General features: G+C 43.3%; 38 protein-coding genes and 1 tRNA gene (2 of these 39 running past the window's edge). 24 read left to right on the top strand and 15 right to left on the bottom strand.

From position 1 onward, the window contains the following. On the bottom strand, nucleotides 1-1,063 hold the start of the coding sequence (rnr, locus tag ACK8P8_RS19500; protein WP_369860243.1) for a ribonuclease R. It extends 1,220 nt beyond the left edge of the window; only the first 1,063 of its 2,283 coding nucleotides appear in the window; the start codon lies at nucleotides 1,061-1,063; the stop codon falls past the left edge of the window. A gap of 239 nt (nucleotides 1,064-1,302) precedes the next feature. Between rnr and ACK8P8_RS19495 the strand changes: the two genes are divergently transcribed. Genes ACK8P8_RS19495 through ACK8P8_RS19480 form a run of 4 tightly spaced genes read left to right on the top strand, consistent with a single transcriptional unit; the run spans nucleotide 1,303 to nucleotide 9,068 of the window. Next, nucleotides 1,303-2,751 (top strand): hypothetical protein, encoded by a 1,449-nt coding sequence (locus tag ACK8P8_RS19495; RefSeq protein WP_369860242.1) that lies wholly within the window; start codon nucleotides 1,303-1,305, stop codon nucleotides 2,749-2,751. A gap of 42 nt (nucleotides 2,752-2,793) precedes the next feature. Further along, nucleotides 2,794-6,483 (top strand): SusC/RagA family TonB-linked outer membrane protein, encoded by a 3,690-nt coding sequence (locus ACK8P8_RS19490; RefSeq protein WP_186975927.1) that lies wholly within the window; start codon nucleotides 2,794-2,796, stop codon nucleotides 6,481-6,483. 13 nt (nucleotides 6,484-6,496) lie between these two features. Beyond that, complete coding sequence (locus ACK8P8_RS19485; protein ID WP_369860241.1) at nucleotides 6,497-8,044, top strand: RagB/SusD family nutrient uptake outer membrane protein; 1,548 nt, start codon at nucleotides 6,497-6,499, stop codon at nucleotides 8,042-8,044. Between the two features lies 1 nt (nucleotide 8,045). Then, complete coding sequence (locus ACK8P8_RS19480; protein WP_369860240.1) at nucleotides 8,046-9,068, top strand: hypothetical protein; 1,023 nt, start codon at nucleotides 8,046-8,048, stop codon at nucleotides 9,066-9,068. A 69-nt stretch (nucleotides 9,069-9,137) separates the two neighbouring features. Here ACK8P8_RS19480 and ACK8P8_RS19475 read toward each other — a convergent pair whose 3' ends face one another. Both ACK8P8_RS19475 and rnhA read right to left on the bottom strand, forming a co-directional pair. Beyond that, nucleotides 9,138-10,106, bottom strand: a complete 969-nt coding sequence (locus tag ACK8P8_RS19475; RefSeq protein WP_227217123.1) for an NAD-dependent epimerase/dehydratase family protein — start codon at nucleotides 10,104-10,106, stop codon at nucleotides 9,138-9,140. 109 nt (nucleotides 10,107-10,215) lie between these two features. Continuing rightward, complete coding sequence (gene rnhA, locus ACK8P8_RS19470; RefSeq protein WP_186975924.1) at nucleotides 10,216-10,701, bottom strand: ribonuclease HI; 486 nt, start codon at nucleotides 10,699-10,701, stop codon at nucleotides 10,216-10,218. 90 nt (nucleotides 10,702-10,791) lie between these two features. On the opposite strand from rnhA, the gene ACK8P8_RS19465 reads away from it, so the two are divergent. After that, the gene (locus ACK8P8_RS19465; protein ID WP_227217122.1) at nucleotides 10,792-11,634 is read left to right on the top strand and encodes a helix-turn-helix domain-containing protein; all 843 of its coding nucleotides are present in this window, start codon (nucleotides 10,792-10,794) and stop codon (nucleotides 11,632-11,634) included. 67 nt (nucleotides 11,635-11,701) lie between these two features. After that, nucleotides 11,702-12,160: a DUF4405 domain-containing protein gene (locus ACK8P8_RS19460; protein ID WP_369860239.1), complete on the top strand. Its 459-nt coding sequence runs from the start codon at nucleotides 11,702-11,704 to the stop codon at nucleotides 12,158-12,160. Nucleotides 12,161-12,171: 11 nt separating this feature from the next. On the opposite strand, the gene ACK8P8_RS19455 is transcribed toward ACK8P8_RS19460, so the two are convergent. Continuing rightward, nucleotides 12,172-12,612 carry an N-acetyltransferase gene (locus ACK8P8_RS19455; protein WP_227217120.1) on the bottom strand — a complete coding sequence of 147 codons (441 nt, stop codon included), beginning with the start codon at nucleotides 12,610-12,612 and terminating at the stop codon, nucleotides 12,172-12,174. Nucleotides 12,613-13,068: 456 nt separating this feature from the next. Between ACK8P8_RS19455 and ACK8P8_RS19450 the strand changes: the two genes are divergently transcribed. Further along, on the top strand, nucleotides 13,069-15,816 hold the full coding sequence (locus ACK8P8_RS19450; protein ID WP_410026158.1) for an AlbA family DNA-binding domain-containing protein: 2,748 nt from the start codon (nucleotides 13,069-13,071) through the stop codon (nucleotides 15,814-15,816). Nucleotides 15,817-15,882: 66 nt separating this feature from the next. Here the strand turns inward: ACK8P8_RS19450 and ACK8P8_RS19445 are convergent, their stop codons facing one another. The 4 genes from ACK8P8_RS19445 to ACK8P8_RS19430 all read right to left on the bottom strand — a co-directional run bounded on the left by ACK8P8_RS19445 (nucleotide 15,883) and on the right by ACK8P8_RS19430 (nucleotide 20,561). Next, nucleotides 15,883-16,200 carry a carboxypeptidase regulatory-like domain-containing protein gene (locus ACK8P8_RS19445; RefSeq protein WP_186975919.1) on the bottom strand — a complete coding sequence of 106 codons (318 nt, stop codon included), beginning with the start codon at nucleotides 16,198-16,200 and terminating at the stop codon, nucleotides 15,883-15,885. Between the two features lie 11 nt (nucleotides 16,201-16,211). Next, nucleotides 16,212-16,619 carry a carboxypeptidase-like regulatory domain-containing protein gene (locus ACK8P8_RS19440; protein WP_369860236.1) on the bottom strand — a complete coding sequence of 136 codons (408 nt, stop codon included), beginning with the start codon at nucleotides 16,617-16,619 and terminating at the stop codon, nucleotides 16,212-16,214. A 50-nt stretch (nucleotides 16,620-16,669) separates the two neighbouring features. Next, entirely contained in the window at nucleotides 16,670-19,984 is a 3,315-nt protein-coding gene (locus ACK8P8_RS19435) for a golvesin C-terminal-like domain-containing protein (RefSeq protein WP_369860235.1), read from the bottom strand. A 67-nt stretch (nucleotides 19,985-20,051) separates the two neighbouring features. Then, nucleotides 20,052-20,561 (bottom strand): RNA polymerase sigma factor, encoded by a 510-nt coding sequence (locus tag ACK8P8_RS19430; RefSeq protein ID WP_186975916.1) that lies wholly within the window; start codon nucleotides 20,559-20,561, stop codon nucleotides 20,052-20,054. A 244-nt stretch (nucleotides 20,562-20,805) separates the two neighbouring features. Here ACK8P8_RS19430 and ACK8P8_RS19425 point away from each other — a divergent pair, with 244 nt between their 5' ends. From ACK8P8_RS19425 to ACK8P8_RS19390, 8 genes are all read left to right on the top strand, one after another. Next, complete coding sequence (locus ACK8P8_RS19425; RefSeq protein ID WP_369860234.1) at nucleotides 20,806-22,032, top strand: FecR family protein; 1,227 nt, start codon at nucleotides 20,806-20,808, stop codon at nucleotides 22,030-22,032. Between the two features lie 86 nt (nucleotides 22,033-22,118). Next, complete coding sequence (locus tag ACK8P8_RS19420; RefSeq protein WP_369860233.1) at nucleotides 22,119-25,472, top strand: SusC/RagA family TonB-linked outer membrane protein; 3,354 nt, start codon at nucleotides 22,119-22,121, stop codon at nucleotides 25,470-25,472. A gap of 11 nt (nucleotides 25,473-25,483) precedes the next feature. Then, complete coding sequence (locus ACK8P8_RS19415; RefSeq protein ID WP_369860232.1) at nucleotides 25,484-26,974, top strand: RagB/SusD family nutrient uptake outer membrane protein; 1,491 nt, start codon at nucleotides 25,484-25,486, stop codon at nucleotides 26,972-26,974. 16 nt (nucleotides 26,975-26,990) lie between these two features. Continuing rightward, nucleotides 26,991-27,812 carry a DUF4843 domain-containing protein gene (locus ACK8P8_RS19410; RefSeq protein WP_369860231.1) on the top strand — a complete coding sequence of 274 codons (822 nt, stop codon included), beginning with the start codon at nucleotides 26,991-26,993 and terminating at the stop codon, nucleotides 27,810-27,812. An 18-nt stretch (nucleotides 27,813-27,830) separates the two neighbouring features. Then, nucleotides 27,831-29,405, top strand: coding sequence for a PKD-like family lipoprotein (locus ACK8P8_RS19405; protein WP_186975912.1), 1,575 nt, complete (start codon nucleotides 27,831-27,833; stop codon nucleotides 29,403-29,405). A 69-nt stretch (nucleotides 29,406-29,474) separates the two neighbouring features. Continuing rightward, nucleotides 29,475-30,410: an ABC transporter ATP-binding protein gene (locus tag ACK8P8_RS19400; protein WP_186975911.1), complete on the top strand. Its 936-nt coding sequence runs from the start codon at nucleotides 29,475-29,477 to the stop codon at nucleotides 30,408-30,410. 6 nt (nucleotides 30,411-30,416) lie between these two features. After that, the gene (locus ACK8P8_RS19395) at nucleotides 30,417-32,717 is read left to right on the top strand and encodes a Gldg family protein (protein WP_186975910.1); all 2,301 of its coding nucleotides are present in this window, start codon (nucleotides 30,417-30,419) and stop codon (nucleotides 32,715-32,717) included. An 18-nt stretch (nucleotides 32,718-32,735) separates the two neighbouring features. Continuing rightward, nucleotides 32,736-35,036: a Gldg family protein gene (locus tag ACK8P8_RS19390; protein WP_186975909.1), complete on the top strand. Its 2,301-nt coding sequence runs from the start codon at nucleotides 32,736-32,738 to the stop codon at nucleotides 35,034-35,036. 81 nt (nucleotides 35,037-35,117) lie between these two features. Here the strand turns inward: ACK8P8_RS19390 and ACK8P8_RS19385 are convergent, their stop codons facing one another. Beyond that, entirely contained in the window at nucleotides 35,118-38,228 is a 3,111-nt protein-coding gene (locus ACK8P8_RS19385) for a response regulator (RefSeq protein WP_369860230.1), read from the bottom strand. 526 nt (nucleotides 38,229-38,754) lie between these two features. Here ACK8P8_RS19385 and ACK8P8_RS19380 point away from each other — a divergent pair. The 7 genes from ACK8P8_RS19380 to ACK8P8_RS19350 all read left to right on the top strand — a co-directional run bounded on the left by ACK8P8_RS19380 (nucleotide 38,755) and on the right by ACK8P8_RS19350 (nucleotide 49,408). After that, a complete protein-coding gene (locus tag ACK8P8_RS19380) occupies nucleotides 38,755-39,348 on the top strand; it encodes a DUF3575 domain-containing protein (protein ID WP_369860229.1) in 594 nt (197 codons plus the stop codon). An 11-nt stretch (nucleotides 39,349-39,359) separates the two neighbouring features. After that, nucleotides 39,360-40,772: a DUF3868 domain-containing protein gene (locus ACK8P8_RS19375; RefSeq protein WP_369860228.1), complete on the top strand. Its 1,413-nt coding sequence runs from the start codon at nucleotides 39,360-39,362 to the stop codon at nucleotides 40,770-40,772. A 9-nt stretch (nucleotides 40,773-40,781) separates the two neighbouring features. After that, nucleotides 40,782-42,767 carry an Mfa1 family fimbria major subunit gene (locus ACK8P8_RS19370; protein ID WP_410026157.1) on the top strand — a complete coding sequence of 662 codons (1,986 nt, stop codon included), beginning with the start codon at nucleotides 40,782-40,784 and terminating at the stop codon, nucleotides 42,765-42,767. A gap of 8 nt (nucleotides 42,768-42,775) precedes the next feature. Further along, nucleotides 42,776-43,783 carry a FimB/Mfa2 family fimbrial subunit gene (locus tag ACK8P8_RS19365; RefSeq protein WP_369860226.1) on the top strand — a complete coding sequence of 336 codons (1,008 nt, stop codon included), beginning with the start codon at nucleotides 42,776-42,778 and terminating at the stop codon, nucleotides 43,781-43,783. Beyond that, a complete protein-coding gene (locus ACK8P8_RS19360) occupies nucleotides 43,780-44,850 on the top strand; it encodes a hypothetical protein (RefSeq protein WP_369860225.1) in 1,071 nt (356 codons plus the stop codon). The genes ACK8P8_RS19365 and ACK8P8_RS19360 overlap by 4 nt, the downstream gene beginning before the upstream one ends. Nucleotides 44,851-44,864: 14 nt before the next feature. Next, nucleotides 44,865-47,972 carry a DUF4906 domain-containing protein gene (locus ACK8P8_RS19355; RefSeq protein WP_410026155.1) on the top strand — a complete coding sequence of 1,036 codons (3,108 nt, stop codon included), beginning with the start codon at nucleotides 44,865-44,867 and terminating at the stop codon, nucleotides 47,970-47,972. 329 nt (nucleotides 47,973-48,301) lie between these two features. Further along, the gene (locus ACK8P8_RS19350) at nucleotides 48,302-49,408 is read left to right on the top strand and encodes an OmpA family protein (protein WP_369860223.1); all 1,107 of its coding nucleotides are present in this window, start codon (nucleotides 48,302-48,304) and stop codon (nucleotides 49,406-49,408) included. Between the two features lie 115 nt (nucleotides 49,409-49,523). Here ACK8P8_RS19350 and ACK8P8_RS19345 read toward each other — a convergent pair whose 3' ends face one another. From ACK8P8_RS19345 to ACK8P8_RS19325, 5 genes are all read right to left on the bottom strand, one after another. Further along, nucleotides 49,524-51,860 carry a TonB-dependent receptor gene (locus ACK8P8_RS19345; RefSeq protein WP_369860222.1) on the bottom strand — a complete coding sequence of 779 codons (2,337 nt, stop codon included), beginning with the start codon at nucleotides 51,858-51,860 and terminating at the stop codon, nucleotides 49,524-49,526. Nucleotides 51,861-51,947: 87 nt separating this feature from the next. Then, nucleotides 51,948-52,688, bottom strand: a complete 741-nt coding sequence (locus ACK8P8_RS19340; RefSeq protein WP_369860221.1) for a response regulator transcription factor — start codon at nucleotides 52,686-52,688, stop codon at nucleotides 51,948-51,950. 126 nt (nucleotides 52,689-52,814) lie between these two features. Next, complete coding sequence (locus ACK8P8_RS19335) at nucleotides 52,815-53,237, bottom strand: GNAT family N-acetyltransferase (protein ID WP_369860220.1); 423 nt, start codon at nucleotides 53,235-53,237, stop codon at nucleotides 52,815-52,817. Nucleotides 53,238-53,301: 64 nt separating this feature from the next. Next, nucleotides 53,302-53,880 (bottom strand): Crp/Fnr family transcriptional regulator, encoded by a 579-nt coding sequence (locus ACK8P8_RS19330; RefSeq protein ID WP_227217095.1) that lies wholly within the window; start codon nucleotides 53,878-53,880, stop codon nucleotides 53,302-53,304. A gap of 95 nt (nucleotides 53,881-53,975) precedes the next feature. Beyond that, nucleotides 53,976-54,050 (bottom strand) — tRNA-Val (locus tag ACK8P8_RS19325). Between the two features lie 301 nt (nucleotides 54,051-54,351). On the opposite strand from ACK8P8_RS19325, the gene ACK8P8_RS19320 reads away from it, so the two are divergent. Both ACK8P8_RS19320 and ACK8P8_RS19315 read left to right on the top strand, forming a co-directional pair. Next, on the top strand, nucleotides 54,352-54,828 hold the full coding sequence (locus tag ACK8P8_RS19320; RefSeq protein WP_099291745.1) for a Dps family protein: 477 nt from the start codon (nucleotides 54,352-54,354) through the stop codon (nucleotides 54,826-54,828). A 156-nt stretch (nucleotides 54,829-54,984) separates the two neighbouring features. Next, nucleotides 54,985-56,916, top strand: coding sequence for an ATP-binding protein (locus ACK8P8_RS19315; RefSeq protein WP_369860219.1), 1,932 nt, complete (start codon nucleotides 54,985-54,987; stop codon nucleotides 56,914-56,916). A gap of 257 nt (nucleotides 56,917-57,173) precedes the next feature. Here the strand turns inward: ACK8P8_RS19315 and ACK8P8_RS19310 are convergent, their stop codons facing one another. After that, nucleotides 57,174-57,671 carry the 3' portion of a DMT family transporter gene (locus ACK8P8_RS19310; RefSeq protein WP_292270182.1) on the bottom strand. Its footprint extends 420 nt past the window's final position, so the window shows 498 of its 918 coding nt (coding positions 421-918); its start codon lies off the right edge, out of view; it ends in the stop codon at nucleotides 57,174-57,176.

The raw sequence follows: 57,671 nt of genomic DNA, 5'->3' as shown, positions 1-57,671 counted from the left end.
AGACTGCCGAGAAACAGAGTTTCTCTTCATTCGGACGCAGGGAACATAGCCCGTTGGATAAATGTTCCGGTAGCATGGGTATCGTGCGGTCCACGAGGTAAACAGAGGTTGCGCGGTTATACGCTTCTTTATCCAAGGTCGAGTCGGGTGTCACGTAAAAGCTGACATCGGCAATGTGTATGCCTACCTCGTAGTTCCCGTTTTTTAATTTTCGGAACGAAAGGGCGTCGTCAAAGTCTTTGGCGTCTTTCGGGTCGATCGTGAATGTCGTGATATCCCGGAAATCTTTTCGGTTTTTGATTTCTTCCTCGGGAATAGCGTCTTTTATTTTTTTCGCGGCTTTCTCCACCGTGGTGGGGAATTGAACCGGAAGTTCGAATTCTGCCATGATGGCGTTCATTTCGGTATCATTATCTCCCGGGGTACCCAGTACTTGGAGTACTTTGCCTATCGGGTTCTTTTGGTTTTCTGGCCATTCGGTAATCTTGACGATGGCTTTCTCCCCGTCTTTTGCCCCGTTCAATTCGTTCAACGGGATAAAGATATCGTAAGGCAGTTGTTTGCCGGTTGGTACAAGGAAAGCGTATTGTTTGGAGCATTGGATGATACCCACGAAAGTTTCTTTCTTGCGTTCCAGAATCTCTACCACTTCCCCTTCCGGGCGACGTCTGGAACTTCGAGCGTAGAGCAAGACCTTTACTTTGTCCCCGTTCAAGGCATGGTTCAAACCGACCTGCGGGATAAACACGTCTTCCTTGCATTCGTCGGAAACCAAGTAGGCAGTACCCTTGGCAGTCAAGTCGATGATTCCCGTGACGTAAACGGTACTTATTTTGAATTTAAATTGTCCGGTTGATTCTTCCGAGAGCATATTGTCGTTTTTCATCTCGTAGAGAACCGTCATGATTAATTGTTTCGCGTTCATGTTTTTGATCCCCAATCGCTGCGCCAACTGTTTGTAATTAAAATGTTCGTTGGGGTTCGCGGAGAATATATCGTATAACATCCGGCGTATTTCTTTTTTACCGATGTCTCGCTTTGTTTTTTTTTCTTTTCTTGGCATATTTTGAATTTAAATATAGGCTTGATTCCTGATCGTTGATTAAAACGAGGCTACTAATATACTAACTTTTTGTTTGAGTTTATACGTTTCTTCACGAGAGAATGATCCGTGTATAACTCTTTTCAGTGCTTTAATTATTATGAAATTTAAAAAATACTGAATTGTTGTACCCATTTTTTGTTTTTCTTTCGTTATGGATATGAACTTAATGGATTTTTTTACCAAAAACAAACATTTTTATGAAGAAAAGTATTGGATATTTTTTATGGGTGTCTTTTATCTTTATGCTGTTTGGTTGTGCTGAATTGTATAAAGGTGATGAGGATGAGCAAGTGGAGGTGATACTTCCTCCGGGGCCGACTTACACGGCTGAAACAGAGCATACTTTAAATGTAGTGTATTATGTGCCTGCCGATGAATACGATCGGGAATATTGGCATTGGCGTCTATCCGGCTTCGCTCTTGACATGCAGAAGTATTTCGAATTGTGTTTGCAGAGAAACCGGATTCCCAACAAGAAATTCGGTTTGATCGTGAACGAGAATCCCGATTACGTGAAGATGCACTATATCAAGAGCTCTCTACCTACCGACCAGATGATAGAAAAGAATATGCCCAAGATGGCGGAAGAGGTGCTAGCTTATTTCGAGCAGCATCCAGAGGAAAAAACTAGCGATAACTACTTGGTATTTATGCCTAAATACACGGGTAGTTTTTGTGCGCATTATAGTTTGGGTACTTATTCCGGTATCGCTTTCTGTGGCGTGGATCATGAGAAATTTAAAGTACGTTATTTAACTTCAAGCCGGGGACGTGAAGCGCATTTGGCTTCTTACGGGGAGGTGCTGCATACTTTGGCACGTTCTTTCGGGGTTCCATTGGAATCACATAAAATGAGTAGTGCGACGTTTTCTCTCGTGGGAGCGGTAAAGTCAAAAGCTGTTAGTAAGATTTACAGGTGGGAGTGGTTTTACACGCGATATTGTAGTAACTCTGGAAATACACTAAATTTGCCTAAGGGGGGTATTTTGGATAAAGTGATTCTACCGGAAGCTGCGGCACGATTCTTGGAAAAACATCCATTGTTTAGTAATGTCGCTCCCGTGGAACCAGAGCCGTTGGAGGTGACGATCGACGAGTGGGATATAAGGAGTTTACCGGGTAATCCGGCGCTTGAGGAGGATTCTGTTTTTGTTGCTTGTACATTCCATAGTAATAAGCCTGTTGACGGGATAATTCTTTACAACGATCCGTGGGCTTCCCACGATGTCACCGTTTCGTATGAACCTATTAATGCTGCAAGTTATGCTGCATACCAGGCTGCAAGTGAGGCATTGGAACGCAATGAAACTTGGGATGGGGGTAACGATGCTTATGGTGTTTATAAAAATATATTGTATGCAGAGGATTTAGGGAATAACACCTATCGTGTCACTTTTGACATTGCCATGGGGGATTTATTTCTCAATAAACCGTTTTTTGGAACATGGTCTAAATCCTTTGGAGCGGAGTTACGGTTTAGATTTATTGGGAAAGATGGATCCCGCTGTCCGTCCTATCCCTCGGTAAAAGGATCTTTAACCTGTGAAACAGGGGGAGATTATAGGCGTTTGTATAGATTGTCATATACCGCATCAAATTCTCCGATTACGCATAATATTGCTACACTTTACGGTACTAAAGAGTAGAAATAATAGATGGCATTGATTTTTAATTATCAAATACAGATTATGAAAGAATTGAGTTTTCGTTTCAGGTTTAGAGGGAGTCCGAAATCGATAGAATGGATACGGGTGATAAAACTATTCGTTTTGTTTGTCATGTTGTCTTCGGAGTCACTTTTTGCTACCGTGAAGGCACAGCAGGTGAGATTGAATTTAGAGATAGAAAACAAGTCTTTGGTTGAGGTCATGGATTTGTTGAAAGAGAAAGCTGGGGTACAATTCGTGTATTCGGGTGCGGATGTGAAAAGTGTGAACAATATCTCGGTATCGATAAAAGATAAAAATGTGGTTGAGATATTGGATATCGTGTTGAAAGGAACCAATCTTACGTATGTGCAGGAAGGAAATTTGATTATCTTGCGCCATGCGACTCTAGTGCAGGCGAAAGACGAGAAGCCAAGAGTCGTGACGGGTACTGTGACAGGAATGGTGAAAACCGATACCCTTGCGGGTGTGACTGTGCAAATCAAGGGTACTACAGTGGGAACGGTTACCGACATCAAAGGACGTTACAAATTGACTCTACCTGTTAGTAATGATGTGGAATTGATTTTTTCGTTTATCGGGAAAAAAGCTAAAACGGTAAAATACACTGGACAAACCGAATTGAACGTGATTTTGGAAGACGATGCTGAAGCTTTGGATGAGGTGGTTGCTTTGGGATACTTGAACACGGATAAAAAGAAATTGACCAGTGCGGTAACCACCTTGAAAGCGGAGGACATCATGATGCCGGGGGTATCTTCTATTGACAAGATGTTGGAAGGACACGTACCGGGATTGATCTTCATGCAGAACTCCGGGCAGGTAGGGGCCACACCTCGTTTACGTATCCGGGGAACTTCCACCGTGTTGGGAAGTCAAGAACCTTTGTGGGTATTGGACGGTGTTGTATTGACTGATCCGGTGAATGTCGACCCAACTGACATCAACGATTTGGACTTCGTGAACTTGTTGGGAAACGCTATTTCCGGTTTGAATCCCTATGATATCGAGGACATCAACATATTGAAGGATGCCTCTGCCACTGCTTTGTATGGAACGAAAGCTGCCAATGGGGTAATTGTCATCACCACGAAAAAAGGGAAAGTGGGTCCCTTGCGCTTGAATTACCACGTGGACGGGAGTTTTGCCCGCCGCCCGCGTTATTCGGATCGGGCGATTTACTTGATGAATTCTCGAGAACGTGTCGATTACTCCCGCGAGGCAATAGAGAAAGGAATGAAATATAATAGTACTGAAGATGGATGGACTGGTTACGAGGCTTTGGTCGAGCAATACAAAAAAGGCTTGATTAGTTTCGATAAGTTCCAAGAAGAGGTTACCCGGTTTGAAACTATGAACACCGATTGGTTGGGTGAGATCACGAGAAACTCGTTCTCACACAATCACACACTCTCCTTTTCCGGGGGATCCGAGAATTTCAGGTATCATGCCTCCCTTGGTTATGGGCGGGAAAATGGTGTATTGGTCAAAGAGTCGGCTGATCGCTACAATTCGGTATTAAACTTGAATTTTACGCAAAATAAATTCAGTGCCCAATTTAAGTTGTCAGCTAATGTGCGCGAGCAAGACCATACTCCCGCAGATGTAGGTTTGATGGATTATGCTTATGGAACCAGTCGTGCAGTACCCTTGTACGATAAAGACGGGACGTTGCATTATCATCAGGTACAAAAAAACCAAAGACCTGTTTATTTTAACGTGTTGAATGAACGAGATAACTCTTATAATAAGGTGAAAGGCCACACGGTAAGTTTTATGACTAATTTGTCTTATGAGATTATCCCTCGTTTGAAAGCGCAGGCAACTCTCTCGTATTCACTGTCCGATACGGATAATGAAACCTATCACGCTGAAAATACTGCGTATGCGTACGGTTATTCTTACTTTCAGAAAGATCCGCGGTACAATGATTTCGTATCTAATAGACAAGCAACATTGCCTTTCGGGGGAGAATTACAGAAGGATAACACGAAAAACAATAGTTATACCCTGCGTGGGCAAGTTAATTACTACCATTATTTGGATGAGTACGAGCAGCATATGCTGTCTGTAGACGTGGGGGGAGAGTTGAGTTCTTCCAAATATACAGGATTTGCTAAAACTATCCGTTGTTATTTGCCGGATCGCGGTATGACGGTAAATAAGGTGGATGAAGAAGTGTACTTTAAGTATGCAGAGTGGTTAGCCTCTGATCCCAATGCTTTGGGTAAATTGAAAGATAGAACCTCCAACAAAGTCGGGTTGTATGGGTCATTGACTTATAGTTTCCGTAATGCTTATATTTTCAACGTGAATGCCCGTTTGGATTTCTCTAATGAATTCGGTAATCTGACAAATGACAAGATTCTCCCGGTCTGGTCGTTGTCCGGACGCTGGAATTTGAAAGAGAATGTGCTTGCTAATGTGAATTGGATTAACAACGTGGCGTTGCGTGCTTCTTTTGGTTACCAGGGAAATATCACCAACGAGGCTACTCCGGAATTGATTATTCAAAAGGGTGAGGTAAATCAGGTATTCAACGAATATCAATCCACGATTAAGACTTTCCCGAATCCGGATTTGGGATGGGAGAAGACGGCTTCGTTCAACACGAGTGTCGATTTCTCTTTGTTTAACAACTCGTTGAAAGGTATGGTTTCCTACTTCTACAAGAAAACCAAAAATGCCTACTTGACCAAAAAGGTGTCTCGCGTAAATGGGGTTGCTTCTTACAAGGTGAACGAAGGTACAGTGGAGAACTCCGGATTCGAGTTTAGTTTCAATATTGTTCCGATGAATCGCATGCTTTCCGATATCAGCTCCAGCGGTGAGCGGAAAGGATTCCGTTGGAGTATCGACCCGCAATTGGGGCAGGTGGTGAATAAGTTGATCAATAAATTGGGACGAGGTAGCGATTTCGATCCTTTGCATGACGATTTCAACTATCAAGACTATTTGAATGGAAACGCTTACGTGAATGGGCGTCCATTGAATTCTTTCTTTTCTTACGAATTCACTGGATTGGATCCGGCAGATGGGCGTCCCACTTTTGCCCGAGTGGAAGAGGATCTTTGGGATCAATATATTGATATGCCAAAGAGTAAGGTGTTTACTACCATCATGCAATACTCCGGGTGCCGGGTGCCTTACTTGCAGGGAGGGATTTCTAACACGTTTGAGTATAACAACTTTATCTTGAGTTTTAACCTTGCTTACAGCATCGGTTCCAAGGTGCGTTTGTTAAAATTGTATGATAATGTTAGTGGTTCCAGCGTTCCACAACCGATCAAAAATATGCGCAAGGAATTTGTGCATCGTTGGAAACGTCCCGGGGATGAAAAAAACACCAATATTCCGGGAATGTTGAAGGCTGAAGATTTTTCGGCTTCTATAAACAGCCCTTGGTGGAAAAACGAACCGTTTAAGTTTGCCGATCACATTTGGCAGATGTACGATTTCTCGAATATTCGAGTAGTGAGTGGTAATTATCTGAAATTACAATCCATGAGTTTGCGATACGTGATGCCGCAAAAGATCTGCAAGCACTTGCACGTGAAGAATATGTATGTGTCCTTGTCGGGATCGAATCTATTTACTTGGAGTGCGAAGGAGTTGCGCGGACAGGATCCGACCTCGCAGTCTGGGTCTGCTGATCGCATTAACTTGTCCGTGCGTCCCACTTATTCTTTTAGTATAGATGTATCATTCTAAAAATTGTAAACTTATGAAAAAAAGATATATATTTCTGATTTGCTTGTTAGGTTGCCTGTGGGGGGCTTGTGGCGATTTTCTGACAGAAGAGTCCCACGAGTTGATGTATGCCCGCGATTGTAAGGATATGGAAGAGTTGTTGATCGGTAACGGGTACATGAAAGCGGATTTGGTATTCAATGCTGCTGGTTTTGATATGAAACTACCTAAATCCTATTATTCTTGGTTGCACGTGATGGACGATGATGTGCAGGCGGCTATCGCCGGTCAGGAGTTGATCAAGGGTGTTTTTACCAATAAAATGCGTGCCTTTTACTGTTGGGAAGCTTCTCCGTTTAATATCAAGGGAGATGCTTTCGAGGATAAAAACTGGGCTACACTGTATGAACACATTGCGGTGTTGAACGTGATCCTGAATAAGGTGGAGGAGTTCACACACGATAAGGAAGAGGACCGTAACAGCGTGCGGGGGCAATGCCATTTTCTCCGGGCGGCGTACTATTACTTGTTGGTGAATCTCTATGCCAAGCCTTATGACCCGGTGACGGCATCTAGTGATTTGGGTGTTCCCCTGAAATTATCTCCCATTGTGGAGGACAAGAATTTCACCCGCACCCCAGTGGATTCCGTTTACAATCAAATCGTGCATGATTTGCAAATGGCAGTCGATTACTTGGAAGGAATCGAGATGCCTTCTGTCAATCGGGCGAACCAAGATGCGGCACGCCTCTTGTTGAGTCGCGTGTATTGCTATATGGGTAAATGGGATTTGGTTCCAGAGCTTTGCCGGGAAATCTTGAAAGGGAAGTATTCCTTGATGAACATGAAAAGTTCGGGGCAAGCAACATGGTTGTATAACGGTTGTCCTGAGATTATTTTTACCCAGGGACAAAGTTTTGGAGCGGGGGTATTCTATCAAGAAAATCACGCTGATATGGTGGATGCCATTGCGATTTCTCCGGATCTGTTGGAAGTGTTCTCGGAAGAGGATGGCGATGTGCGTAAAAATTTGGTGTGTAGAGAGCATAAGTATGGTGGATTTTTGTTGCCGGCAAAGTTAACGGGGAAGGATACTGCAACCTTGAATTCTATGAAAACCTACATCTCGGATTGTTTCTTGTTGCGTTTACCTGAAGTACATTTGAACCTGGCGGAGGCATTGGCGATGACCGATCAGGATGGTGAGGCAAGAGTAGTGTTAGCGGATTTGATGAAAACCCGGATTCCCAATTTGAGAACCTTGACGGAGTCCGGCGAGGCTTTAGTGAAATTGATCCGTAAGGAGAGAAGACGGGAGTTATGCTTCGAGTGCCAACGTTGGTTTGACTTGCGTCGTTATGCGGTCAGTCCCAAGTATCCGGAAGCACTCTCTATCCGTCACGGCATGTTTGAGCATAATGCAGGTGATGCAGAGGATAAGGGGACCTATATTGGATATTACGAGTTACCTGCTTATCCGGATGGAGCTTGGGTGATGCCGATCCCCACGTATGAGATCGAGCAGACCGAAGGTGCTATTATACAAAATGAACGAGTAAATTGTATTTTTAAAGAAGAATAAGATGATGAAAAATATATTATTAAGCCTTTTCTTGGCTTGTGGCCTAATTATGGCTTGTTCCGATGACGAAACACCAAGTCCCTCCTATGAGGAGCGGGATTGGTGGGTACTTACCTACGATCCGAATGCTGATGAATTGGATCAATTGATTTATAAGATATACGATGAAACTGGTTTACGGTTTTTCTATAACGATACCATAGGTACGGAAACTCGCTATACTTATGGAGAGCCTTATACTCATTATCAAACCTATATGATGGGGTACGATTTCAAACGTTCGGGAAAAACAACTTCTGCCAATTATCGTTTGTCTTACGACCGGGGAATAATCAAGGATTTTATCGATTATTATTTCTTGGTCGTCGATCCGGTATTGAATACATCGTCTTTTTTCTATAAACATTTTTTTATTGTAGATACAGTATTTAATAGTACGGGGAACTCTACTGTATTGCCTTATTGGAACGATGTAGCCAATGCTACTGTTGTGGTGAGTATGACCGATGTAACCAAGAAGCATTTCAACACGTTGACGGAGGATGAAAGAAAGGGGTTGATGATTAACGTGTTGTTGAAGCAGGTGTACGATTTGTTCGGTGGGGATGGTGCTGGAAACAATGAAGAGTTGCAAGGTTTCTTCGATATAACTAACAACTCGGCGGAATGGCCGACGACATTGACCGGTGCTCCTTACGCTAAAGGTTTTAAATTGACAACTTCTACCCCCGATCGTTTCCCCGATGGAAAACTGATTACAGAATACGATAATCTTCCGTATAGATTTGGCGTCTTGTCAGTTCGAAGTGTTACTTCAACATATTATAATTTTATATTTAAGCAGGTTGATTTTATGGATTATTTGACTCTGGTTTTGACTCATACAGATGCTGAAATTAGGGAAATGTATGGACATCAGGATCTGATAATGCAGAAATACGAGTACTTGAAAGCTGTATTGGAAAAAAATGGTTTAGGAAAGTTTTTAGGTTATGAAAAGAAATTGGGTGAAGTAGAAGATTAATCGTGAACAGATAAACAATAAAAAATCCGGGTTTAAGAATCCGGATTTTTTATTTATTGAGAAAAGGTTTTATTTAATCAATCCCTTGTCAAATTTCTCTTTCACTTTTACCAACATATCATTGGTCATGCTGGTAAGGTCGTATTTCGGAGCCCAGCCCCATTCTTGACGGGCGCAAGTGTCGTCCATGCTGTTTGGCCAACTGTTGGCGATAGCTTGTTTTACCGGGTCGATTTGATAATCCATTTTGAAGTCCGGGATATGTTTGCGGATTTCTGCCGCGATTTGTTCCGGCTCGAAACTCATGGACGCGATGTTGAAGCTGTTCCGGTGTTTCAATTTGCTGGGGTCGGCTTCCATCAAAGTAACCACGGCGTTCAAGGCGTCCGGCATATACATCATGTCCATGTAGGTGCCTTCCTGCACGTTGCAAGTGAATGAACCTTTCCGGATGGCGTCATAGTAGATTTCTACGGCGTAGTCCGTGGTTCCCCCGCCGGGAAGAGTCACGTATGAAATCAATCCCGGGAAGCGTACGCTACGCGTGTCTACCCCGAAACGGTGGAAATAATAGTCGCTTAGAAGTTCTCCGGTTACCTTACAAACACCGTAAATCGTGGTGTTAGAACGTTGCAGGGTGTCCTGCGGGGTTTTGTCTTTCGGGGTGTCGTTACCGAAAGCACCGATAGAACTCGGCGTGAACACGGCGCAATTGTTGTCCTTCGCGATATACAGGGAGTTGGTCAACGCCCCGATGTTAATATCCCATGCCAGTTTCGGGTTTTTCTCTCCCGTGGCAGACAATAAGGCAACCAGGTTGAAGATGGTATCAATATTGTATTTTTTCACGATGGCACTGAATCCCTCTCCGTCAAGAGCGTTCAATTCCTCGAAAGGACCCGCTTCTGCCAATGCTTTACATTTTTCAGCACTGATATCGGCTGCCACTACATTGTTATCTCCATAGATAGATCTCAAATAAGGAACCAGTTCGGAACCGATTTGTCCCCCTGCACCAACGATTAATATTTTCTTCATCTCGATAGTTTTTTATGACGAACGATGTTATTTTTCTATATTAGATTGTAGCGCGAAAATAATTAATTTAAAACGTTAGAGAGTAACAAACGGGAATTTTTTTTGCCTTTTAACTGAAAATTTGTTCGTTTGAACGCCCTTCTGCTTCATAATATTCATCTATCTGTAAGTTAGGGGCTTTGTAGGCGGCAACGGCGAGTTGGTCGCAGCGTTCGTTTTCAGGTATATTGGCGTGTCCTTTTATCCAGACGAACTTCACGTTGTGTTTGCGATAGAGTACTAAAAATTGTTGCCACAGGTCGGGATTCTTTTTATCCTTGAATCTTTTTTTCTCCCACCCGAACACCCAACCTTTTTCGACGGCGTCGACGACGTATTTCGAATCAGAGTATATCGTGACGTTGCTTCCCGGGAAGCGCAGGGCATTCAGCCCGATGATAACGGCAAGCAATTCCATGCGGTTGTTCGTCGTGAGCCGGAAGCCTTCCGACAATTCTTTCCGGTGCGGTCCCGCCATAAGCACGACCCCGTATCCCCCGGGACCGGGATTCCCGCTGGCTGCACCGTCTGTGTATATCGTGATATCTTGTGGCATATGTAATATTTGAGGACGTAAAAGTAAAAATTTAGTTTGATATTATCCCGACCTTTTCCGGTAATTTGCTAACTTCGCAAAAAACATTGAATGACAGGTATTCCTACACATAAAATGGTTCGGCAATCCGATTTCGGGATATTCGCGAAAGAACTTTCTCCTTTTTCAGCGAAACGACCAATCGATTATACTCATCGGGACGAGTATTACATATTTGGTATGGTAGAGAGCGGGACGTGTCGTGTCGGTATTGATTTCAATGATTGTTGTTTGTCGGCAGGCGATGTGATTTGTATCCAGCCGAACCAAGTCCACCATGTTGTCGATGCAGGTGACGTGAAGGCATTTCTTTTATTCATGGACGGGGTGTTTATAGATATTCCGACGAAACAAGTCCTCGCTGAATACGCGCTATCGCCGCTATCATTCAAAGTGAATGACATGCAGCGTGTCGAGTTGACTCAACTCTTTTCCATGATTTTCCGCCGAATCGATGAGCGGGAGTGTGATGAATCGAAAGCTACTCTGCAAAATTTGTCATGCGCGGTCGTTGGAATAATAACGGATGCCATTCGGAAAATTGTCAAGCAACAATCTAAAAAAAGAAGACGTGTCGAAATCGCGTTGGCTTTTAAAGAATTGCTTTCAAAAGAAAGGGTGATAAACAGGGGTGTATCTCGTTACGCGGAATCGTTGTGCGTATCCCCGGTGTATCTGAATGAAGTGATTAAGGACATTACAGGCGTGAGTGTAAGCAAATATATTCAAAACGAACTCCTGTTGAGGGCTAAACGGATGTTGATATATACATCTATGAATATAAGGGAGATAGCTGTCTGTCTGGGAGTGGATGATTATGCTTATTTTACCAGATTATTTACGAAAGTCGTGGGCGTGAATCCTACTTCCTACCGGAAGAAATACCTCGAATAGTACAATTTTAACCTTGTATATTCTATTTTTCTGTTTGTCAATTCATTGTAGTTTTGGAGCAAAAAAGATGAATAGAAGTAAATTTATTTACTTGACGGATTTGATATTGGTTTTCGTGTTCGTCCTGTCGTTCTATACGGGTGTAGAGTTACATATCGCGGGGCATGGCATCAACCATGCAACGTGGCATAACTGGGCAGTATTTCATACGATTGTCAGCTTGTTGTTTATGGCGTTGGGAATTATTCATATCAGGAGCCATTGGGGGTGGTATGGAGGGTTGAAAAGGAAAGGCTGTAAAGGCAAAGGAAAAGTAGTTTTGTTGTTGTCAATTGTTTTCGTGTTGGTTGTCGTGTCCGGGTTAGTGGTACTGTTTTTCGTGAATGGCGCTAATTCCTCGATAGGATTGTTGCATTACAAAACCGGTATTGTTGTGGGGGTATTGGGAGTTCTTCACGTGTTGGAGCGAAAGCGGATGCTGTATAAAGGTGTTTTGACTTGTGTATTTGGTAAAAAGAAAGAGTGAGAATAGTTATTTTATCGGTCTTGAATTTGGTATACCATGACATATTCCTTCTGCCCGGTGGCCTTGTCTTCCTGTTCTCGTGTAATCTTGAAGCCTTGGTGTTTATAGAACGTGACGGCTCGTGTGTTTTCCCGGTAAACGTTTAGCTCCAGTTCGGGTTTTAGTGTTTTCGCGTAAGTCATCAATGCTTGCCCGATTCCTTTACCTTGTCGGGTGGGAGCCACGAATAGGGCGGCGAGGTAATTTCCCGATAGAGAAATGAAGCCGGTGATCTCTCCGGTTGTATCATCCGAGTGAACGAAAGTTTCGCTTTGGGGTATATATATTTCGCGCATGCTTACCGTGTTGTTTTCCCAGTAGGAATGGGGAATGAAATAGTGGGCGATGGCGGATGCTTCCAGCCATATCCGGATAACGGCATCTTCATCTCGTGGTTGGAATTTTCTAATCATGGACTTTCGTGTGTTATGCGGGAACAAATGTATATAAAATAATTTGTAATCGTTGATTATCCTTTAAGCATGGGTTTTACTATGGCATTGCACGGGTTTTGGGTGACTTTTGGGTGACTTTTAGGCGGCATCGCCTACTCTTCGCCCGTACTTCGCCTACACTTCGCCCACGTTTTAGCAAAGAATATGCTTTTTTAACACACGCAGGAGGAATGTTGTTGCCGGCATTAGAAACGCGGGAAATAGGCGAGCTTTACGCTTTATCATAGGCCATCCCCTTGAAATGTTTAGTATAACTATTTATCATTTCATGATGTTTTTACACGCATGAGAGCATATTTTCGAAAAAAAGTCCTTTCTTTGCATAGTGGTTAATCGGGAGGGGGTGATTTCATGTGCCTTATTATCATGAAAAGTTGATGTTCACGGAAGTGCGCTTGTTTAAATGTATTTACGATGATGAATAAGATTGTAAAAGATAAGTCGATTGATATCGTGACTCTTGAGCGTTTGTTTGAAGAGGTATGTTTCACGGGGGAGGAAGCGGAAGTTCTTGAGAAGTACACTTGTGATTATGATTTTACCTCTGTCGAGAAACAGGGGCCGGAGTGGATTTTTTCTTTGTTGAATGTCATTCGGTCGGAACTGGCGGGAGAGGAAATCGTGATAGAGGATTATCGTTACCTGAACGGCGTGTTTATTCGTGTTCTGGAATGGTTGATCGAGGGGTCGACTTATTTAAAATGTTACGAGGGTGTCAAGTTGAATGACCAGCGGATGCTGGTGGAACGTTACTTGGATGAGGCGCTCGCGTCGAGAGAGGCGATCCGGTTGATAGACACGGAGGGCGAGGGGGATTATGTGACGGATAAGTTGCGGAAGTTGACCTTGTCGGGCTATCTGTTTAAAAAGTCGTTGGTGTGGATTACCCTGTCAACAATCGTGCGTTTCAGTCCCCGCTTGCATCTTTTACCGGCAGAAGGTTTTGTGCTTTTGGTGTATCACACGTTGAACAAGAATTTCCCGCGGGTGACAGAATGTATGAACGAGCGGGTGGCATTGATGCGGGAACAAGATGATATTTTAAGTTTCGAGGGTAGGACGGAAGAACAGCTTCAAGATACGGTTTGGATTCTCGGTGCGAAATTGTTGTCGGGAGTTCCCGTGCAGGAAGAATTTGCCTGCCTGCGTTCCATGTTTTTCAGGTACCTGTATATTTTAGGGGAGAAAAAAGAGGAGTTGTTCCGGGAGAACGCTTTCAATTCCCTCTTGTTTAACCAGAAGAATCCGGTTTTCGCTTGGGAGGATTTGTTGAAATTTTCGCTTGCCGACTTGAAAGCCGTGATAGAGGAGAAGTCGGTCGCGGCTTTGAGAAATTGTCAAGGACGGATGTTTGACGGGAAGGGACAGGTACTGGTAGACAACAAGGCAATCACTTTATCTGCACCGACTTCCACGAAATTCGACATGGTGGCGGAGATTAACGGGATGGCGTTGAAAGTCGGGAGTAACAAGAGAAAATTGGTTTTCGACGGGGAACTTGCTGAAGTGACAAAATCATGGAGAGGCGTGTTCGCCGATTTCTCGGATGAACTCAAGAAGAATGTTTTGAAGAAAAGACGTCCGCCCGTGGGCGTGAGCGTGACGATAAAGATAAAATTGATATATAACCAGAACCCGACGTTGGCGTTCGTGTCGGTCGTGGACGACCAGTACGAGGGGAACGGGGTGCTGCACGTGAGCCATATTACACGGGCAAAACTGGATACGATTGAAGATATTTTGCATCCCGGCGATTTGTTGCAGGCGACCGTGGTCGAGTCGAGCGAGGAGAAACTTCAATTTTCGATTTGGGAGGAGTTGAATCGTTCGGCAGCCGTGCGTCTGGATGCCGGGGACGAGTGTAACGCTTTGTTCCTGTACGAGAAAAACGAATTGTTGATTTGGCTTTCTGAAAACGGGTATATCGTTTACACGAGTGTTCCGGAAGGAATGGAGATAAAAGAGAATGATTGTTATTTATTGAGAATAACCGAGATACCGACCCGGGGACGGATAAGGGGAGAAATGGTACAGGCCTCGACCGAGTCTTTTGACCGACATGATGCCGTGTCGAACCTCGTGTATGAATACTTGGGTGATTGTAAACGTTTTAGGGAAGGCGACGTGCAGGCGAATTTTAACATGGGCAAGATAGAACGGTCTGTGGATATTTCGCACGGGTACGTGAAGGAATTGATTCGTTTGTTACAGTTCTATTTGACACGGGAGGTTAGTCTGGGTAATCTTAATTTGCTTTATTTTATTCGGTTGCTCTCTCACGTGTTGGGTGATAATCGGCTGAAGACTTATTATGATTGCTTGATAAATTACTTGATCATAAGATACGAGTTCGTGGAAGAAGGGGATGTCAGGAAGATCGATTTGGATTTTTTGGAACGTGATTTCCAACGTTTCCCCGCTTTGGAGCGACAGTGGACAATTATCAAGATTCTTGCGGCATGTAAAGACGGTTCGTGCGCGGATGAGCTGGTGCGTTACTCCCGTTCGGGAGATGAAGATGTCGCGAATGTCGCGAAATATATACTGGAAAAGGAGTTGCCGGGGCATACGGTTGGGACTTCCCGCTTGATACATGATGAACTTCTGGCTTTGCTATCTTTCAAAAAGGAAGAACAGGAAGAATTGACGTTTGGCGAGCGGAATTTCGTGCGGGAGTTTATGGAGTCAATCGTGTATCCCGCGGGTTCGAGAGGTGCGGACGTGGAAGCGCAAATCGATATAATGATGTGCGCGATATGCGGTTTCTTGAATGAACAGGGCGGGGTGGTCTATATCGGGGTGAATGACGAGGGCGAACCTGTCGGTGTACACGGCGATCTGGAGTATTTGTATTGCGTACCGGACAAGTACGAATTATTCCTGCATAAGAGAATTATTGAGGCATTCGGTGCTAATATAGATAGCTTGACTTTGATTAGATACCGGGAGGTTGATGATTGTCTGGTTTTCGCTGTATCAGTCCCGCCTTATCATCAGGTGGTAAAGTATGATTCTATTGTTTGGGAAAGAAGAGGGGAGGAGCTGTTGGAAATGCAGGGGGAAGACGTGAAAGTTTTGGAAGAGAAGCGGAAAACGGTGGAACCGGGTATCATGGCAAGAGAACCGTTATTCCCGGGGGATAAAGGGTATAATAGTTTGTAGATTCATATTTCCGGCGGAGAAGCTGATAAACATACAGTTTCCCCGCCGGAAAGTTTCTTGATAGGTCTACTTTTTAGCTTTTTGCAGAACAATATCGATTTGTGTTTTCTGACCTACGGAGACCTCTTGTGTTTTCATTTCTTTTTTCGAGAAAACCAGTGTGTCTGCGTTTGTCACGAAAAGAACGTAAGTTCCTTTCGTGTTTGTGCGTGTGCCAACTTCTCTTCCTTTAATCATAATCGTAACATCGCTCAAAGGTTTTCCCGTGGTATCTGTTACTGTACCAGTGACTTTTTTCTGGATGTCAAGTGCATTTGTCGATAAATGATTACCGAGGATAATTCCACCTAAGATAAGGAGAATGAATACAATCTTTGTTCGCATAATAGAGGTTTTTAGATAATGCTTTTAATAATCTGTTCTTTCGTGTAATTTAGAGTAGTATTTGGTATTGTCTGCTGGTTTTGAAGTTGGGGGGATTTTCTTGAAATCTCTCCTTGTAAGATAACATTAATTACAGTTTGATTTTTTACTTGAACTTTTTGAGTTTGCATTCCAATGAATGAAAATTCGAGAACATTTTTTGAGGTGACATAGATAGTGTAATTCCCCTCGGCATCTGTAATAGCACCGGTGTTAGTACCTTTGATTTTAACTGTTGCTCCAGCTATTGGTTCACCTTGGGCGTTAGTGACTTTTCCTGTTACTTTAAATTGTTGATCTACAGCCATTGTAATAAGACTAATTCCTAATAGTAGGGTAAAGAGCATTGTAGCCTTTCTGATAAATGTTTTTGTTTTCATGTTTTAAAATTTTAGATTAGTATTAGAAATGCCGAGTTATTTGCGACTTGTTATTGGCCGATATATTTCCATTTCACGGCATCTGCATAGATGATTTGATCCGGATTAGTGGTTTTATCGCTTAATGTAATGGTGTTTGCTCCGGCAGAGAAATCGAATGTACCAATAGATACCCAACCCTCGTCCGCGGGTTCTATTCTTAAAGTGATCTTTTCCTCTCCGTTTTTTGTTGTTAGCGTGTAATATTGTTCCGAGTGTCCTTCAGCGGGAGCTTGGTTTTCGACGAGGTAAACGAAAACTTCGTATCGCCCTTCTTCCGGCAATTCTCCCGTCCACGCTACCGGGGCATTGCCTTTCCCGGCTTTTTTGAATACCATGCTTTTGATTATGTCGCCGTGGAAACCTTGTGTTCCGGCACAGTATGTCCATTCTGTCGGGGCGGCCTCGTTGATGATAAAAAGCATGTGTTGGAAAATGTATGTTTTCTCTTTCTTCGGGGAAAGTAACGTACCTAGTTTTTTCTTCCGGGAGGTAACGCCTATCCTGAAACCGTTGTCTTCGTTATCGACGATAATTTCATCCGAGGGAGGAAAGAATTGTTGATTATCGATGGCAAATTTGCCGCGTGAGGTGTCTTGGGTGATGCTTGCGTCTTCATGAATTTTATACGAGATGCCGTTGGGTATATTCCATGATAGATTCAGGTTAATTTCAAAGTTCGGGATACGTTCTATTTCCCTTGTTTCTTTAATTTCCCAGCTTGTTCCTGCGGGAATGCGGTAAACTTGTTTGTTCTTTCCGGTTTCTGTTGTTGTTGATATAATACCTTCTGTTTCACTGTTGTTGTATATTTTGAAGGATAGTTGGTACAATTCACTTTCATCCGATTCTATTTTTTGTGCTTTTATATCTTTCACGATATAGCTCGGGATTGACTGTGCATTATACCATAGAGGAATGAAATCGTTAAGATGGATATTGTAATGATCGGCTATTTCCATGCATAAAGAATCGAAGGATAATTCTTGGAAATGATGTTTGTTCCGGTAAACATTTATGAAACGTTGAATTTCTTCCGGTGGTATTTGCAAGTTAATGTGGTTTATGAATTCGAATGTTTTAAGTTGGAGTATACTTTCTAGGGTTGAAAAGTGAAGCGTGTCGTCATTCAGTGCTTCTCTCAGGCTATGTGATGAAAGATAACGGTTTGCCTTGAGTGATTCGTTATTTCCCATGAAGTGGATGAGTTGGCGTTGTTTTTGTGTTTCAAAAACATATAGAATTTTATCCATGACAGGATAATCTTTTGAATAGAAGTAGCTGGAATGATTAAAGAATAGAGATGTTAGGTCGTGATAATTGTTTATCATTTCCGGTGTTTTGCTAGCTCTCCCGAGAGAGGGTACGAAAATATTCCGGGAGTCGCGTATTGTTGATGGTTGGAATAATTTACGAATAATAAAATCGAGGTAGAGTTCTTCTCGTGTTTTATTGTAGGGGAGTCCCATGTTGATTCTATTTTGTATACTTTCTTCTACTTGATTCCGGAAGTGACGAGAGAATGTAGTGTATGACGTGATCCATTTTTCCGGGAACAGTACGATTTCCGGTTGAATGAACTCGCTCCCGTTACTCCATTTCCGGGAGAAGGTGGTGAACGACACGGGTGTTTCGGTCAACGTGAATTTCGTGAACGGGTATTGTTTCCGGATGCGTCCTTCCATGTTTTCTTTATTTTCCCGTAAAGTAGCTTCCAGTTTTTCTCTCGTTAGGTTTTTGAGTAGTTTTTCTAGGTGGTTATGACCTTTGAACGTGTATAGTTCCATGGTCACGGAATCTACTTCAATGCTCTTTTTCTCGTAGTCCCCGATGCATAGCGTGAGTCCGGTCAGGTTATACTTGTTATTGAATAATATGGTGTCCTGTTTATGTTCCGGTATTCCTTGGGATATGACGGTTTTATTTTTTCCAGTGATAACTTTCAGGGAAAAACGGGTGAAGTCTTTTATCACGGCATAGGGAGTGCGTAAATTCACGGGAGGGATAGTCGCGGGATACCATAGACATTCCGGTGTCAGCAGGGTATAATCGTCCCCCACGTATGCGTAGCGTTTGCCGAAGTGTAGGGGGGAGTTCTGGTATTGGTCGTTCCAGTATTCCCGTGTATTTACATCCGGGTAACATACACGTTCATCGATTTTCCCTTGATAATTTATTCGTAGTGATAGCGAATCCCCGGGTAATAGCGGATGGGACAGGGTAATTACTTGATTTTCCCTGCTGAATTTGACTTCTTTCCCATTATCGAGGGATAGCCGCGTGAGTTTCAGCGTTGGATTAAGGTACAGTAAGATTTCGGGAATTGGGTTCTTTGTGGTATTCGTGATTAGCAATTGGCTGTAGCAAAAAAGTTGATCGGCATTTTGACGCACGCTAAGTTCGTGTCGGGTAATGTGTGTCGGGGGATAATCGTTGTATTTTAATGCCGTTTCCCGATATCGATTCCGGGTGACCTCATCCGTTCGGAAATGGTTGTAATAATTTAGACCGGGGAGAATACTCGCGAATAGTATTCCTGTCGCGATGACACGAATACGCGGATTTACACGGGGATTGTTTGGAAGTCGTTTTTCCAGTCCGATAGAATAAATGATGCAAGCTATTCCTAAAAGCAGGAAACATGTTCGTTGCGTCAAATAATTCGATAGGGCGACGTGTCCGGTGATATCCGAGAACACGTTGGGTAAACAGGTTGCCCGAAAATCAAAGAGCCCGTGTTGTAGAGTCGGTATATAATACAAGGACACGAGCATAAATATAAATAAGAACAACATGGATATTCCCCCGTTTCTGACTAGAGCGGTTGTCAATATAGACAGTCCGGTCAAGAATAAGAGGGTGGGGAATGACAACGTGAACCAATAAAAGATGTACGGGAAAAGCTGAAAAGGGGAATCACTGTCGAAAATGTGTATTCCCACGGCAGATACAATAGATATTGCATTCAGTATAAGTAAAGTGGTAATAATTCCCATGCTTTTCCCGATGATATATTCCGTGTTGCTTGCATTTTTGGTTTGTATGGCGACTAGCGTGTCCGTGTGTTTTTCTCGTCTTCTCCATTCACTGACGGCTAAAATGATTAAGACTGATTGGAGTATGGTGAACAGATACGTGTTCACGAAAGGCACGGATGACGGCAGGGCAATCATAAACCAATAACTGGCTTGTTCTTTGCTTTGTAGAGAGTGTTGAAGAAGAAAAATTGTGATTAATCCCAGCAAGGCTATTCCTTGGAATACCGTGTTTCTCCGGATAAATTTTCTCTCGTAACGAGTGATAGTTCTAATGTTTTGAAGGTTCATGGCAGTCGTTTTATATAAATAAAGACACCGCTGAAACCTTCGCGGGATGAATGAAGTGGGATATATTTTATTCTATTTCGTATTTTCCTGAATTGAAATATTCCCGGAGTTTACGGATTGCGGAGTATTTCAGGGTTTTTATCGTGTTTATCGAGATACCCATGATTTGTGCGATTTCTCTGTTTTCATAACCGGATAGAACGAGACGCATAATTCGGGCGCTTTGAAGTGGTAACGTGTTGATAGCGTTGATTAAGGCTTGGTTTGTATCTTCCGCGATCAGTAGGTTTAGAACTTTCGGATCTTCAGATTCTTCCATTTCCAGTTTATTGTATCTCTCGTTTTCTCGTCGTTGTCCTCGTAGATAGTTTAAAGATTCGTTCTTTACCATCGTATAGAGAAAATTGTCTATTAGGTTGATCTCTTGTAGATTATGCTGGTCTTCCCAAAACTTGATAATCACCTCTTGTGCTATGTCTTGAGCCACATCCGGAGAACCGACAAAACGAACTGCAACAGCGCATAAAGGGGCATAGTGCTCTTTGATAAAAGTTTCTAATTCAAGGTTTTTCTTCATATCAATAATCGTTCGTTTAAAACGATTCGAGAATGCCCGGATACAGCCGATATTTGGCTGTTGTAATAGGTTAATAATGAATGTTGTAAAAATAACCGAAAATAAATCTTGTGATGATTTGGTAATATAAAAAAACGAAGGTTAAATAATATCGAGTGCAAGTATAAAAATAATTTTTGATTTTTTCCTGTTTTCATTCATCCCGTGACTCTTTTTGTGGTGTCTATATAGAAACGAAAGAAAGATGATGACATATAGTAGAGCGGAAATACTGGCACAAATTATTATCCGAGTGAAGTTGGGAACGGCCTCCGCGGAAGAAAGAGAGGTATTGGGAAGTTGGCTGGACGAGAGTGAGGATAATCGCCAATTGTACAAGAATATTATTCGTTGGAAATGTATTCGGGAGAGGTTGAGATTGGAAGATGAAATTAACCAGACGACGGACTTCAAGCGGGTACACCGGGTCGTTTCAAGACGTTTGGTTCATAAGGATTTCGGACAGAAGCAGTGGCGGCGGATCGGTTGGGTTGCCGGGATTGCGGCAGTATGTTTATTCGGGGTGTTCTTGACGTGGAACTCCAAACGGCAGCCCGATACGCTTGTTGGTGTGAATGAACGGCAGGATATCAGGAAAATACCCATGCAGCCCACGAGAGAAAAAGTGATGCTGGTACTTGAAGACGGGCGTCAGTTCGGGTTGGTTAGTCATGCGTCGGATAGTATAAAATTGTCACAAGTGACCCTTATCGGCGAAGGAAATGGTTTATCATATAGATTGCACGCGGATTCCGTTCCCCGGCAGGAATCTCGACATAGAATTTATACCACGGTCGGGGGTGACTATGCATTGGTATTGAGTGATGGAACACGGGTTTGGTTGAACGCGGAAACAGAGTTGGAATATCCCGTGCAGTTTATCGGTAAAGAAAGGGTGGTCAGACTGAAAGGAGAGGCTTATTTTGAGGTGGAACACGATGCAGAGCGGCCATTTATAGTGGAAACGGGAGATATGCGGACGCGGGTACTTGGTACTTCGTTTAATATCAGCGCTTACGCGAACGAGGACGCCGTGTACACTACGCTATTATCGGGAAAAGTGGAAGTAGGTTTGGCGGATAACGCGGAGCATGGGATTGTTTCTGTTTTGTTGAAACCCGGAATGCAATCCCAGTGGGAAAGAGGAACGGACGATTTCGTGGTGCGTGAGGTCGATCCGGCTAATTACGTGGCATGGAGGTACGGGGTATTCGTGTTTAATGAAGACGATCTGGATGTTGTTACCCGTATGCTTTCCCGGTGGTACGAGGTGCGTTTTATCACGGACGGCATACGCATGGGACATCATACATTTAGCGGAAAAATGAGTAAAGACGAGAAACTTGAATCAATCTTGAAGATGTTGACTATGGCAGGAGGACCTGAGTTTAAAATTGAAGGAAATATTGTACGCGTTATAGAGAAACGATAATAAAACCGGAAATGCGTTGCAGGCATTCCCGGTTAATTAACCTTGTTGACAGCAAGGTACTTGTTTAATTAAAACAGAACAAAACTATGAAAAAAAACTACAAGACAAAAGTGTTTTGTAGACTTTCGGTGATGCGGGTGGCGTTTTGCAGCATTTTACTGCTGTCATTAAACGCTTTTTGGATAAGCTCATCGGTCTACGGGCAACAGAATGTTAAAAGAATTTCTTTAAAACAGGAGCAGGTAAGTGTGCTTGACGCTTTGAGGGAGATCAATCGACTGAGCGACAATATGGTCGTGTTTAAGAAAGAAGAGGTAGAGAAAGAAACGAAACGAGTGACGATTGACTTGAAGGACGTGACTGTCTTGGATGCAGTGAAAGCTTGCGTGGAGAGTACTAACCTGACTTGCGTGGAATACGCGGGCAGGGTGGTGGTAACTCCGAAAAAAGAAGCACTCTCGTTGACTATCACGGGAGTTGTGCGTGACGATAAGGGGGAACCTTTACCGGGGGCAACGATTGTTTTGAAAACCGATTCCTTGCAGATTGGTACGAGTGCCGACGTGCAGGGTGCGTATCGTTTGACTGTCCCGACGAGTGCGACAACATTGGTATTCTCTTTCATGGGATACAAAACCAAGGAGGTAGCGATCAAAGGACAAACGACGATTAACGTGGTACTGGACGAAGACGTGATGAATGTCGAGGAGGTTGTCGTGACGGGTATTTTTACCCGGAAAGCCGAGAGTTATTCGGGTTCCGCCGTAACTATCCGGGGTGAGGAATTGAAACGTGTCGGGAACCAGAATCTGTTCCAGAGTTTAAAGAATCTGGATCCCTCGTTATTGATTATGGATAATATCGCTCAAGGGTCGAACCCTAACGCGATGCCGAATATGCAATTGCGCGGCGCATCTACTTTTCCTACTGACGAAACTTCTTTGAAGAGTCGTTTTCAAGATGATCCGAACACCCCTTTGTTTATTTTGGACGGGTTTGAAACTACCACGGAGAAAATATTCGACATGGATATGAACCGGATCGAGAGCGTGACCATTTTGAAAGATGCGGCGGCAAAAGCGATTTATGGTTCAAAAGCGGCGAACGGGGTGGTCGTTATAGAAACGAAAAGGGCGCCTCAAGGACAAACGCTCGTATCCTACGTGGGAAGTCTTGATTTGGAGATGCCGGATCTTACCAGCTATGATTTGACGAATGCTTTGGAAAAGCTGGAAGTCGAGAGAAGAGAAGGGTATTACGAGAGTTTGGGGACGTTCGTGGACGATAAAGTTGATTACATGCAATTGTACAATGAGCGCTTGCGGAGAGCTAAGGAAGGACTGGACACGTATTGGTTATCCAAACCCTTGCGCACGAGCGTGGGGCAGAAACACTCCTTGCAGGTGGAAATCGGTACGGAAATGTTATCCGCTATAGGTTCTTTTTCTTACAACGACGTGAAAGGAGTTATGAAAGGCTCCGACAGAAGGGTTATCGGCGGTGATTTGAACTTATCCTATCGCGCGGGTAAAGTCCTGTTCCGGGATATTATGAGTGTGTCGAGTATGAAAAGTAATGATTCTCCTTATGGTGATTTTTCAACTTACGCGGCATTGAATCCTTATGTTTCGCCTTATGACGAGAGCGGGAATTTGGTGCAATATCTGGATGATTTTACTACTGGTAGTTCAACATTGGGAAATCCCTTGTTCGATGCGAAACTGGGTGTGAAGCAAACGGATACTTATCTGGATTTTACTAATAATTTTTACGTGGAAATACAACCGTACGAGGGGTGGAAACTCATGGCTCGCTTGGGAATGACTTCAAAAAGAACGGATAGTGAGGATTTTTATCCGTCCGATCATTCGAAATTTAAGGATTATTCCAGTGATGAGGATTCTCAATTGAGAAAAGGAAGCTACGAGATGAGTAACGGGAAATCGTGGACGATATCGGGCGATTTCTCCGTGCAATTCAGTAAAGCGATTAAGAAACACGATTTGTTCGCGACAGCACAATGGTCGGTAACGGAAACAAAATATTCGGAAGTTACCCATTACACGGAGGGGTTCCCGAATAAACGAATGAACAGTATCATATTTGCCCGACAATACGCGAAAGAATCAACCCCGACGGGGAGTAATTCGATACAACGGGAGTTAAGATACGTGGTTTTGGGCGGATACAGTTATGACAATCGTTTCCTCGCCGATTTGACCCTACAGGGAAGTGCGGCTTCTGTTTTCGGGACGGATAACAAGTGGGGAACATTTTGGAGTCTTGGTTTGGCATGGAATATTCACAACGAGAAGTTTATGGAGAATAGCAATATCCGGCAATTGAAATTGCGGGGATCTGTCGGAACTACCGGGAATCAGAATTTTGCCAGTAATTTGTCGATGTCTGTTTACAACTATTACACGAATAAATATTATCAAGGTTTCTCCGGAGCTTATTTGGCAAACATGGAGAATCCTGATTTAGGCTGGGAAGAAAAGGTGGATTACACTATCGGTTTGGATGCCAATGTCGGGAATCTACTTTTGAAATTCGATGCTTATATCGCTGATACGAAAAATATGGCGTTTAACCGTAGTTTGGTTACTTCCACCGGATTCTCTGTCGTGCGTGATAATTTGGGGAAGGTGAGAAACAAAGGTATCGAATTATCCGCTACTTATTCGGTGATCCGGAAAAAAGATGCTTTCCTGAATGTCTATTTCAAAATTGCCACGAATGATAATCGGGTTAAGAAAATCTCCGATGCCTTGAGATCTTATAACGAACAGATGAAACAGGCAGCTATTGACGAGAAACAGACTATGCCCGTGGCGATCTATCAGGACGGTAAGCCTCTGAATTCTATCTGGGCAGTGAAGTCCTTAGGAATTGATCCGAACACGGGGCAGGAAGTATTTCTCGATCTCGACGGGAATAAAACCTTCACGTGGAGTGCGGCAAACTTGGTGTACTGTGGTTCTTCCGATCCGAAATATAACGGTAACTTCGGTTTTAATGGGGAATACAAGGGATTGGGATTGAGTGCCGTATTTACTTATTACGGGGGTGGAAAAATGTATAACAACACGCTCGTGAGTCGGGTGGAGAATTGCTATATCGGAAATAATGTCGATCGTCGGGTTTTCTCCGATCGTTGGTATTATTCGGGACAGAATGCACAGTATATAAACGGGTACAAGAATGGCGGAACGCAAGCTACTTCTCGTTTCGTGCAGAAAGATAACGTGCTTACGATTTCTTCGTTGAGTTTATATTACGAGATACCGCAAGATATAGTGAAACGAATGTATTTACAGCGTTTGAAATTGGGTGTGTATATGAATGACGTGGCCACTTTTTCATCCATAAAAGTAGAAAGGGGAACCAGTTATCCGTTCGCCCGGACGCTTTCATTCAGTTTGCAAGGAACATTTTAAATAGGAAAGACATGAAAATAAAAATATGGTATATCGGAATCGTGACGTGCATGATGTTCATGACAACGGCATGTAACGATTGGTTGGAAACAACTTCGGAAACTCAGGTGGAGGCGTCGGATTTGTTAAATTCCGAGGATGGGTTTAAAGATGCGATCATCGGTGTTTATATTAACATGGGAAGTGAAGATGCCTACGGTAAAAATTACACGTGGTTTGCCAACGATTTGGCAGGCTCCCCTTATAAAATACAAGGAACTCTGGCAGAGTACGAGGTTTGGCAGAAACACAGGTATTCCACGGTAAGAGGATACGCTACTTTCAAAAAGATGTGGGCGAGGAGTTATAACGTGATTGCCAACGTGAACGAGATATTGACTTATCTGGAGAAAAACGGTAGCAAACTGGATAGCCGGGTGTATAACTTGATGAAAGGTGAGATGTTGGGAATACGGGCTTTTGTTCATTTTGACCTGTTACGGATGTTCGGTTTGCCTGATTGGGTAGCTAATGCCGATAAATATACGGTTCCTTACGTGACTGCATTCACGAAGGAGCAAACTCCGCAACGTACTTACAAAGCGACAGCCGAACTGCTGTTCGAGGATATAAAAAATGCCTTGGCTTGTTTGGAAAAAGACCCGGCGCGTAAAGAGGTAAGCGAGAGTGATTACGAGGATATTAATTTGGACGGATTCTGGGATGACCGGGGAAAGCGCATGAATTATTACGCGGTGGAGGCTTTGGCTGCCCGTGTTTGTATGTGGGAAGGAAGCGACGAGAGGTTGGAAGAAGCTCTTGGGTACGCGCAAGATGTTATTGATCATAGTTTTGCCGAGTGGATTGATCTGGAGGCTTTTTTAGCAACATCCGTGAACGATTATCGTGATTGGACTTTCTCGACGGAACATTTATTCTCGTTGGAAGTCATGGGGTTGACAGATTTGACACAAGGGTATTTGCTAGTGACCAGTACGGATTATCAGGGGATTAAATTGAGCGAGGATGCCGTATTGGAGGTATTGTTCAAACTTTACGAGGGATCTGAAATATTGCCTTCGGCGAACGACGTGCGCTACAATACGTTGTTAGTTCCGGTTGACGGGGGGGCGGCTTACAATTGCCGTAAATTATACCAGTCGGATAATTATAACCGGAATTATCGGAATAGAATCCCGATGATGAAAATCTCGGAGATGTATTATATCGCCGCGGAGTACTATATCAATAAAGGGCAGAATGATAAAGCATTGTCCATGTTGGATATCGTGCGGGAACACCGCGGGGTTATCGAAACGTATGACCCGCTGACAGCGGATGCCCGTGAAGAATTGACCTTGGAATACATACGCGAATTTATGAGTGAGGGACAGACTTTCTATTATTGGAAACGAACGGGTATTGCTTGTCCCGTGACCGAGTTTGAAGTATCGCCGGAAGATTTGATTTACCTGTATCCGCAGGAAGAGGTATCCGAGGGTGGAAGACATCAGGATTTATAATTTAAAAAGAATAAAGATGAAAAGTCTGATAAAATATGGATTGGGATTTGTCGTGTGCCTCTTTTTCGCGAGTTGCAGCGACGAGAAGGTGGAGTTCTATAATGCTAAGGATTGTGCGTTGAATTTTTCAACAAAAGAAGTTCAATACTCTTATGCGAAGAATCTGGAGAAAAACGATGTGGTTGTCCAAGTGCCGATCACGGTCGTGGGACCAACGACGGATTTTGACAGGGAAGTTTCTTTTACAGTTTTGCGGGATAGTAGTCGCAACGTGGCGGAAGGGGATTACTCTATCGCACCTTGTGTGGTGAAAGCCGGGGAATTGTCTTCGCGTCTTGATGTGACGATAAAATATAGCGAGGAACTGGCGGATACTTCTAAGTTGTTATCCTTGCAATTGGTGGAAAATGATTACTTCGGAGCCGGCATGAAAGGCAATGATATGGCTTCTGTCTTGTGGACGGACTTGCTGGTTCGCCCGCACCAAACGACGATATGGAGAACGTGGTGGTTCTGGTTCGGAAGAACGTATAGCCGGAATTTCCACGAGTTGCTGATTACCGTGTTTGGTGACGAGGTGGAGATTACCAGCTATTATGCCGTGACTTCCGTCATCGAAGAACATCCGGAATTTGTCCGTGTCGCAGTATTGCCATACTGGTATGCGGCAAATCGCAAGTTGCGCGATTACGTGGAGGCTTACGATAAGGCACATCCGGATGCGCCGTTGATGCATAGTGATGATGCGCAGTACTATTCTTCTTATGCTTTGGGAGTCGGACAGGGAGTTTCCCGTGCCGGTTATACCATAGCATCGACGTTGGACAGAAGGTATTAATTTAAGAATTTTATGACTATGAATAAAATGATATACGTGTTGCTTGTCATACTGGTAGGAGGGATTGTATCCTGCTATGACGACAAAAGCAAGAAGGCTAACAGGGAAATACCCGAGGTAACCATAACGACGGACAAAGAAATACTGGAGGCTGTCTATGGAAAAGAGTTGATCGTGAAGCCCGTGATAAAGAAAGGTGATCAGGGGAGTGCCAATCTATCGTATCAGTGGCAAGTAAATCTCACTCCCCGGGGACATGAATTGATGGACATCGGTGAAGGGGCTGAATTAATTTACGAGGTGGCGAATGAGCCGAGTGGTAATCCTTATTTGTTGGTATTGAAAGTGACTGATAATGACGAGGGGATTGATTATTACAAGATGTGGGATTTGTACGTCAGTAATTCTTTTGGTGAAGGTTTGCTTGTTGCTCACACGGGAAACAGTGGGGAGACTTCCGATCTGACTTTTGTTAAAGCTCCGCAGGTGACATACGGTTACGAGGAAGAGCCGGAATATACCCGCGATATATATTCTTTTGCCAACGGGGGACTTATTGAAGGACGTGTCAATTCGGTTGTTGCCAATATAGCGACTAATGGGGCTACATACAATTTGTCCCGTTTGGTTATTGGTACGGATAAGGAGATATTTTCTGTGGATCCGGTAACTTTCGGGCGTACGATGTCGAATGAAGATTTGTTTTTTCAAGCACCAACCTTGTTTAAAGTGGAAACAATAAGTACGGCTGTGGGTAATTGCTTGCTTACCATTATTGATGGAAAAGCCTACGGGCAGATAGGTAACGGAGCTTATCAATTTTTCTCCCCGATGAACTATGCCGCCGGTTCTACCCAAGTTTTTAACGGGAAATTGGCAGTGGAAAAAACTACTAGCGTGATGACGGCCGCGTTCACTTGTTATGACGAAACGAACGGTTATTTCGTTTATGGTGCTAACTTTTTGGTGTTTAATAACGGTGCAACTTCTATACTGACGCAACAGTTGGGAGAAGGGCAGTATGTTTTTGATCCGGGTAATTTGCCGAATAAAAAAGCAATAGCGGCAGGAGTGGGTAATAATTCGGAACACTTGCACTTGTTACGGGACTTAAACTCAGGTTTGGATACTTTGTTTAAAATATCGTCGATAAGTTATGTTCCCGGCGGAACCGGAAAGATCTCCATAAACGAGTGTACGGATATCACTCAGGCTGTTGATTACGCTTTTTGCGAAAACATGGATGTGATGTATTACGCCACGGATGACAAAATCTATCCGGCGCTATTAGCCGGAAGCAGTGCCCGGAGCGGCACGCCTTGGAATTTGCCTTCAACAGGCGAACGTATAACGAGAGTTCAGGTATATCAGCAGGCATGGTATGGAAATAGTGCTTATTCTTCGGAAGATTACGAGTTTATACATGCTCAACACCAGAAGCAATTGTTGGTATCGACGTATAATTCGTCCACGGGTGAAGGAAAAGTATATATTGTGCCTATTACCACTTTAGGAACAGGAGCACTTGGAGAAGCCTCGCAAATATTGACAGGTTTCGGGGAAATAACAGCAATAGGAACAACATTAAAATAATCATCTTACAGAAGGGGAGAGATGGTGAAATGCCGGGAAACCTCTCCCCTGTTTATTAATTACATCATTATGGAGCAACCAATAGTAAAAGTAGAGCATCTGTCTCATCGTTACAGCGTGCAGTGGGCGATTCAGGATATTAATTTTGAAATTTACGAGAAAGGAATATTAGGTCTGTTAGGTTCAAACGGGGCAGGGAAGTCTACTACCATGAATATCATGTGCGGCGTGTTGAATCAGACGAAAGGTGAAGTGTACATTAACGGGATTAACTTCCGGGAAGACCCTATCGCCGCGAAAATGAATATCGGCTTCTTACCCCAGAAACCGCCGCTGTACACGGATTTGACGGTAGACGAGTATTTGGCGTACTGCGCGGAATTGCGGTCTGTGGAACCGAAGAAAATTAAGTCTGCCGTGCTGTCAGCCATGGATAAATGTGGTATATCGCATTTTAGCAAAAGGTTGCTGAAAAACTTGTCGGGCGGTTACCAGCAACGAGTAGGGATAGCTCAAGCTATCATCCACAATCCCAAATTCGTCGTGCTGGACGAACCGACCAATGGTTTAGACCCGAATCAGATACTTGAAATCCGGGATTTAATCAAAGAGATAGCGTACGATCGCTCGGTATTGCTCTCGACACATATTCTCTCGGAGGTACAGGCGACTTGCGACCATATCAAGATGATCGAGCAGGGACATCTTGTCTTTTCCGGAACAATGGATGAATTTAACAATTATATACAACCCCAATCATTGTTAATCACGTTGAAAAATCCTCCGTCAATCGAGGAATTACAACAAATACAAGGTGTCGTGCGTGTGGATTCGGTGACAGCGAAGAACTTTAGAGTGTGGTTCGAGCCGGAGGAAGACATCAATAACCGTATCGTCAATACGAGTGTTGCACGAGGATGGATGTTGAGTGAGATCACGGTGGAACGGAGTTCTCTGGATGAAATATTTGCCCGCTTGTCCGGTAAAAGTAAACTTGAAGCGTAATCGGTTATGAGAAAAATATTAAAAATTGCCGCGACAGAGTTATGCACTCTGTTCTATTCCCCCATTGCTTGGTTAATCCTGATTATTTTCACGGTACAGGCGGGAATGCAGTACGTGAAAGTAATAGATATCATGTTGATGCAACAGTTCTCCAGACCGTTATGGTACAGTATCGCTAAAGAATTGTTGACCGGGGCGTGGGGAATATTCCCGAATATGCTGGGGCATCTTTATTTATATATCCCTTTGTTGACCATGGGATTGATGAGTCGGGAATTTAGCAGTGGTTCTATCAAATTGCTTTATTCCTCGCCGGTATCCAGTTTCCAGATTATTTTCGGGAAATATCTTTCCATGATGGTATATGCTTTGATTCTGGTAGCGATCGTACTTGTGTTCGTGGGTTTCACCATTCTGCACGTGCCTCATTTTGATATATCTTTGTTACTCTCCGGTATTTTGGGCTTCTATCTGGTCGTGTGTGCTTATGCCGCTATCGGTTTATTCATGTCCTGTCTGACGTCTTATCAAGTCGTGGCGGCTGTCGCCACGTTGGCGGTTCTGACTTTCTTGAATTACGTGGGGAACATTGGGCAGGGGATTCCGTTCGTGCAGGATATCACTTACTGGCTGTCCATTTTCGGTCGTTCAGATCAATTGATCGACGGTTTGATTTGCAGTGAAGACGTGTTGTATTTCTTGATCGTTATTGCGTTATTCGTCACGCTCTCTGTGATGAAAATTCAAGCTGGGAAAACGAAGAGAACCAAGAGTGTGGCTGCCATGCGTTACGGGGGTGTAGCCGTCGTGGCGATGTTATTGGGGTATATCACGTCCCGTCCGGGATTGATGTGTTATTATGATGCCTCTTCCATTAAGGTTAATAGCTTGACTGCCGAAAGTCAGGAAATCATGAAACAACTGGACGGGGGAATGACGATCACAACCTACGTGAATCTGTTGGATGATGAACGCAATCTGATTTTCCCCGCTATGGCGAATAGTGATAAAGCCAAGTTCAAAAAATACATTCGCTTCAAACCGGAGATCGAAATGAAGTATGTCTATTACTACGCTGATGCCGGGAATGAAGCATTGAATGAGTTGTACCCGAATCTTGATTTGAAACAAAAGGCATGGAGGGTTGCCACGCTGAACGGGCAGAATATCGAGCGTTTTCTTACCCCTGAAGAGATCGACAAACAGATTGATCTGTCGGGAGAAGAATACCGTTTCGTGCGGCAAATCGAGCGGGCGAGCGGTGAAAAAGCCTTTTTGCGCATCTTTGAAGACGGAAGTCGTGATCCGAGAGAAGCAGAACTATCTGCCGCGATGAAACGTTTGGTGATGAAATCCCCGAAGGTGTATTTCCTTACCGGACATGGCGAACGGGATATCAACAAAGCCGGGGATAAAGATTATCGTAGTTTCACGAAAGATCGTAGTTTCCGCTATGCATTGATAAATAACGGTTTTGACGTGGTAAGTCTATCTCTGGCAGAAATTCCCGTTATCCCGGAAGAAGTAAGTGTTCTGGTGATAGCGGATGTGCAATCACCTCTAAGCGAGGATGAATTACAAAAAATCGATCAATACATCGGGCGAGGTGGAAATCTTGTTATAGCCGGAGAGCCGGGAACGTCCGGAGTGATGAATCCTATCACTCGTCCCTTGGGCGTGCGCTTTGAACAAGGAACTTTGGTACAACCCACGGGTAGTTATGCCGACGATCTATTGATCTGTCGTTTTGTAGAACCGGGGGTCAACGTGATGACCGCATACCGGGGATTATTCCGGAATAATTACGTGATCACGATGCCCGGAACAGCCGTAATGAGCTATGATACTACCGCAGGATTCCGGGTTGCCCCTGTACTGTCGACGTATGACAAGGGCAGTTGGAATGAGTTGGAAACTGTGAACTTCACGGACGAGAAAGCGGTGCTGAATGTCCGGGCGGGCGAGGTGGAACAGACATACCCGACTTTGCTGGCTCTTACCCGGCAAGTCGGTGACCGGGAACAACGGGTGGTTGTCCTTGGGGATGCCGATTGCATGAGCAATGCGGAATTGTTGATGAATCGGCGTGGCGTGCGTGCGGCGAACTTCAACTTGATCACGGGAATGTTCCGGTGGTTGAGTTACGAGGAATTCCCTTTGGTGTTAAGTGCGATTTCTCCTCAAGACAAAGTGTTGGAACTCACGAAGGACTCCATGACGTGGGTGCGTGTCGGGTTGTTGTGGGTACTTCCCGGGTTATTCGTGTTGGGATATATCGGGATTTGGTTAAAAAGAAGACGGAGATAATACGGTAATTTTTAGAGTATGAGAAAAATATTAAAAATAGCGGGGAACGAGTTAAAAGCTCTTTTCTATTCACCCGTGGCGTGGTTTATACTGGTGATATTTGTTTTTCAAGCGGGTAGTAGTGGCGTGCAGTGGCTTCAAGCTTTTCTTCGTCAACAATTTCTGGGTGATCCGATAGAATACAGTATCACGACGGCATTGTTGACCGGGATGACGGGAATGTTCACCGCGATCCAGCAGAATCTGTATCTCTACATCCCGCTTCTCACCATGGGATTGATGAGTCGGGAATTGGGAAGTGGTTCCGTGAAATTGTTGTACTCCTCTCCGGTGACGGCGGGGCAGATCGTTTGGGGTAAATTCATTTCGATGATGGTTTACGGTTTGTTGCTGGTAGGTGTGCTGCTGGTAATTAATCTTTTCGTGGCTTGTATCGTACCTTCCTATGATTTCGGTTTACTCTTTTCCGGTTTGCTGGGTTTATTCCTGTTGATGTGTGCTTATGCGTCTATCGGTTTATATATGTCGTGCCAAACCTCTTACCAAGTGGTGGCGGCGATGGGAACACTGGCCGTGTTAATCGTGTTGAACTTTATCGGAGAGGTGGGTCAGAGTGTAGAATTTGTACGGGAAATCACCTATTGGTTATCCATTAAAGGGCGTGCGACACAATTTATCAATGGTCTGGTATGCAGTGAAGATTTGCTTTATTTCGTTATCGTGATTGCTTTTTTCCTGACACTCTCGATTATGAAAATCGAGGGACATCGGGCAAAAAGGAGCAGATGGGTTTCCATCGGGAGATATTGTGCCGTGGTAGCTGTCGTTGTCGCTGCAGGCTATCTGACTTCCCGTCCGGGATGGTTGTTATATCACGATATGACGGCAGACAAAACGCAAACTCTGACGAAAGGCAGCCAAGATATACTGGCAAACATGAAGGGAGATCTAACCATAACTACTTACGTGAACCTGTTGGGAGTGAATAGTACCTACGGGATGCCGGAACGGGTAAAAGGTGACATGGAGAACTTCAAACAATATATACGCTTCAAATCGAACATTGAATTGAAGTATGTCTATTACTATTTGCTTGATAATGAAAATATCCGTGTTCGTTATCCGGGATTGAGCGACCGGGAAGTTGCTATGAAATACACTGACATTCAGAAATTGAATATCGATATGTTTTTGTCGCCGGAAGAGATTAAAAAACAGATAGATTTGGCTCCCGAGGGGTACCGTTTCGTGCGTCAACTGACTTTGGATAACGGGGAGAAAGTCTTCCTTCGACTTTTCGAAGATCAACTCGTGTTCCCCCGGGAAGCTGAAATTTCGGCTGCCATGAAACGTTTGATCGTGAAACCTCCCAAGGTGGCTTTCCTCACCGGTCACGGGGAAAGGGATGTGAATAATGTCGGTGACCGGGATTATTTCTCTTTTGCGAATAACAAAACTTTCCGTTACGCTTTGATTAATCAGGGATTCGATGTTATTTCTCTTGATCTATCCCGTGGAGGGACTATTCCAGTGGATGTCGATATCCTCGTGATTGCGGATATGCGGATTCCTTTCACTGAGCAGGAACAGCAAGCGTTCGACCAGTATATTGCTAGAGGAGGAAACCTGATTATTGCCGGAGAGCCCGGTCGACAGGCTGTTATGAATCCCTTGGTAGAACCGTTTGGTGTTCGTTTTATGCCGGGAATGCTCGTGCAACCCACGAAAGATTTTAACGTTGACCTTATCCAATGTGATGTGACAAAGGCCGCCGCGGAGATGACGTACGCTTACGAGAGATTGTTGAAGAAGAAAAATAAAATTACTATGCCGGGGGCGGTCGGTTTGGATTATACGACCGACAAAGGATTCCGGGTGCAACCGATTTTAACCACGGCAGACTCCGGTTGTTGGAATGAACCGAGTGTACAACGGGCGTCTGAACTGAAAGCCCCCCTTTCTCTCGGAACAGGAATCGTCGGACAGGCTTACCCGACAGCCTTGGCGTTAGATCGGCAAAGCGGCGGTAAAGAACAAAGAATCATAATCCTCGGTGATGCCGATTGTATCAGCAATGCAGAATTAATGATGTTCCGCAAGGGTATCGATGCTTCGAATTACTCCCTGATCACGGAATCTTTCCGTTGGCTCAGTGGCGGAGAATTCCCAATTAATACCCGCCGTCCCGATCCGCAGGATACTTCCGTTTCCATGGAATTACCTTCCATGATTTGGGTAAGAATCGGATTCTTGGGCGTTTTCCCCTTGTGCTTTATTGTATGTGGTATTGTTGTCGGGTATCGAAGGAAGAAGAGATAATTAAAGTATCAAGATGAAGTATAGGACTATTCAACTGTCCCTGTTTGCGGGGGAGGGTTGAATAGTCCTTTTTCGTTGTGTTTACACCAGCGTGAAACTTGAATTTAGTGCTGTTTTGAGTTCTTGTATCAGTTTATTCGCGTTTAGGGGTTTGGATACATAACTATTGAATCCGTTTTTCATGATTCGTTCCTTATCCGAGGCGAAAGCATATGCCGTGACAGCGATAATGGGAACCGAATCAGAGAATTTCCTTATCTCTCGCGTGGCTTCGTAACCATCCATTTTGGGCATATTGATATCCATGATGATGATTTGAGGTTTGTGTTGTTGGTATAATTCAACTGCTTCCTGTCCGTTCCACGCATGGATAAGTTTGTATTTTGAGCCGAGAATAGATTGAAACAGCAAATAATTGCTTTCATTGTCTTCCGCTATCAGTATTGTGATATCTTTCTGTTTTATGCATTCTTTCTGTATTTCTATAATAACAGGTTTGCTTTCTTCGGTAGTGGCAGTCAGGTATGGGATGGTGAACCAGAAGGTGCTGCCTTTGCCTTCACCATCAGATTCTACACCGATACGACCTGACATTTTTTCAACGATGCTTTTGCAAATGGAGAGACCGAGCCCGGTTCCCTGCGCGAAATCGTTCAGTTTGGTGAAACGTTCGAAAATACGTTTTTGTCCTTCTTGTGATATACCTAATCCGGTGTCGCGGACGAAGAAACGGATTTCATTCTCTTGTAGTTCATAACCGAAAGTGATACATCCTTTGGGGGTAAATTTGCAGGCGTTTGTCAGTAAGTTTATCAATACTTGGGACAAACGATTGGGTTCTGTTTGGATGTAACAATCGGCAGCCCCGAGAGTGAAGTTCAATATTACCCCCGGCTGAACTCGCAGGCGTACGGTGCTTTCCACGGAACGAATGAGTTCATTCAAGTCGGTAGATTGGTAATTGAAATCGAGCGTGTTCGATTCTACTTTTGCCAAATCGAGCACGTCATTAATCAATTGTAGCAGTAATTGATTGTTATTCTCGATGATTCCTATAAATTGTTGTTTCTGTTCTTCGTCTTCAGTCGTGGTCAACAGGTTCGAGAATCCCACGATAGCGTTTAATGGCGTGCGTATCTCGTGGCTCATATTGGCGAGGAATGCGGATTTCAGACGGTCGGATTCTTTCGCTTTTTCCCTTGCAGAGATAAGAGCCTGTTCCTGTTTTTTGCGTTCGGTAATTAATAGCAATGAGCCGATAAGAGCGGTGGGGTGCCCGGTATTATCGCATTGGGATACGGCGGCGTTGATTTCCAGCCAATCAATGTGTTCTTTTCCCGCTTTTTGAGAAACAATGCGGAATTCTGCCTTGGTGTATTGTAATTTTCCGTTTAAGAAGTCGTGGTGTATCTGTTTGACACGGGTAACATCTTCTGGGTGTATTCTTTGAAAGTATTCGCTTTCTTCGATGATATGTATCGAGTGAGTCGAGCCTTCCTGCTTGGTAAAGTTCATGTGGCTCAGTACACGTTGTACCTCGCAGGCTATTTTGTGATTTTTCAAATCCCAACGCCACGGGATAATACGTGCCACGCTCAATGTCATATCCAATTTTCTCGCCGATTCTCTTAAATCGTTCTCTGCTTTGCTTCGGCTTGTGACATCCAGCCCGAAGATATCAATCACGTTTTCTTCTGCCGACTGGCAAATGATGAATTCATAGAAAGTGTTGGTTTGTTTGAAATAATGCGTGAACGTGACCGAACTTTCTTTTTGGAAGACGGTTTCGATGAAAGGTGAAATATATTCCACGGGGAAAAGCGGATGCTGTTGGTCGTTATCCGTGTTTTGCTTGGTTAGCGTGTTGAATGACTCGTTTGTGGAATGGTAAGTCAAGCGTGTCACGTGACGGTCTTTATTGAAATTGACGGCGGCTTGTGCGTAACAGATGGGCATGTTGCGTACCAGTATGTTGTGTGTCTTGAAGAGGGCGAGTTTCTTGCGTTGGAACAAGGAGTTCAAGACGGCAACGATAATCAGCGACACGAGGATAATGATACCGATGATGATCTGCCAGCTATATTGTTGCCATAGGGTTTTCGGTTTGTTGATAAACTTTGTTCCCGGCAGACAATTTTCAATGGAAAGGTGGTCTTGGACTAGTTGAATGTAGTTGACCACGGGGTGGGATTTTGTAGAATAGATAAAAGGAATGTTGCGCATGGATTTCCCTTCCAGCATTTTGATGACAAGTGCCGGAAGAGCTTCTTGTGTTTGTTTTCGCTCGGGGAAATAACCGCCAAGAACACCATCTTGAAGATAGGCACTTCGTAGGGCGAAAACGGGATGGGGGGATGCGGAAATCATACGTGTATCCCCGGAAATGAGCGTGGGGAAGCCGTGCACGTTTTTGCGTTCATAGAACCAAGTGGAGAAAAGTAAACCGATTGTCAGATCCCGGCTGACCAAGTATTCTTGCAAGTGTTCGGCGTTTTGATCGTTACCCACGAGCCACTCGTATTCGAGGGTAGGGTATTTTGCTAAAATATATGCGTGAACAAGTCTGTCCAGATAACGATTCGTGTAAAGTTCGTCCGCGATGAAAACGATTTTCTTTATTTGTGGCTGCATTTGTACCATCATGTCGATGGTTTGTTCGTATAGGAGCGGTATCTCGATATACGCGAAATTGTATTGCTCTCTGACTTGGGATAACGGGGTTAATTTACAGTCCATTAAATTTAGAGTGCCACCCGTGTAATAATATTCGTTCGGTGCGAATGAATCCTCGTTACCGATTAATATCATCGGGATATCTCCCCATTCTTGTTTGATACGATCTCTTAAAGTAAAAGCCATGTTACCGATCAGTACCAGATAGTCAGGTCTTTTATTTTCGAAACGGGTGAAAATGCCGTCTTCCATCTGTTTGAATAATGTCTTGTTACGGATGAACGTGCCGTTCATGTGAATTATTTCGGCAGACACTCCCGCGGTCTGGGCTGTTTGCATTGTGATAGGAGTGATCAATTCCTGACTCCATGGAGCTCCTTCGTTATAGGAATTGATAATAAGTAGACGTCGCTGCTCTTTGGCTTCTGTTGTTTGGGGTATGAGTGCCGATGTAAATCCCAAGTATGCAAATAGCATAGCCACGCACTTGAAAATAAGATAGGATTTTTCGTGTATCATTATGGTAATATATTTTCTTCGCTTGTAAAATTGTATAGAATTTCTATCCTCGTAATTTGATATTTTATGTGTCTGCAAAAATATTAAAATCTGCAACTATGATCAAAAAAAAGTAGGTCGTTTTTTGATTTGTTAAAACATTATTATTCAATAATGCTACTATATTGAAGTATTATTGGCTGATATATAATTATGTTTTTTGGGGAGGCTATTTTTAAACCATCATTTTGTGATACAAAATTAATACGTTCCTATGATAATGCAAAATTTTCATGTAATAATTTGGTACATACATGAATATAGATATTTTATAATTATTAAAACCACTTCTTTTAAACCCTTTTTTTTCAATCTCTTTTAACGATCGTTTAATGCGATTCGAGTTGTGAGTTTAATTTGATTGATAAATAGATGTTTAACATGGGTGCTGAATGGCGTTATTTATTTTGTTAAGTATGCCTTGTTAAATTGGGTTACAGTTCGATGAGGTTTACGTTGGGTGTATAAATTACGATGAATCTTGAATATGGGAAAAATGAGTTTAAAGCTTTGCGTGTTTTTGCTTTTTGGGCTTTTTTTCAGCACGGGAGTGAAATGCCAAAAGATGGCGGTAAAGAGTAACTTATTGTATGATGCAACGGCAACGATTAATGCCGGCATGGAGTTTTGTTTAGCCACGAGGTGGACGTTTGATCTTTCGGGTAATTATAACGGGTGGACTATATCGGGCGACCGTAAGTGGAAGCATTGGATGATGCAACCGGAAGCCCGTTACTGGTTTTGTGATCGTTTCGCTGGACATTTTTTAGGTGCACACGCGTTAGGGGGAAAGTACAATATCGGTAACTTGAAAAACAGCATCTCTTTTCTGGGGACTGATTTCTCCAAGTTGACGGATCGTCGTTATCAAGGTTGGTTTATAGGTGCCGGGGTAGCTTACGGTCACTCGTGGATACTTTCCAAGCATTGGAATTTCGAGGCGGAAATCGGTGTGGGGTACATTTACACGCATTATGACGTGTATCCTTGTGCCGAGTGCGGGACGAGATTGGCAAAAGGGCGGTCGCATCATTACGTGGGACCGACAAAAGCGGCGTTGAATTTGGTTTACTTGTTTTAAAAAGGACGGTTATGAGAAAGATATGGTGTTTTATCATGTTGATATTATTCGGGGCAAACGTGAGTGGGCAGAAACTTGCCGACGGGCAGGTCGTGGTGAGGAATCTCGACGTGGTGCGCGGAGAGAATGCCTTGTTTGTTTCGATGGATTTGGATGTATCCGCTTTGGATATTGCCACTAACCGGGAATTGCTTTTCGTTCCGGTATTAAAAGGCGATCGGGATAGCGTTCAGTTACCCTTTGTGATAGTGGCGGGACGGAACCGTTATTTCTATCATTTGCGTAATACTCCCGTGTCGGATGGGGATATGCTGGAACGCGCCGGACAGGCAAAAGTGATTCGTTATCGGGCCGCGTTGCCGCTTGAGGGATGGATGTCTAAGGCGACGCTGGCGATAGACGAGAGTGCTTGCGGTTGCCGTGGCGAAGGGGAGGACAGTCGGGTACCCTTGTTGCGGATGGAACCGAAGGTTTATACCCCGGTGTTCGTGTACTTGCCCCCGGAGGTGGAGACGGTGAAGACGCGGGAGGTGAAAGGTTCCGCTTATATCGATTTCCCGGTGAATCGCACGGAGATTCACGAGGACTACCGGAAAAACCCGTCGGAATTGCGGAAGATCAGGCAGACGATAGACGTGGTGCGGAATGATCCGGATGTCCGTATCACTTCGTTAAGCATCAAGGGATTTGCCTCTCCCGAGGGTACTTACGCGAATAATACCCGTCTTGCCAAGGGAAGAACGGCAACATTGAAAACGTATGTGCGGGAGTTGTATCACTTCCCGGACAGCGTGATCTTGACTTCCTATGAGCCGGAAGATTGGGCGGGGTTGGAGGCTTACGTGGACAGCACGAATTTGAGAAATCGTGATGCGATACTGGCGCTTATCCGTTCCGGTGTGGAGCCGGATGCTAAAGAGAAGATGATAAAATCGACTTATCCGGAGGAATACCAGTTCCTACTGAAGAACGTGTATCCCGGTTTGCGGCATTCGGATTACGTGGTGCGATACGTGGTACGTACTTACACGAGTGCTGAAGAGATACGTCGAATCATGAAAACGCAACCGCAGAAATTGAGCCTTCGGGAGTTGTATATTGCCGCGCAAGGTTTGGAGCCGGGCGGTGACGAGTACAACGAGGCTTTCGAGATTGCGGTGCGGATGTTCCCGGGGGATGAGGTCGCTAACTTAAATGCTGCCAATGCCGCCATGGCGAAGGGCGACTTGAAGGGAGCTGCTCGTTACTTGGATAAGGCGGGTGACCGTGGGGAAGCAGTTTATGCCCGAGGGGTCTATGCCGCACTATTGAAAGATTATGAAACGGCGATGAGGTTTTTCGCCGAGGCAGCCCGAGAGGGCATAGCCGAGGCTGAAGATGCTTTGCGCCAAGTAGAAGAAGTAAAAAATGACCAATTTAAATAAAAAGGAAAGATGAAAAAAATGTGGAATTATTTCGCGAGCATTCTCGTGATGGGTCTGTTCGCCGGGTGTAGCAATGACACCCTTACAGGTGACGATTCAGACGGGGATCTGAATGGATCTAAAGATGCCGTTTACATGAATGTTTCGGTACAACTTCCTGCCGGGGGAGGGATCGGTGCTCGGAGTAAAACAGACACCCCCGACAAAGGTGATTACGTAACCAGTACGGATAAGACGGAAGAGGGGAAAGACTACGAGAATAGAGTCGATGAGGTGTTGCTTGTGTTGGCAACGACTAAGAACGAATTTATCGCTCATAGTATTATAGAAACGGATAAAAAAGATGTTATTAAAGAATTGAAATCGTCATCTTTCAACACGACTAAAAAAATTAGTAAATCGGAATTGGCAGCGTACTATGATAAAAAAGGAGATGCTAATGGAGATTTGAAAGACGCTAAAGTGCATGTTTACGTGTTCTGCAACCCCACGCAGGATTTAAAAAACAAGATTAAGAAAGCAGCGTTGGAGTCAACAGATTGGGTAAATGAGATTGCAACAGTGGAGGCTGAGAAGGTAGAGACTGAGAATTCTGATGTTTGGGGTGGAAAAGAGCATAAGGGTGGTTTTTTGATGTCTAATGCCATGAGAGCAGAAAAGACTTTACCTAAAAACATGGAAGATTGGAAAGATTATACATCCGAAACTACCGCTTTCGATTTATCCGGATGGAATAATTATGGCACAGACAAGGAGGTTAATAATAGTGAGTCCGGGGCAATCAAGGTGGAGCGTTCTGTCGCTCGTTTTGATTTTAGAGACGGAAGCTCTACTGAAACAGATGCTAATACCTATGATGTTGTAAAGAAGGATGGTAACACTATTATGCAAATCCAATTGCAGAAGATTGCATTGGTAAATATGAGTAAAGAATTCTACTATTTGCGTCGGGTGTCTAACGACGGATTGGGTGCCGGTACTATTTGTGGTGTGGAAACATCAAATAATTACGTGATTGACACGGATGCCGACTATAAGAACGGGACTATTGATATAAATTCTTATGGAGATCATTTTAATTATTGTCTTGGTAATGTGGATGGGGGAATATGGAAAATTGACCAAGAGGCTCGTAAACAGTGGGCTGTATATGAAATAGCTAAAATATTAGCTCCTACCGCAGAAGACGATAATTATAAGGATAAAGAGTATAAAATTTGGCGTTACGTAACCGAAAACACGATTCCCGGGGAAACAGGCAATCAAAAGCAAGGAATCTCTACCGGGATTGTTTTTAAAGGTAAAATGGTTGTTCCCGATGGTGCGGACGAAACTTCTTCTTTAGTCAAAGCTATTAATAAGGTTGAGGGAAAACCTATGACAGATGATATTCTTTATACGTATTTGACGAATATTTACGTGACTTGGAAGGAGGTTCGCAAGGCAGCTTTACAACCGGATGCTAGTCAAGAATTTTATAAAGCCGTATTTGGAGATCCTGAAAAGGCAGGCGATGTTAAGGCAGAGGAATTGAATGCTGCCGGGGAGGTTGAAACACCTGCTAAGTATAGTGACAATGAGGATAGTCCAGATTATTTGTGGGCGCAATGGCATGAGAATCCGGCAAATATAGGCAATATAGCTTATTGGAATAGTTTTAGAGATGCAGCAGTAAAATCTTTGTTTACAATTTATCAATCTAGTGTAGACGAAACTACTAACATTCCCGGGTATTATTGCTATTATTTTTACTGGAACCGTCATAATGATAATGAGAAGGCAGGAGAAATGGGGCCAATGGAGTTTGCCGTGGTACGTAACAATGTATATAAGCTTGCTGTTACTAAAATTGATCGTCTTGGTCACCCGCGCATTTCGGATAACGATCCGGACCCTGTTGACCCGGAAGATCCTGACGAAAAAGGCGATGTTTACCTGACGCTTTCCGTTGAGGTGTTGCCTTGGGTAGTTCGTGTAAATAATATCGAATTTTAAGAAACGACATGCAAAGTAGAAAACGAAATATAGTTTCAAGAATCATCGGTGCGACGCTCTGTGTCGCATCGATGAACTTTGCCTTCTCTTCGTGCGAGAAAATATATGAAGATCTTGATCCATGCGCACACGGGGTATCGCTTCGTTTTATCTACGACTACAACATGGAGTTTGCCAACGCTTTCCCCAAGAAGGTGGATTGCTTGACACTTTATATATATGACGAGGAAGGCAATCACGTGGGTACCCGTGTGGTGACAGGACCGGAACTGCGTGACGAGGGTTTTCGGATGACGTTGGACCTCGAACCGGGGAATTATCGTTTCGTGGCTTACGGGGGGATGGCTTGTGGGAAAAGTTCTTTTTCCATGGTACGGACACCGGAATCGGGGTGCAAGTATAGCGATGTGCGGGCAAAGATGGATGTGGATTGTTTGACGAATCCCGACCGGAAAAAGTTGCACGATATGTACTGGGGGCAGCTAACGCTTGCCACTGCCGACTTGTATCAAGAGGGCGTGGTAGAGATGATGAAGAATACCAACAATATCCGAATCATGTTGCAACAGATGAACGGAGACCCGGTAGATGATAAGGATTTTGATTTCGAGATCACGGATGATAACACCTTGTTTGCTTGTGATAACGATTTGATCCCGAACGGAGTCGAGACGTATACCCCTTGGGCTCGAGGACAAGCTTCGACGGGAGTGATGGAGGGAAGCAAGGAGGTTATCGAGGCGTACGCGGAATTTTCGACTTCACGGCTGATGCTTAAAAATAGTCCGAAACTCGTGATTCGCCGGAAGGGTGGCGAGGAAGTGGTGAACATCCCGTTGAACAATTACTTGCTTTTGTTCAGGAGCGAGTTTCATAAAGATATGGACAAACAGGAGTTCTTGGACCGAAGGAGCGAGTGGTCGATGCTGTTTTTTCTTGATGAGGATCACACGTGGCTGAAAACGAAGATAAAGATTAATGATTGGACGGTTAGAATCAATGATGCAGAGATATGATAATGAAAAAGGTTGCGTATGTTATCATATTGTGGTTAACGGCATTCTTGTTAGCAGGAGGGTGTAGTCGGGATACGAAGGAAGATGCCGGGGAAGAGGTTCTAGTGAATCTCGATATCAGTGTGGCGTTATCCGACGTGGCTCAAACCTTGGCTCGTGGTGTTAAGGAAGATGCAGGGCCTGCAAATGATGACGAGAAGATGCAAAAGTTGCGTGTTGTCGTGGTGCGGGAGAATGGTATCGTCGAGAAAAATGGCCTTATGAATCTTTCTCAGCCAGCCGTAATGAATGAACGCTTGAGCGAACGTTTGAAGGTGGTTAGCAAGGAATGGAAACAGATTTACCTTTTCGTGAACGAGGATAACGAGAAAATCAAGGTCGGTCATGGAGATAGCGATGAATCGGTTTCTTTAACAAGTTTTCTTGAAAGCATGGCAGTTGGGTCAGTATTCCCGACAGAAGAGATTTCCGAATTGACTGTCCGGTTGGACATGCCTTCCGGGCAATTGGAGGGGGCTTTGCCTATGAGCGAATGTCATTGGGTGTATGTACCCAAAAAGGAACATGAGTGTGAGCTTTTCGTGACGAGGAGTGCCGTGAAATTCTCGTTCCGAATCACGAATAATGGTTCGAAAGATAGCAAATTAACCGAATTGACTATCAAAAATATGATGGACAAGGAGTATTACTTGCCGCGTAATGCGAAATACGAGAACGAGGAAATTGATGGCAATAAATATTTAGCGATACAAACTTATGATATACCTTCGTTTGCCAAAGAATACGATTACAAACAAGAAGGGCTTGAGATTTCTTTACCTGTTAATAAAGAGGTCGCTTTGAAGCCTATTTATTTGCTGGAGGGGAAACACGAGGGAGCGTATTCCGTGGAAATCAAGGTGAACGGTGCCAACATGGAAGGAGTTCTCGAAAATTTACCTCGAAAACTCCCGAGAAACACGCATGTCGTGGTTAATATCACGATTAATAACAAGAATTTAGAGTTCGAGGTAAATGTTGAACCTTATAGAGAAGTTGAACTCGAACCGGGTTTCGGGATAAACTGAAAACTTAAGGAGATATGAAACGGGATATAATATATAGTCTTTTATGTATGTTGTTCATCTTTGTTATCGCTTGCGAGGATGAACCGTTGGGAGAAGAAGATGATTTTACTCCCGGTGCCAAGAGTGTGGTGACAGCTACCGTGGAATTTAAACCATTGGTTCCTGCCTTAAATGGAGCGAGTAGAACAGCGGGGAATGCGATAAAAGAGATTAGCAGTTTATGGATGTTGTTGTACTCGGAGGATGGAATGTTGGTCGAGAAGTACAAGATTGAAGATTTCACGAAGACAACAATTGGCAGGAATGACCTTACAACAGGTGGACCCTATGCTGAATCGAAAACCTCTCGTGCAGCATTTAAACGGGCTGTTCCTCAAGGACGGTACTATGTTTACGCAGTTGCCAATCTGGATTTGGAACTTGATATTTATAAAAACGCTATTCAGACTCGGGATGGATTGAAAGGAATATCTTTTAACTGGGTTGCCGAGGATGTGACAAAGAACAGCCAAATGTTCGGTCACTTTTCAGAGGATGGAAAGATAGATGCCACGGATGGAACGGTGCTTATTAATAAAAATACGACGAAGTTGTACGCATGGGTGCGTCGTGCGGCATCGAAAGTGACCGTGGCTTACGATGGGACGGATCTTAACGAGAACGTGTACATTTATTTAAAATCAGTACAAATCAAGGATATTCCGACTACTTGTTTTTTAGGAAAAGAGAATGCTCCCGATATTACAAAAGATAAAGCCGCTCTTATAAAGGATGGGGAGTTAATCGATTATTCCGAAGGCAACACCACTTATAACTCTAATTATAAAGCGAGAATCACGAAAGGAACTCCTAAATACAGTAGCGCAAATCCGGATAAAAATGAAAAAGATCCTCATGGAGAGACTGTTGAGGCGCTTTACTTCTTCGAGAATATGCAGGGAGAGGGAGAGGAAGGAACTGAAAGTGATAAGCGGCAAGATGTAAGTGGTAACAATTCCTCGGTAAGCTACCCGACAGGAGGTAAGGAAGATGATAAGGCTTATAAAGATGCGAAGCCTTCGGGAACCTATATAGAGGTAAGGGCATATTACGTGTCCTCTAATGAAGAACGCGTGGGGAGTGGCGATATAGTCTATCGTTTTATGCTAGGAAAAGACGTGATCAAGGATTATAATGCTGAACGAAACTATCACTATAAATTAACTCTCAAGTTCAATAAGTTTGCGAACGATGTGGATTGGCATATCGAATATGAAGAGGAAGTACCCGGTATTGAAGTGCCGCAGCCTTATTACATTTCTTATCTTTATAATCGTACCATGGATTTCCCTCTAAAAATCAATACTGCCGGGGCTAAACTTTTGTCTTTGGACGCGAGAATTATATTCAACAATTGGGCTCCGGAGGGGGCTTCAACACTGGATTATGCGAGGCAGTATGATTGTGCGGTGACGTCCAGTGCTGAAAATGCACCTTGGAATGGTTTTCTGTCGCTTCGCAAGACCACTGCCAGAGTGCTGACAATTGATCCTGACCAAGCGAATGAGGCGGCTGGCGTGGAGTATGTTGGAACTGAGGATAATACTGCTGGTAATAAACTCTACTATAATAGTGAAGAAAGGGGAAAAAGGAGTTACACTATAAGCGAGGGACAAACAGAGTACGTTGATGATGATAATGGTAATTATAGTATAAAACCTACCGAAGGGAATAAAACCGTCAATGTGAAGATTCCGTTGTATACCCGAGCTAAACAGATGATTATTAGTACAGCTTATACCGGTAATAATCCTTATGTAGCCTATCAACGCCGTGCAGAAGTGGAATTTACCGCGAAAATCAAGTTTGATGACGAGAGGGGTGAAAAGATATTAAAAGATACGGCAAAGATTTTTCAGGTGCGACGTGTTGTCAATCCCAAGGGAATTTATCGAAGTGCGGAGAACACGACTTCCTTTCACGTGAAATTGATGAGATTGCCTAAAGAGGAGGCTACCGAGTTTGAAGTTTTCCCATCCGAAGGACCTTGGCGGGCTTATATTCCCCAAGAGGTGGATGGAGTTTCTTTTGAAGGGGATGATTTTATTACACTCAATGGTGGTCAGGAGGTGGTAGGAAAGACGGGAAGTCCTATCGAGTTCACCGTGAATTTCAAAGGGAAACTCAAAGAGGGTGAGGCTCGTCACACGATTATTCGTGTAGACTATCATAATTATACTTGCCAACACTTGATTTTCGTGACGCAGGGAGATGCCCCGGTGCAACTTGTGAGCGATGGTGCGAAGTGGCATACCCGCAATTTAGTTAGCGAGACGCGAGAGGCTGCCAATCCTCTTGACGAGGGTTCCTTATTCCGTTTTGATAACTTGAAGCAGCCCATCGCGGCATCCAATCAGGTAAATTCTCGAACCCCGTGGACTAATGTTAAAAAAGAAGATTTTAAAGATGCTAAAGATAAGGAATTTACAATAGTGGGGAGTGAAAAAAAATTGCTGTGGGGAGAGATAGATGCTGGAACTTCTGACACATCTCCCACGTGGAAGGTGAATTTAGGGAATGGAGCAAGAATTGCAAAGTACGAGGATTACCAAGCTCTTTTTGATGATGCAAATATCCAACAGGGGTATGGGGTGCTTTATGGTGATGAGGCTAATGATACTCGCGCAAGTATTCAGGACGTTTATGAATACCGTATCGGTGCAGATGGGAAAGCTAGCGGCTATGGAATGAGAGGATGTTTCGTGTATAATAAGACTAATGGTAAGCATGTGTTTTTTCCTGTAGGAGCATCGGGATATGGGCACCGAAGGAACTATGATTATGAGCCGTGGGGCGGTACTCCGTTTAATGAGAATACTAATGGAAGAGGTGTACTTAGATATGCTTCCGGGAGAATAGATTATTACCCCAATCCCAAAAATAATCCTTTATTCTATGATCTATTCCGGCGACCGGGGGCGGTTTATTGGTTGAATAATAAAGTAGAACCGGGTTCTAAAGTTGCTTGGGATATAAATTATTTTACTTTTGATTTTAACTCATTAGATGACGCTAATGTCTTTGCGAAGAAAGGAGGGGATAAAAAAAGTGATGCTTGTTTTATCCGTTGCGTGGAAGATTAACTGCTTTAAACATATCGAAAACCTACTGTACTCCTACCCAAGACCTAGGGTAATAAGTACATGGGGATGCTTTAGGTGTTGTCAATCTCCGGGGTTTCTATATGGGAGATAATAGGATGTCCATAGAATGAACGGGGAACGCACGGGGACAGGGTATGATTAGGGTATTATTTGGGTAGGATTGCAGTGGGTTTTCGGTAGGTGTAAAGTCTTTTAGTTGTTTTATTCGCGGTATTGAGAAATGAATGAATTTTATTAATTTTGCGGCGTTTTTTCGAATTTTGTATATGAGGAATGTTACACGAATAGACACTTTAATTATTTTAAAAATGAAAAAGAATTTATTGTTTGCATGTATGTTGATGTTGTGCATCTCCACGTTTCCACAATCTAATCAAGAAAAGAATTTACCCGGTTACAAAACATCTTTTGAAACCAATAATTTTTGGGATAATTGGTTTGTTTCTATGAATTTTGGCGCTCAGACTCTTTATGCCGAAGGTTCTACTGATGCTAAATTCGGGGATAGATTGACTTTTATGCCGGCATTGTCTGTCGGTAAATGGTTTGCACCTTGGTGGGGCGTGAGAGTACAAGGTTTGGGCGGTGCGTTACACGGGTTCCAGAATAATGGGAGAACCATGTTGCACAAGCATTACGGGGCTGTTCACGGGGATTTCATGTTCGGGTTGTTGAATTTCTTCGGTCGATACAACGAGAATCGTTGCTTTGACTTGGTTCCGTTTGCCGGAATCGGTGGTGCGTTCATTGGCAGTGACCAGTCCTTCACGATTAATGCCGGGGTACAGGCTCGTTTCCGCTTGTGCGAACGTTTTGATTTGAATCTGGAATACTCCGGGATGATTTTAGATGATGACCTTGTGGTTCGCGGAGGATTTCCCAATGATGGAATTATGGGGTTAAGTGTGGGTGTTACCTTTAGATTTAAAAATCGTTCTTTCAAGAAAGCCGTTAGCCACAAACAATACGCGGAGCTTCAGAGTTTGACAAAAGCGCAAGAGGCACAAATTCAGGAATTGTTGAGAAGAGCCCCGGATACCGTGGTGAAAATTGTAAAAGAAGAGGTGCCGACAACGAAGACGGATGTTGAATACAAGGCATTGCCGACAACGATTAATTTCGCCTTCAATAGCTACAAGATAGATGCAACCCAAGAGGTGGGTATCTATAATCTGGTACAATTCTTGAAAGAGAATCCTGACGTTCGTGTTCGTTTGACCGGTTACGCTGATAAACGCGGAACCCAGAAAGCGAATATGTACATTTCCGAAAAACGTGTAAACGCGGTTGCGGATATGTTTATCGATAAATACGGGATTAACAAGAAACGTGTCGTGAAAGACCATAAAGGTGTTAGCTCCCGTTATGACAAGGATGAATGGAATCGTTGCGTTCTGGTTGAGATAATTAAATAAGATACGATAGTGATTTTAAAGAAGCCCGGCGGATTTGTCCGCCGGGCTTCTTTAAAAGGGTACACGTGAAACATGATGATACTGACATATTGATGATGGCACATGGGTATAAAATCTAAAATTCTATTTTATAACTAATATTCGGTATTATATTCGCTTCTCTTTCAGCCTCCACCTGACGCATGATATAATTATACCTATGCCCGTAATAATCCTTGTATCCGGTAATATTCAGTACTTTGGCCGCAACCTCATGCGACACTTTTTTCTTGTTTATTTTATAACTTATTGTTAGATGTCCGAGCAATACTGGGGCTAATTGTTTAGAATAAGGTTTACTCTCGTCATGAATTGCGTCTTGTTGTTTTAAAGAAACGATTTCATTAATCGGGGAATACCTGTCACCACCTTGAAATGTTGCTCTGGCATTTATCCCCAGTATATTCTGATTATTTTCACCTAGCATCCATTCTTTCCCCGCGAGTAAATTGAGTACGAAATTACGATTATAACGGGTATTATACCATTCACCCCTTGTTGTTTTGTACCGGGAATTGAATATGGAAGCTGTTATCATGTAATAATCTCCGCGTGACATATATTTCTCGAATGTGATATCAATCCCGTAATTAAGCCCTTTCCCCGTGTTAATAAGTCTTTCCGACAGAAACCAATCATCATTGCCTTGTAAATTAATAAAAGAGTAGGTGCTATCGGGTAAAACCGGAACATCATATAGATATTGTATATAAGGTTCAATTTTTAAATGTTTATTTTCTCCAATATTCAAATCATAACCTAAAGACAAATGATGCGCTTTCGTGAAATCAAGGTCTTTATTTATTTTTTTCCCTTCTTTTTCCGTGAAATAATAATTCAGCATTTCCAAACGGCTGTGCACGCCATAGGCCAAAGAGTATGCTTGGTTAGGCATAAATTGACATTTCAGGCTCACTCGCGGTTCAATCGTGTAATTCCCGTTGAGGGTAAAATATTGTGCGTTTATCCCGACATTCACGTTCCATTGGTTGGTAAACCGGAACGTGGATGAGGAATAAGCGGTAAGCAAAGAGCTGAATCCCGACTCATCAGTTAAAGTTTGTAATTCTCCCCTTGTTTGTTGCGCGTCTTGCATGAACATGTCATATTTCAACCCGGTAATTCTGAAACCTGTTTTATTTGTATGATGTTCACTGTATCGTTTTTGGAACGCGGAGGAAAGCACGAAGTTCCAGTTGGTATTTTTTATAACGTTTTTCGGTACAAGTAACACGTGTTCATTCATTCGTTCCGTGTGCATATCCAACCCGCTAACGGTCAACGCTATTGTTGTTTTCAAGAAAGATGTCTTGTCAATATTTATCTTGTGATTGACTCCCAATGCCCCGGCGTATTGTTTCACGTCTTGATTTTCCATATCCTGCTCGTATTGCCATTTGCTTTTATCTTTCTCCGCTATGGTCCCCGAGTGGTCAATTAACCCTATTCCCCACGCGGAAAAAACTCCGGCCTTACGGGTTGGGAAAAATAATTTGAATGACAGGTCTTGATAGTCTGTGCCGTCCGCATCTTCCGGTTGCAATGGTGATAATAATGCCAGCGTGGAATAACGGTAATTAAAGAGATAGGAACCGTCGTATCCTTTCGTGAAAGGTCCTTCGGATGCAACCTCGATACCGAGAAAACTAATCTGCGCGGTATGTTCATGGCGTGTGTTGTTGCCATTTCTAAGATACATGTCAAAAACACCCGATAGGGCGTTGTTGTATTCGGCAGGAAAAGCCCCGGTAAAAAAATCGGAGTTCCCGAGAACCAGACTACTTAGAGCTGTCAATCCTCCACCGCCGAAACTCGTGACGTCTGCAAAATGGTTCGGGTTGGGTATCTCGACATCTTCCATGCGCCATTGTAGAAACTTGGGTGCGTTTCCCCGTATCGCGATGCCATTATTTCCCACGTTTGCTGTTACTCCCGCGAACGAGGATACCAGACGTGCCGGGTCATCCATCCCGCCCGCGTAACGGCTTGCTTCCTCCACGCTCAGCATACGCCCGCCCGCGATAGCCATGCTGTTAAGAGGTTGTGTTTTATTGATGCTCGGTTTGACTGTTATTTCGCCCAATTCCATTAAAGTTTCCTGCAAACGGATGTCAAGAATTATTTCTTTGGAAGAACTGACAAGAATCTCTTTCACGCTAACGGTTTCATACCCTAGACAACGTACTTCTATATTATGTCTTCCCACCGGTACGTTCGGCAAAGAAAACCGACCTGCCGTGTCCGTGATGGCGCCGATGGCGGGAGTAATATTAAGCAACATGACAGTCGCGTAAGGAACAGGAGTGCCACTATTTTTTTCGGTGACAGTTCCTTTGACGGTCTGGTATGATTGCCCGTGCGAGAAATTGAAAAATAGAGTATTCAGCAGAATAGCAATACAAATTTTCTTCATGGTTTCAATTGCATTAAATTGTTTTTAAGAATTTTGATGCAAAATTACCCGGCTCTCGCGGCGGTTACAATACTGATAAATCAGTAATCAAGTATCCAGTAAGCCTAATGTTTGAGCGTATTTAATCGCTTCTATGGAATTGTTCACGTTCAGTTTTTCAAGTATTCGTTGCCTGTGAGTGTTTACCGTGTGTATGCTGATGTTTAAATATTCAGCGATTTCCTTGCTTAGCTTTCCCCGTTCTATCCATTTCAATATCTCTATTTCCCGTTGTGACAAAATGGTGTCTTTATCGAAATATTTGTCTAGCGGGGAAAATATATCTCCCGTTTTGAAATTGACCAGTTGGGAGTTGACTTTTGAAAAAGGGGATTGATTGGGGGAAATATCAACAATGCTTAAAGACAACCAGATATTACCCCTTTTGTCTATTTCCAGAATTTGTATTTGTTCGGTAATTCTTTTGTACTTACCGTTAATCAAAGTTCTGTATTCCCGAATCAGTTTACTGTATTTCGTGTATTTATTGTGCATGAAAATATGCTTCATCGCGGCAATGCCGTTTTTCAGGACTTGTTCGTAATCATCGGGATGAATTTGCACGCTCGTGTATTCCCCGTTTGAATTTTTGAACAGTTCTTTGTGATACGATGACTCGTAAACATGGCATTTTTTATACATGTCGAAAATCGATACCGCGCTTCCTGAAAAAACAGTTGATTTTGATAAAACCGAAATATGTTTATCCAGTATGTCATAATCCAACTCTTCTTTATCGAAATGCTGGGATTTCAACAATTCGAGGTATTCTTTTTGAAGATTATCCATAGAATTGGCTATTATGTTTGTTTCAAGCGTAAAAATAGTAATTCTCGTGTAAAAACAACTTTTAGGCTTCACTTCAAAACACGCCTCTCGCCCGTGAGGTCAAATATTCAGGTATAATATTGAAGGCTACAACTGCATGTGTAAAATAGGATATTCTTTACCTTCTCCGTCTAAACTTGACCTTTTGTATACGCTAAAGCCTATATGTTTATAAAAACCGACAGCTTGAGTATTTTGCTCGTTCACATCGACTTTAGTTACTTGCAAATTATCTATGGCATAAGTAATCAATTTTTTCCCGATACCCGTGCCTCGATAATTATTGTCGATAAATAACATTTCAAGATTTCTTTCAGCGATTCCCATAAACCCAATTAAGATACCCTCTTGTTCAAACCCGAATAGAGTGACATGCTGAAAATATACCGGAAGGTGTTCTTTATAGTATAGAAAATCTTCCTCTTTGAGAAAATCATGTGTACTCAACACTGCACTTTCCCAAATTTCCATCAAACGCGGATAATCCGTAACTTTTATTTTTCTAATCATAATTGTAATTTCGATTTAAGGCTGTAAAGTTCGGAACTTGTATATTCAAAACACTGAACCCAAGTTAAGAAATACGTTTACGGATTCTGCTTAGTGCTTGCGGTGTGATACCCAAGTAAGAAGCTATATCTTTTAATGGTATATAGTTTAATGTAATGCCATATTCTTCAATCATCTGTAGATAATACTGTTCAGGAGAATATTTAATCAAGTCGATATTTCTTTTCAAGAGTTTATTCAACAATATAGCATTCAAATCTTCGAATACGGTTTTTACCTTAGGGATAGCAGTATATAGTTCATTTACTTGTTGTTTGTCTATTCGGTAAATAACGCTATCTACAATTGTTTGCACGTTAAATGCAGACCTTGTTTGTAATGTAAAAGATATGTTTGACATTGAAAACGTACCCTCTTTACAAAACCAGAAAACTTGTTCTTCCCCTTTATGATTTAAAAGCCAGCAACGTAATATTCCGTCAAAAACGAAATGACTATACCTTTCTATTTCTCCTTCCTTAATCAAGAATGTGCCTTTGCTAATTAATATTCGTTCAAAATATTGGTCGAATAATTTAGATTCCTCCAAATTAAAAGTATTGGTGCTAAAATTAAATTCTTTAAGTAGTTTTTCTAAAAGCATAAACTAAAAGTCACTGGATTATAAAAAGAAAACCTGTAAGTTGTTGATGCTTACAGGTTTTTGTCTTTCCTTTTCGCCTTTCGACTCCACGGGAGTGGGCGCTGAGGGATTCGAACCCCCGACCCTCTGGGTGTAAACCAGATGCTCTGAACCAGCTGAGCTAAGCGCCCGTGTTGCTTGATTGCGGGTGCAAATGTAATGCAATTTTTGAATACTGCAAAAGTTTAGTCGATTTTTTTTCAAAAAAGAAGAAGGTTTTATTTAAATGTGGAATTTAATGATAGAGAAAAGTCATTTTAAAATTATTTTTCATGTAAATAGAGATTTTATTGTATTCTATGTTATTGAATGGCAGTTGTTATAATTTTATTAGATGTAATTATAAAAACAATCGATTTGATTTATATTATTATATTTCTTCTATTTGTAATAGAAAAATAAAAGAGAAATATAATAATAAAATCAATAGATATGAAAACAAAGAATTTAATCGGATTAGACGTTGAGAAATCAAAACAATTAGTTGAGCATTTGAATGATTTATTGGCAAACTATCAGTTGTATTATCAGAACGTGAGAGGTTTCCACTGGAACGTGAAGGGACGCGGGTTCTTCCAGTTGCATGCCAAATTTGAAGAGTATTACAATGACGCTATCGAGAAAATAGACGAGATTGCTGAGCGCGTGCTTACGTTGGAAGGGACCCCGTTACACGCTTACTCGGCTTACATGAAAGTAGCCGAGATCAAAGAAGTAACGGGTGTTTCCAACGGGTTGGAATGCGTGAAGCATATCATGGACAGCCTCGTGATTTTAATCCGGAAGGAAAGAGAGATTCTGGCACTTGCAGCTGAGGCGGGAGATGACGGTACTCAGGATATGATCAATCCTTATATCTCCGAACAGGAAAAGACTTTGTGGATGCTACGGGCATTTTTAAGTGAATAAGTTTAAGTTTTGAATTTGTAACCACAGAAGGCTATCGGAATCATCCGGTAGCCTTTCTCTTTATCAGCTATAGAAACCTTTTTCGGCAACTTCTCCCTTGGGGTGACGTTTTAATTACTATATTTGCGTTATATAACAATCTAATTCATCAACACCATGTGGGAATATATTATTGCCGGAATAGTGACTTTAGGTAATCTGGCTTTCTTTCTTTACTATAAAAGAAGGATGTCCGAAGCGCGTGACGGTATGGCAGAAACGATGCCGGAGAGGATCATCAGCTCTGTGCCGGATATGATTTTCATGGTGGATAACAAACTGGATATACAAAAGATATATAATGCCGACGCCTCGAAATTGTCGTTACCGGTTGAGGCGTTGATCGGGAGAAACTTGAAGAATTGTGTTGACCCGGAGTGCGTGGAGGACGTGACCGCTAATATACAAGAGGCTTTATTGACGGGCGAGGTGCGCGAGTCCGAGTATTCGGTAACGATGAACGGGAAAAAGATACTTTACGAGGGACGTTTCAAGCGGGTGGAGGATAATCTCGTCGCTTGTTTCGAGCGGGATATCACGGAACGTAAGAAGACGGAGGCTGAAATCAAGCAGAACGAGCGGCTGTTGAACGCTGTTTTGGATAATATGCCGATGCCATTGATTATTAAAGATATCGAGGACGATCTGAAATATATTTTTTGGAATAAACAATGCGAGCTACTGGGAGGATATACCCGGGAAGAAGTTCTCGGGAAAAATGATATTGAAATTTACGGTGAAGAACGGGGGCGTCAGTACAGGGAAATAGATTTCGAGATTATAAAGAATGGCGGTTCGTACCGGGAACAAGAGGAGTACGTGACCCCCGATGGCGTGAAACACGTTTCGATCGTGAACAAAAACATGGTGGCAAACGACGTTCATCATTGGTTGTTAGCGACCCGTTGGGATATTTCCGATTTGATCGGGGTGCAGGAGCAATTGCAAAAGGCGAATCAAAATTTGAGGCAAATACAAGAGATCAATCAGTTGATACTGGATCACTCGAATAGCGGATTGGTATACGTGAACACGGATTATATCGTGGAATGGGAAAATTTGGCCAAGTATTCCACGCATCCTTTAGCCGGAAAATACAAACAAGGGGTATGTTGCTACCGGAACGTTATGGGCAGAGAGGAACCTTGTCCCGGCTGTGTGATGCAGCGGGCTTTGATTTCCGGTAAAGTGGAAACGAAGGAATTGGAACTGGAAGGCGATGTGTTTGTTGAAGTTGTGGCGACTCCCGTGTCCGTGGAAGATGGCAGGCAACCGCGGGGTGTCGTGTTGAAATACGAGGATGTAACCGAAAGGCGCAGAGTGGCGAAAGAGTGGATACGGGCGAAAGAGGCCGCGGAGAATTCCGATAAATTGAAATCGATGTTCCTGTCAAACATGAGCCATGAGATTCGTACGCCGTTAAACGCTATCGTGGGATTCAGCGAATTATTGACACAGACGGAAGACCGGACGGAGAGAGAAGAGTATATAGATATTATTCAACGGAATAACGAGTTGTTGTTACAATTGATCAGTGATATACTGGATTTGTCCAAAATTGAGGCTGGGACGTTGGAATTTGTTTACACGATGGTGGATATGAATGAATTGCTACGAAGTCTCGAGTTAAGTAGTTGCCAGAAAATAGTCGATAATCCGGATATAGAGGTGGCTTTTATCTCCCGTCATGACGAGTGCATAGTGTACACGGAGAAGAACAGGGTATTGCAGGTATTATCCAATTTTATGAGCAACGCCTTGAAATTCACGAATAAGGGACACGTGCATTTCGGTTACGAGCGACGGGGGGATGAGTTACGTTTCTTTGTTTCCGATACCGGTAGGGGCATCCCGACAAATAAGCAAACCGATATTTTCAAACGATTTATCAAATTGGATAGTTTCTCGAACGGAACCGGATTAGGATTAGCGATATGCCAGACGATCGTGAATAAGCTGGGAGGTACTATCGGCGTGGAATCCGAGGAAGGGAGAGGAAGTACTTTCTGGTTCTCTTTGCCCTTGAAACCGGGGGATAGACTTCTATAATAGATAGTATAGGTTAGGGTGTAATCCTACTCGTTACTCGTGTGATTTCCGCGGGAATAGGGGATCACTTCCGGTTCAATAGTGCATATAAAGTTTTAATTTAGCTTTTACTTCCCTGTACGAACGCTATTGTATATAGCGTTCGTATAGGGTTCCTATAGCGTTCATGACGGAAGTGATGCGGAATTACACCGGAATTATACCACGAATCCTGTGGGAATCGTGCATGTATTCCCTTTGTTCAGTACAGGTACAAATTACGATTGTTTCTCGATATCGGCTCGTGATTTACTTTGTGTCACGAGGTAGACGCCGAGGAACACGAGGAGGGCGGCGACGGGTTTGTCCCACGTGAAGCTATCCTGTCCGATGAGGATAGCAACGATCGAGGCGATGATCGGTTGGGCGTTGTTGTACATGCTGACAGTGGTCGGGCGGATACGTTTCAAGGCGATGGGTACGAGCAGGTAAGCGACTCCGGTTGCCATGATGACGATGTACGCGAGGCGTAGCAGGGCGTTCAGGTCAAGCACTGGTGTCATGAATATTTTGGATTCGCCGAGTTTGTCGAGGCCAAGGGGGAGAGCAACGAGCGCGGCAAAGAGAAACATCCATTTCATTAAAGTGACCGGGGAGTAACGCCGCGATATGGTGCGGGTGATGATCAGGTACGTGGCATAAGTCACTATATTCACGATGCAGAGAAGAGTGCCGAGCGTGTGATTGCTCCCGCCACCCGCGGGAGTGGATTGAAG

It is taken from the genome of Butyricimonas muris (assembly GCF_046365375.1).
Lineage (GTDB): Bacteria > Bacteroidota > Bacteroidia > Bacteroidales > Marinifilaceae > Butyricimonas > Butyricimonas muris.
The sequence above is the reverse complement of the archived record's forward strand: the minus strand, read 5'-3'. Positions and strand labels throughout refer to the sequence as shown.

What these genes read in the sequence shown, in the direction of transcription:
- ACK8P8_RS19495 (WP_369860242.1), top strand. Translation starts at nt 1,303, where the DNA reads ATGAAGAAAAGTATTGGATATTTTTTATGGGTGTCTTTTATCTTTATG.
- ACK8P8_RS19490 (WP_186975927.1), top strand. Translation starts at nt 2,794, where the DNA reads ATGAAAGAATTGAGTTTTCGTTTCAGGTTTAGAGGGAGTCCGAAATCG.
- ACK8P8_RS19485 (WP_369860241.1), top strand. Translation starts at nt 6,497, where the DNA reads ATGAAAAAAAGATATATATTTCTGATTTGCTTGTTAGGTTGCCTGTGG.
- ACK8P8_RS19480 (WP_369860240.1), top strand. Translation starts at nt 8,046, where the DNA reads ATGATGAAAAATATATTATTAAGCCTTTTCTTGGCTTGTGGCCTAATT.
- ACK8P8_RS19475 (WP_227217123.1), bottom strand. Translation starts at nt 10,106, where the DNA reads ATGAAGAAAATATTAATCGTTGGTGCAGGGGGACAAATCGGTTCCGAA.
- rnhA (WP_186975924.1), bottom strand. Translation starts at nt 10,701, where the DNA reads ATGCCACAAGATATCACGATATACACAGACGGTGCAGCCAGCGGGAAT.
- ACK8P8_RS19465 (WP_227217122.1), top strand. Translation starts at nt 10,792, where the DNA reads ATGACAGGTATTCCTACACATAAAATGGTTCGGCAATCCGATTTCGGG.
- ACK8P8_RS19460 (WP_369860239.1), top strand. Translation starts at nt 11,702, where the DNA reads ATGAATAGAAGTAAATTTATTTACTTGACGGATTTGATATTGGTTTTC.
- ACK8P8_RS19455 (WP_227217120.1), bottom strand. Translation starts at nt 12,612, where the DNA reads ATGATTAGAAAATTCCAACCACGAGATGAAGATGCCGTTATCCGGATA.
- ACK8P8_RS19450 (WP_410026158.1), top strand. Translation starts at nt 13,069, where the DNA reads ATGATGAATAAGATTGTAAAAGATAAGTCGATTGATATCGTGACTCTT.
- ACK8P8_RS19445 (WP_186975919.1), bottom strand. Translation starts at nt 16,200, where the DNA reads ATGCGAACAAAGATTGTATTCATTCTCCTTATCTTAGGTGGAATTATC.
- ACK8P8_RS19440 (WP_369860236.1), bottom strand. Translation starts at nt 16,619, where the DNA reads ATGAAAACAAAAACATTTATCAGAAAGGCTACAATGCTCTTTACCCTA.
- ACK8P8_RS19435 (WP_369860235.1), bottom strand. Translation starts at nt 19,984, where the DNA reads ATGAACCTTCAAAACATTAGAACTATCACTCGTTACGAGAGAAAATTT.
- ACK8P8_RS19430 (WP_186975916.1), bottom strand. Translation starts at nt 20,561, where the DNA reads ATGAAGAAAAACCTTGAATTAGAAACTTTTATCAAAGAGCACTATGCC.
- ACK8P8_RS19425 (WP_369860234.1), top strand. Translation starts at nt 20,806, where the DNA reads ATGATGACATATAGTAGAGCGGAAATACTGGCACAAATTATTATCCGA.
- ACK8P8_RS19420 (WP_369860233.1), top strand. Translation starts at nt 22,119, where the DNA reads ATGAAAAAAAACTACAAGACAAAAGTGTTTTGTAGACTTTCGGTGATG.
- ACK8P8_RS19415 (WP_369860232.1), top strand. Translation starts at nt 25,484, where the DNA reads ATGAAAATAAAAATATGGTATATCGGAATCGTGACGTGCATGATGTTC.
- ACK8P8_RS19410 (WP_369860231.1), top strand. Translation starts at nt 26,991, where the DNA reads ATGAAAAGTCTGATAAAATATGGATTGGGATTTGTCGTGTGCCTCTTT.
- ACK8P8_RS19405 (WP_186975912.1), top strand. Translation starts at nt 27,831, where the DNA reads ATGAATAAAATGATATACGTGTTGCTTGTCATACTGGTAGGAGGGATT.
- ACK8P8_RS19400 (WP_186975911.1), top strand. Translation starts at nt 29,475, where the DNA reads ATGGAGCAACCAATAGTAAAAGTAGAGCATCTGTCTCATCGTTACAGC.
- ACK8P8_RS19395 (WP_186975910.1), top strand. Translation starts at nt 30,417, where the DNA reads ATGAGAAAAATATTAAAAATTGCCGCGACAGAGTTATGCACTCTGTTC.
- ACK8P8_RS19390 (WP_186975909.1), top strand. Translation starts at nt 32,736, where the DNA reads ATGAGAAAAATATTAAAAATAGCGGGGAACGAGTTAAAAGCTCTTTTC.
- ACK8P8_RS19385 (WP_369860230.1), bottom strand. Translation starts at nt 38,228, where the DNA reads ATGATACACGAAAAATCCTATCTTATTTTCAAGTGCGTGGCTATGCTA.
- ACK8P8_RS19380 (WP_369860229.1), top strand. Translation starts at nt 38,755, where the DNA reads ATGGGAAAAATGAGTTTAAAGCTTTGCGTGTTTTTGCTTTTTGGGCTT.
- ACK8P8_RS19375 (WP_369860228.1), top strand. Translation starts at nt 39,360, where the DNA reads ATGAGAAAGATATGGTGTTTTATCATGTTGATATTATTCGGGGCAAAC.
- ACK8P8_RS19370 (WP_410026157.1), top strand. Translation starts at nt 40,782, where the DNA reads ATGAAAAAAATGTGGAATTATTTCGCGAGCATTCTCGTGATGGGTCTG.
- ACK8P8_RS19365 (WP_369860226.1), top strand. Translation starts at nt 42,776, where the DNA reads ATGCAAAGTAGAAAACGAAATATAGTTTCAAGAATCATCGGTGCGACG.
- ACK8P8_RS19360 (WP_369860225.1), top strand. Translation starts at nt 43,780, where the DNA reads ATGATAATGAAAAAGGTTGCGTATGTTATCATATTGTGGTTAACGGCA.
- ACK8P8_RS19355 (WP_410026155.1), top strand. Translation starts at nt 44,865, where the DNA reads ATGAAACGGGATATAATATATAGTCTTTTATGTATGTTGTTCATCTTT.
- ACK8P8_RS19350 (WP_369860223.1), top strand. Translation starts at nt 48,302, where the DNA reads ATGAAAAAGAATTTATTGTTTGCATGTATGTTGATGTTGTGCATCTCC.
- ACK8P8_RS19345 (WP_369860222.1), bottom strand. Translation starts at nt 51,860, where the DNA reads ATGAAGAAAATTTGTATTGCTATTCTGCTGAATACTCTATTTTTCAAT.
- ACK8P8_RS19340 (WP_369860221.1), bottom strand. Translation starts at nt 52,688, where the DNA reads ATGGATAATCTTCAAAAAGAATACCTCGAATTGTTGAAATCCCAGCAT.
- ACK8P8_RS19335 (WP_369860220.1), bottom strand. Translation starts at nt 53,237, where the DNA reads ATGATTAGAAAAATAAAAGTTACGGATTATCCGCGTTTGATGGAAATT.
- ACK8P8_RS19330 (WP_227217095.1), bottom strand. Translation starts at nt 53,880, where the DNA reads ATGCTTTTAGAAAAACTACTTAAAGAATTTAATTTTAGCACCAATACT.
- ACK8P8_RS19320 (WP_099291745.1), top strand. Translation starts at nt 54,352, where the DNA reads ATGAAAACAAAGAATTTAATCGGATTAGACGTTGAGAAATCAAAACAA.
- ACK8P8_RS19315 (WP_369860219.1), top strand. Translation starts at nt 54,985, where the DNA reads ATGTGGGAATATATTATTGCCGGAATAGTGACTTTAGGTAATCTGGCT.